Origin of the sequence: Pseudoalteromonas sp. MMG024 (genome assembly GCF_021654175.1) — a bacterium.
Taxonomy (GTDB): domain Bacteria; phylum Pseudomonadota; class Gammaproteobacteria; order Enterobacterales; family Alteromonadaceae; genus Pseudoalteromonas.
Genome location: NZ_JAKFZO010000024.1, coordinates 1 through 57,671, shown reverse-complemented (window position 1 = coordinate 57,671; position 57,671 = coordinate 1). Strand labels below are relative to the sequence as shown.

Below are 57,671 nucleotides of genomic sequence, written 5' to 3'. Positions count from 1 at the left end.
CTAGCACAAACAAACTATTTATATCATACAAACACTTATCACGTGAATTATATCGTAGTTATTAGATGATACCTGTCATTGATGACTTATACCGTCTTGAAAGGCTAAGTTGATGGCCATTGCGTAAAGTAACCTGATAATCGCCGCTGTCGGTTGGTTTGAGCTCGGCGATACACTTTTTCCTGACGATTACACTACGATGAATGCGTATAAATCCTAAATCAGCTAGTTTGGTTTCCATAGTAGATAATGTTTCTCTGTGGAGAGTTGGGCGTTCTTCGTTCACTAAATATAGTTCGACATAGTTACCAGCCCCACCAACCCAGACTATGTCATTACAATCGATCAACTTAATTCTTCCAGAGTCTTTTACTATAAGAGTTTGATCAGGCGTGTTTAATTGATTAATCAAGCTTTGAATATTCCCAAAAGGGAGCTGTTTGTTGTTATTGAGCCGTGACGAAAGCTTTTTGATGCACTTACTAAATCGAGTCCTATCGCAAGGGAATAAAAGATAGTCAGCAAAATCATGTTCGAATGCGTAAATTGCCTCAGCTTCTGACTCTCCAAGATAAACGATTTGCGTATAGTCAGGGCATTCTTGAGCTAATGTTTCTAATGCGTCTAAATCAGGCAGCAAGTTGTGATTAATAAAAAGAACGTCAGCTTGCATCGTATTTACAATGCTAATTGCTTCAGACCAGTCAAACGCTAAAGCAATTGCTTCAAAGTTTTCGTGCTCCTTTAACAATGTTTTTAGTGCAGACTTATTACTTTCTTTTTCGTCTGCAATAACGAGACTAAATTTTCTCATTACGCAAGTTCCTTCTAATCTATAAGGTCTGTGCATTTTGTCATTGATTTGTCTACGGTGTTAGTCTTTTTGGGTAACAAGGAGTAACAAAATGTTAGTGGTTATTAAGTTGCTAAGCTATGTTATGTAAAGTTTCTGTAAAAATGTATTTATTTCTGTAACAGAAATTACACAAGTGTCCGCTTAAGTTGATTATCACGCCGTTTGTGTATTTGGTGTGGTAACCAAATATACTTGTTATTATTTTGTAAACGATGTTAAAGTTAAATTGAAACAATAAAACAACAATATAATAACATGAGATTTCCCGGGAGAATCTAATATGGCTCAATTTAAGAAGTCAGTATTAAAGGTAGCGGTATCAACAGCGCTGCTATCAGGTGTTACTTTTTCAGCTAATGCAGCGGAAGAAGCAGCGGAAAACCAAGTCGAACGTATTGAAGTAACTGGTTCGCGTATTAAGCGAACTGATATGGAAGGTGCTAACCCAGTCACGACTATAGATGCTGCGGCAATTAGCAAAATGAGTGTTAACAACGTTGGTGACTTACTGCAAAATTTAACCTCATCTGCAGGTGCTGCGGTTAATACTCAAACCAATAATGGTGGTGATTCAAGTACGCGTTTTTCATTGCGCGGTATAGGTGATGAAAGAACTCTAGTGTTAATCAATGGTCGTCGTGTGGTTGCTGGCGGTAATGGCGCAAATGCCTCCGTTGACCTTAATACGATTCCAACTTCGGTAGTTAAACGTGTAGAAGTTTTGAAAGACGGTGCTTCTGCTACTTATGGTTCTGATGCGATCGCGGGTGTGGTGAATATCATCACGCGAAATGATTATGAAGGGTTTGAATTAAAACTGAACGCAGGTCAAAGTGGCGAAGGTGATGCTGAAGCCAAAGGCGTTGATTTAACATTTGGTGCAGCGAGTGATCGCGGAAATGTTGTTGTGTCGTTAGGTTATAACGACCAAGGCGACGCCTTTCAGGGAGACAGAAGCTTTTCAGAATATGAACTTCGTGCCTATGCTGATGGTAGCACTGAGCGAGGCGGTTCATCTGCGCCACCTTGGAGCAATATGGATGGTTACAATGGTGACAATGTAACACAAGGGCCTGAGTTTGGTGATTGGCGCCCTTATGATGGGGCGACAGATTCATATAACTATAACCCAGTGAATTATCTACAAACTCCAAGTAAACGTAAATATGTGAATGTGTTCGCAAACTACTTGCTAGGTGAGTTTGGTGTTTTAGGTGAAGTAAACTCATTTGCGGAGATGAGTTATGTGCAAACGGTCGGTAAACGCTTAATTGCACCTGAGCCATTAGCACCACTTATTTTCTTCGGTACTGCAGCACCGTATTCGCCAGACAACTATTACAACGTCAAATATGGTCCAAAAGATCCAGACGGTAATTCATTCCAGATAGATGATTGGCGTCGCCGTATGCTAGAGACGGGCGGTCGTAAAAATGAACGAGATTACAAGACATTTAGAACTGTTGTAGGTTTTAATGGTGTATTTGAAAATGGCTGGGATTGGGAGATCTCGTATAATTTCGGTCAAAGTGATGCAACAGAGCGCGCTGAAGGCTATTTCAACTTAGCTCGAGTAGGTGATGCTGCTGGTCCAACGGGTTGGTTAGATGCAAACGGGTCACTTATTACCGATTCTGACGGTAACGCAATTGTAGATGCTGCGAATGGCGCTCAGCTTGTATGTTTGAATGCTGAAGGTGCTGTAATTGATGGGTGTGTTCCACTTAACATATTTGGCCAACCGGGCACTGATACTGCAATTACACCTGAGATGTTACAGTATATTTCGGGAGACTATAACACAACAGAGTTAGGTCAAAACCGTCAAGAGACTCTTTCGGCTATTGTTTCTGGTGACTTATTTGATTTACCAGCGGGCCCTGTAGGGTTTGCAGCGGGATATGAATACCGTAAAGAATCAGGATATTACAAGCCTGACTCGCTAATCCTTCAAGGTACAACTACAGCTGGTAACGCAGTAAGTACGGAAGGTGGATATGATGTACAAGAAGTGTTTGGTGAAGCGATTGTGCCAATTTTGGACGACGCACCATTTGCTCACATGCTCGAGTTGAGTGCAGCATTCCGTTATTCTGATTATAGTTCTTTTGGTGACAATACATCGGGTAAAATTGGTCTTAAATGGATGCCTACAGATGCGTTGTTACTTCGTTCAACTGTTTCAACTGCATTTCGAGCACCAACAATTGATGACTTAGTAGGCGGTGCAGCTATAGGCTTCCCAGAAGCTGCAGATCCATGTGATGCGAACACGTATGGGTCAGATGCAGCATATGAAGCAGTTAAGAACTCACCGAATTTTGCAAATTGTATTGCAACAGGTGTTCCTGCGAATGGATATGATTCAGATGGCGTTGAGCAAATTCCATCAAACACCGGTGGTGCAGAAAACTGGGGCGGTTCCATTGAGTTAGAACCTGAAGAAGCTGATGTTTTAACTGTAGGTATGGTTTACACACCAGACTTTGTTGAGAATCTGTCTTTCAGTGTCGATTACTGGGAAATTCAACTTGATAATGCGCTATCTACAGTAGGTACTCAAAGTACTTTAACAGGATGTTTCGAGCGAGGTGAATACTGTGACCGTATTACTCGATTTGGCGCAGACAGTGCTGCATATGGCGGTATTATTACGGTAGATGATTATGCGGTAAACGTAGGTGGTATCGATACAGCAGGTATTGACTTTGATATTCGCTATACTTTTGATTCGAACTTTGGTGAATGGCGCCTGTCTCTAGATGGTACTTACTTACTTGAATACGATAAGCACTTAGCATCTGAAACAATTGATCATGTTGGCCGCTTTGAAGTAAATCATGATGGTCACTTTGCAGAGCTAAAAACTAACTTTACAGTGGGTTGGTCAAAAGATGATTGGGATGCAACACTTACCACGCGTTACATTGATGGCGTTACTGAAACAGAAAATGGTTGGTGGACAGACCCGTTTGATCGCAGTGTAGAATCAAATGTAGTCGTTGATTTACAGGGTAGTTATTTAGTGACAGATCACTTAACAGTTACTGCTGGTATTGATAACTTATTTGATGAAGAACCGCCATTCGTATTCTCGGCATTCGGTGCAAATACTGACGTAGCAACTTACGATATTATTGGCCGTTATATGTACTTACGTGCTGTTGTTAGCTTTTAACGGACTATAACCCTGGTAGGGGTGTTTATTCACCCCTTTTTTATTTAAGGACAAAAAATGTATAAATCTCTAATAATTTTGAGTGTTTCACTGTTATTTATAGTTGGTTGTGAATCGTCACAAGATATGTTTAAGCGAGATCAGGTTGCTAGCGTACAGAAAAAACAAGCTGATACTGACGTTAATGGAGTGAGATGTGAAATAATGTCTCGCACAGGTAGCAATCGAAAAACTAAAGTGTGTCGTACAATTGAGCAAATTAAGCGTGATGAAGAAGTTGCACAAAATACACTTAAGCGGTTGAACAAACCAGAGATTACGCGTGGGCAGTAAAAATGCAGAGGGGTTATGCAATAAAGCGCATGCCCTGTTTAATTAGATTATAGTAAACTAGGCGTAAATATATGTTTCTTTTTATGTCAGAAATTTGATTTCTGAACCTGTCTTCTGCCGCTTACCACCAACTCCAATCTTCTTGAATAATTCAAATGGAAATAGTCTCTTAATGTAATTAGGTTGAGGTTTGCGTTTGACTAAGTCAGCGCAATACTATTCCAGGGAGATTATTATAATGAATACATTTAAAAAGTCAGCGCTTAAAATAGCGATGACATCTGCGTTATTTTCGGGCGCAAGTTTTAACACTATTGCTGCGGAAGCCAGCTCTGCAGATGATGTCGAGCGTATTGAGATTACGGGTTCACGTATCAAACGTTCAGATTTGGAAACGGCTACACCTGTTACTGTAATTTCAGCTGAGTCTATTAAAGAGCAAGGCTTCGACAGCGTAGCAGACGTATTACGTAATACGTCATTCAACACGTTAGGTTCTTATCGAGAGCAATCAGGTAGTAGTTTTGGTGGTGCAGCACTTGTTAACCTTCGCGGTCTGGGAACAGACAGAACTGCAGTTTTAATTAATGGTCGTCGCGTTCCGGGTAATGCATTTACCGGCACGTCCGCTGTTGATATCAATACAATTCCAATGTCAGCGGTTGAAAGTATTCAAATCCTCACTGACAGTGCCTCAGCTGTTTATGGTGCAGATGCGATTGGTGGCGTTATTAACATCATTATGAAGAAAGATTTTGATGGTACGATCGTAGAGTACAACAGTGATATTCCGAGTCAAGATGGTGGTGACAGAGAATCATTTAAGATCACAACTGGTACTTCAAACGATACATCAAGCGTATTGTTTTCATTTGAATACTCAAACAAAGATCACATTGCAGATAGCGACCGCTCATACACAGGACTGAATATCACGAGCAGTGGAATTCCTAGAGATGGTGTTGATGTTACTGGTGCAAATGGTGGTGGTAACTCCGGTTTTAATTTTGAGTTTACTGAAGCATTTTCCGTAGGTGACTGTGATGCAAGTTTCTACCTACCTGTTTTAGATCCTTTTGGCGTTCCAGGGACAGGCTGTGGTTATATTTTTAGTGATATCTCATACAACACAATGGATGTAGAGCGATTCTCTACATTTTTAGATGCTCGTAGAGACCTAAATGATGACCATGAAGTTTACTTTGAAAGCCGAATCTCAAAAGTTAAAACTTCAGGGCGATTTGCACCTGCAATCGGAGGATTTGCAGTAGCAGGTGATGCACCTATTAACCCTGTTGGTGAAGCGTTTTTACTTTATCACCGTTTCGTTGCGCATGGTCCACGTGATGACTCAAGTAATGCAACTGAAATGGATGCGGTACTAGGTTTCAATGGTAGTTTCGGTAACAGTGATATTGAATACGACTTTAGCGTTCGCAAATATAAGTATAATGCAACTGAATTAGGTAATAACTACGTATTACAATCAAACATTGAAGCGCTTGTTGCTAATGGTGGTTACAACTACCTTGATCCATTATCTCAAGACCCTGACCATTTGGCTGCAGTTGCAGCGAGTAAGGCAACATTAACGCGAGATTTATCAAACGATACTACTTCAATTCTTTTCGCACTTAATGGTGGCACTGGGATTGAGTTAGGTGGGGGTGATATTTTATGGTCAGCAGGTATAGAATATGCTGATGAGGAATATGAAGATATTTATGATTCATTCCGTGAAGCTCAGAATGTACTAGGTTCAGCAGGTAACTCAGCTGCAGGTGAGCGTCAGCGTTCGGCTGTTTTTGGTGAGTTGTATGTACCAGTTATCGATGGGTTAGAGTTGAATGTAGCTGTTCGTTATGATGATTATGACGATTTTGGCTCAGAAGTTTCACCTTCAATTTCTGCTTCTTATGTAGCAACGGATTGGTTAAAGCTAAGAGCTTCATATGGTCAAGGCTTCAAAGCACCAAACCTTACGGATCTGTATGCTAAACCGCAACAAAGTTTTGAGGGGTTAGTTGATACAACTCGTTGTCGTGCACAGGGTATTGCTGATGCGGATTGTCCTGCAGGTCAACAAGAAACTTATAATGCTGGTAACTCAGAGTTAAAAGCAGAAACGTCAGATTCATACAATCTAGGTATAATTTTAGAACCTGTAGAAGATCTATTGATAACAGCAGATTACTACAGTGTTGACCTAGAAAACGTTGTAACTCAACTTGAGTTTAAAGACGTATTTGAACTTGAACAGGCTAATAACCTTCCTGCGGGCGTTATAATTAACCGTGGCGCATCGAATGGTGGAGTTCCAGGTCCAATTACACGCTGCGTTGTTGAAAGCTATCCTAACTGTGGCCTGATCAATCCAGTGGCAAACTTAGCATCTCGCACTGTTGAAGGTCTTGATCTGAAAGTTCAATATCTATTTAAAACTGAATTTGGTGACTTTAGACCTGATTTACAATGGTCGCACATTGCAACTTATGAAGAAGAAATCTTAGGTGTAGTATTCGACCAGCCAGGAACTCAAGGCTATCCTGCAAATAGAGCTAACTTTAACTTCTTGTATGAGTTTGGTGATGTACGTGTTAACTACATGTATCAATGGATCGATGAAACTGATTCAGATACTGGCGGTAAGTTTGAAGCTTGGGATACTCATTCAATTAATGCAATTTATTCTGCAATGGATGGGTTAGACCTTGCTTTTGGTGTACGTAACTTAACAGACGAAGATCCGGCAATTGATACTGTTGGTGGTTGGGTGCAGGATTCTGCAGCAACTTCACGAGATTTGTATTCACTTGATGGGCGAGTGTTTACACTCGGCGTTAAATATTCATTTTAATTAGTAGTTTAGTGACTCAAAGCCAGCGACATTGTCGTTGGCTTTTTTATGTCTTAAATTAAGGGATTAATTTACTATATTCAAATATTGCTAGTGTGATTCTTTAACTATAGATAAACAGAAAGTTAATACATGTGTCTTTTTATGTCAGATTTATAGTTTTTGAATTCAACTCTCGCCGCTTATCCTTAAATTGGATCCTCTTGAATAATACAAATGGAAATGCCTTCTTAATGTAATTAGGTTGAGCTTTGCGTTTGACTAGTTCAACGTAATATTATTCCAGGGAGATAAAATAAATGAAAAAATTCAATAAGTCAGTGTTAAAGGTTGCGATTACCTCTGCATTGCTATCATCTATCAACTTTTCAGTAAATGCGGCAGAAGAAAATGCTTCGTCAGAAGAAGTAGAACGCATTGAAGTAACAGGTTCACGTATACAAAGAACAGATATGGAATCGGCACTTCCTGTTACAACGCTAACATCATCAGATATTGCAGCGACAGGTTTAACCGATTTATCAGCAGTTATTGCTCAAATGCCTTACAACACGCAAGGTAGCTTTGTAAGTGCGGGCGGTAGTTCCGCACAAAACCACTCAAGTTCAGGTATGCGTGGTTTAGGTTCAGCAAGAACATTAACGCTTATCAATGGTCGCCGTATTGCACCTTCTGCAACATTTGGTGGTACAAGTACAAACTTAAACTTTGTACCAATTGAAGCGGTAGAGCGTATCGATATTCTGCGTGATGGCGCATCAGCTATTTATGGTTCTGATGCTATCGGTGGCGTAATTAATATTATTCTGAAAAAAGACTTTGAAGGGTTATTAGTTAAAGGTTCATTTGCAAACCCAACACGAGGTCAACGTGATGAAGCTGGTGTTTCACTTACATTTGGTTCTCAAGGTGAACGTGCTCGCTCAACTGTTGTAATGGAGCACAAACAGTGGGAAGGTTTAGCAGGTGGCGGTAGTGGTCGCCCTCAACTAGAAGCTGATTGGGAAACTGGTTATAACCGTTCAACTATTTATTCTCCATATGGTACGTATCGCCCTGTTGATGACGAAGGTAATGCTATTGGTGCGCGTATGCCAGGCCCAGATTGTCCCGCAGATATGATTGTGGACCGTGGTGAAGATGATAAGCGATGTGGTTACAATTACCTTGATGGTAAAGACTTTTTACCTGACCGTAAGAAAGATTCAATCTTTGGTCATGTAGGCTATGACATTACTGATAATCTAGTTTGGGATTCACAAGTAATGGTACTTTTTGATAGCTCTGAAACAGCATCAACAAGTATTAATACAGGTTTTGGTAATGATCCTTTTTATATGGAAGCAGATAATCCAAACAACCCTACTTTCGGCACTGCAAATCCACAGCGTATCGAATACTGGACCCGTATGGTTGGTGCAGCTGATCGTGAATCAACGTTTGATAGTAACGTGTTAGACTTCTCAACATCACTAACTTACAACACTGATATGGGCTCACTTAAAGTTGACCTACAACACAGTACGCAAAAAGTGAATATCAAAACTGAGCACTACGTTTTTGAAGATAAATTTAGAGACGCAGTAAATGATGGTCGCTGGAATCCGTTTGTACTTGGTGGTAATGCGTCAGCAGAAGATATGGCTCTTTTCCAACATACGTTCACTCGTGAAGCAGAAACTGTATCAAAAGCGGCATTAATTAGTTGGGCGTCTGATACAAACCTAGAACTTGGTGGTGGTACTTTAGCTTACTCAGTAGGTGCAGAATATCGAGACGATACATTTGTAGATAAAATGGACCGACAGACTGCAAATGGTGACGTATTAGGAGCGTTTGGTGGTGATAGTGCAGGTGAGCGTAGTTATAAAGCGGCGTTTGCTGAAATGGATTTACCAGTTTTAGAAAGCTTAACTTTAAAAGTCGCAACACGTTATGACCAGTATAGTGTGCCAGATAAAGGTAAACTTTCGTCAGCAATTAATGCGCGTTATCAAGCGCTTGATAGTTTAGTACTGCGTGCATCTTATGGCCAAGGCTTCCGAGCGCCAAGCTTAGACGACTTACTTGGTGATGAAGCATTAAGCTTTAACCGAGTAATTGATACAACTCGTTGTCAAGCTCTGCCGCCAGCAGACCGTGAAGATGCCGATGTGTGTGAGCCACAACAGATTGAACGCCGAAGTGCAGGTAATGAGGGGCTAAATCCTGAAGAATCTGACCAGTACTCATTAGGTTTAGTTTGGGATATCGTTGATGGTACATCAATGACTGTGGATTACTACAACATTGAAATTAATGAGCAAGTACAATTTCTTAGCGCACAGTCAGTTGTTGATTTAGAAGCTGCGGGTCTACTTAGTAACTTTGATCCTAATCGAATTAATATTACACGTGATGCAGATGGCACGCTAACAAATGTAAATACAAGCTCTATTAATATGGCTGGTATTACAACAAGCGGTATTGATTTAAGTGTGAAAAGCCGTTTCGACTTAGGTAATTACGGTGAGCTTCGTTACAGCTTTGAAGGCTCATATACGCTAGAGTATGAAACGCAAGATACTCCGACAGCACCTCGTTTTGATGAAGTTGGTTATCAAGATACTCCTGAGTATCGTTTCAACACAGGTTTTGGTTATAGTATCGGTGATTTTGATGCAAACCTTACATATCGTTATACAGCTGCATTTAAAGGTGAGTCACCAGAGGATGAGCTAGCTAACATTGAACGTCAAGATTTCTCAAGTTGGAATACTATTGACTTGTCTGCATCTTACACAACAGATCAGTATGGCAAGCTTACAGTTGGTGCTCGTAACCTAACTGATAACATTGCTGACTTAAATGATGAGTTACGTGATGGTTTCAATGATGCTTTCCATGACATCATTGGTCGTGTTGTATATGCAAACTACTCTATTGCGTTCTAATAGAGATTAGCATAGCTAAAAATAGGAGCCTAAGGCTCCTATTTTTTTGATTTAGTTTATGAGTAATTAGGCTTTCCGGATATTATCTCAAGCTAAAGCTCTTGATAGAAAAATGTAAGAACAAATCGTTTTGTAGCTATTCGTTACAAATGAGCAACCTTATCTCGATGAAAGATAAGAATCTTTATTTCAAATTGTAATAGCTTCGCCGTTTGTCACCGAATTTGTTCGTATTATCACTTTAGCCTAGAGAATAGGGCGCGCAGTCAGTAGTCTAAGCTCATCGCATTGATATTTAACATTGCGATTTTCTTTGGACCAAATGGGGGATTTATCCACCCCCCATTTTATTTTCCCCACTAAGATTCTTGAGTTTTAAGATTTCAGAATATCTGCTAAACCCTAAACCCTGCTCTAAAAAAACTGTTGCATTTATCATCAATATCACTATAATACGCAAACTTTCAAAATTGTGAGTTCGCTTACAAGCTTTGAAAGTTAAAGATAGAGGCTTGGATTTCAAGCCCATGAACAGGAACTCCGATTTGGAGTTCAAAGGTAAGATATAAGAAGATTGTCGCTTTCCAATTTTTTGGATGAGTTGACGGTTTTTTTATGCTCTTTTTAAAATGCTCTTTTTATTGAGGTTTAATTGAATGTCAAATCAACGCATTCGTATTCGCCTAAAAGCTTTTGACCATCGTTTGATTGACCAATCAACGTTGGAAATCGTGGAAACTGCTAAGCGCACTGGTGCTCAGGTTCGTGGTCCAATCCCACTACCTACGCGCAAAGAGCGTTTCACTGTACTTGTTTCTCCGCACGTTAACAAAGACGCGCGTGATCAGTACGAAATCCGCACCCACAAACGTCTGATCGACATCGTAGAGCCAACTGACAAGACTGTAGACGCACTAATGCGTTTAGACCTTGCTGCTGGTGTTGATGTTCAAATCAGCCTGGGTTAATCGGAAGATTAGAGAGGTTTTAGGAAAATGGCATTAGGTCTAATCGGTCGTAAAGTGGGCATGACTCGTATCTTCACTGAAGATGGCGTTTCAATCCCAGTAACCGTTATCGAAGCGACGCCAAACCGTGTAACTCAGGTTAAATCTGAAGCTACTGACGGTTATAACGCGCTTCAAGTGACTGCAGGCGAGAAGAAAGCTAGCCGTGTAAACAAACCAGAAGCGGGTCACTTCGCTAAAGCTGGTGTTGAGGCTGGTCGTGGTCTGTGGGAATTCCGTCTATCTGGCGACGAAGGTGACTTCGAAGTTGGTAACGAAATTACTGTTGAAGTATTCAACGACGTTGCAAAAGTTGACGTAACTGGTACTTCTAAAGGTAAAGGCTTCCAAGGTGGTGTTAAGCGCTGGAACTTCAGTATGCAAGACGCTACTCACGGTAACTCATTATCTCACCGTGCTCCGGGTTCAATTGGTCAAAACCAATCACCTGGTAAAGTATTTAAAGGTAAGAAAATGGCCGGTCACATGGGTGCTGAGCGTGTAACGACTCAAAACCTAGAAGTTGTTCGTGTTGACGCAGAACGTGGTCTATTACTTGTTAAAGGTGCAGTACCTGGCGCAGTAAATGGCGACGTAATCGTTAAACCAGCTGTTAAAGCTTAAGTCCTGGAGATTTAGTGATGGAATTAACGTTAAAAGACGCATCAGGCGCTCTTGAGGTTTCCGAAGCTACTTTTGGTCGTGAGTTTAACGAAGCATTAGTACACCAAGTAGTTGTTGCATACGCAGCAGGTGCTCGTCAAGGTACTAAAGCTCAGAAGACACGTTCTGAAGTAAGTGGTGGCGGTAAGAAACCATTTCGTCAAAAAGGTACTGGCCGTGCACGTGCTGGTACAATCCGCAGCCCAATCTGGCGCAGCGGTGGTGTGAGCTTTGCAGCTAAGCCGCAAGATCACAGCCAAAAAGTTAACCGTAAGATGTATCGCGGTGCGATTCAAAGCATCCTATCTGAACTAGTTCGTCAAGAGCGTTTAGTAGTTGTTGAAAACTTTGGTCTAGAAGCACCAAAGACTAAAGAACTAGTAAGCAAGCTTAAAGAGCTAGAGCTTAAAGATGTTCTAATCGTAACTGAAGAAGTTGATGAGAACCTATTCTTATCTTCACGTAACCTATACAAAGTAGACGTACGTGACGTTGCGGGCATTGACCCAGTAAGCTTAATTGCTTTCGATAAGGTTCTTATTACAGCAGCAGCTGTTAAGCAACTTGAGGAGGCATTAGCATGATCTCTGAAGAACGTTTATTAAAAGTTCTACGTGCTCCGCACATCTCTGAGAAAAGTACTATCAATGCTGAAACTAGTAACACTATTGTGTTCAAAGTAGCTAAAGATGCAACTAAAGCTGAAATTAAAGCAGCTGTAGAAAAACTTTTCGAAGTTGAAGTAACGGGTGTTCGTTCGCTTGTTGTTAAGGGTAAGAAAAAGCGCACTGGTATGCGTTTCGGTCAGCGTTCTGATTGGAAAAAAGCTTACGTTACTCTTAAAGAAGGCAGCGAATTAGACTTTGTCGGCGGCGCCGAGTAATTTAAGGAGTTAGAATTATGGCACTTCAAAAGTGTAAACCAACTTCTGCGGGTCGTCGTCACGTCGTTAAAGTGGTTAACCCTGATCTACACAAGGGTAAGCCATACGCTCCGCTACTAGAGAAAAACTCTAAATCAGGTGGTCGTAACAACAACGGTCGTATCACGGTTCGTCACATTGGTGGTGGTCATAAGCATCATTACCGTGTAATCGATTTTAAACGCACTAAAGACGGTATTCCGGCTAAAGTTGAGCGTTTAGAATACGATCCAAACCGTAGCGCAAACATCGCTCTTGTATTATATGCAGACGGTGAGCGTCGTTACATCATCGCACCTAAAGGCCTTAAAGCTGGTGATGCAATCCAATCTGGTGTTGATGCACCGATTAAGGTTGGTAACACATTGCCAATGCGTAACATGCCTGTAGGTTCTACTGTTCACAACGTTGAGCTTAAGCCTGGTAAAGGTGCTCAAATCGCTCGTTCAGCGGGTGCATACGTTCAGATCCTTGCTCGTGAAGGTCAGTACGTAACACTTCGTCTTCGTTCAGGCGAGATGCGTAAAGTTGAAGCGGATTGTCGCGCAACTTTAGGTGAAGTAGGTAACGCAGAACACATGCTTCGTTCACTAGGTAAAGCTGGTGCTAACCGTTGGCGTGGTGTTCGTCCTACAGTTCGTGGTGTTGCCATGAACCCAGTAGACCACCCACACGGTGGTGGTGAAGGTCGTACTTCTGGTGGTCGTCATCCTGTGTCTCCATGGGGTAAGCCTACCAAAGGTGCTAAGACACGTAAGAACAAGCGTACTGATAAATTTATCGTACGTCGTCGTACTAAGTAATAGTTGAGGAATTGCCATGCCACGTTCTCTCAAGAAGGGTCCATTCATTGACCTACACTTGCTGAAGAAGGTAGAGAAGGCGTTGGAAAGCGGTGACAAGAAGCCTATAAAGACTTGGAGCCGTCGTTCAATGATCATCCCTAATATGATCGGATTGACCATCGCTGTCCATAATGGTCGTCAGCACGTCCCTGTATTTGTTTCGGACGAAATGATCGGTCACAAACTAGGTGAATTTGCACCTACACGTACTTATCGCGGCCATGCTGCTGATAAGAAAGCTAAAAAGCGTTAATAGGGGAATATGATGGAAGCATTAGCTAAACACAAATTCGCCTCTGGTTCAGCGCAAAAAGCACGTTTAGTTGCAGATCAAGTCCGTGGACTACCTGTTGATCGCGCGCTAGAAATACTGGCGTACAGCCCGAAATCAGCGGCTGTTTTAGTTAAGAAAGTACTAGAGTCTGCTATTGCGAATGCAGAGCATAACGAAGGTGCTGACATTGATGAGCTTAAAGTGGCGAAAGTTTTTGTAGACGAAGGTCCTACAATGAAACGTATTCGTCCACGTGCTAAAGGTCGTGCGGATCGCATCCTTAAGCGTACTAGCCACATCACTGTTGTGGTTTCAGATAACTAGGAGATTAACTAATGGGACAAAAAGTACACCCTACTGGTATTCGCCTAGGTATCTCAAAACCTTGGGTATCTACTTGGTACGCGAATACAAAAGACTACTCTGAGACGCTATTTGGCGATCACAAAGTTCGTACTTTCCTTACAAAGGAATTAAAAGCGGCTTCTGTGTCTAAAATCGTTATCGAACGTCCAGCGAAATCAATCCGTGTAACAATTCACACAGCTCGTCCTGGTGTTGTTATCGGTAAAAAAGGCGAAGACGTTGAGAAGCTACGTCAAGCAGTGACTAAACTTGCAGGTGTTCCGGCTCAGATCAATATTTCTGAAGTTCGTAAGCCAGAGTTAGACGCACAGCTTGTAGCTGACAGCATCTCTTCACAGCTTGAGCGCCGTGTAATGTTCCGTCGTGCTATGAAGCGCGCTGTACAAAACGCAATGCGTCTAGGCGCTAAAGGTATTAAGGTTGAAGTTAGCGGTCGTTTAGGCGGCGCTGAAATCGCACGTTCTGAGTGGTACCGTGAAGGTCGTGTACCTCTACACACTCTACGTGCTGATATCGATTACGCAACTTCAGAAGCTTTAACTACTTACGGCATCATCGGTGTTAAAGTTTGGATCTTCAAAGGCGAAGTTATCGGTGGTCTTCCACTGAAACAAGAAGCTGAGAAGCCAGCTAAGCGTGCACCGAAAAAAGCTCGTAAAGCTAAGTAAGGGGTAGCGATCAATGTTACAGCCAAAACGTACAAAATTCCGTAAAATGCACAAAGGCCGCAACCGCGGTTTAGCGCAAAACGGTAACAAAGTTAGCTTCGGCTCATTCGGCCTTAAAGCGACTGGCCGTGGCCGTATGACTGCTCGTCAAATCGAAGCAGCTCGTCGTGCTATGACTCGTCACATCAAGCGTCAAGGTAAAATCTGGATCCGTGTGTTCCCAGATAAGCCAATTACAAACAAGCCGCTTGAAGTTCGTATGGGTAAAGGTAAAGGTAGCGTAGAATACTGGGTTGCTGAAATTCAGCCTGGTAAAGTACTTTACGAAATGGAAGGTGTTTCTGAAGAGCTTGCTCGTGAAGCGTTTGACCTTGCTGCTCGTAAACTACCATTCAAGACAACATTCGTAACTCGGACGGTAATGTAATGAAAGCTAGCGAATTAAAAGACAAGAGCGTAGAAGAGCTAAACACTGAACTTCTAGAGCTTCTTCGTGAGCAGTTTAACCTGCGCATGCAAGCGAGCACTGGTCAGCTAGCTCAGTCTCATTTACTACGTAAAGTACGTCGCGATATCGCGCGTGTTAAAACGGTTATCAACCAGAAGGCAGGTGCATAATGAGCGATAAAATCCGTACTCTACAAGGTCGCGTAGTTAGTGACAAGATGGACAAGTCTATCGTTGTTGCTGTTGAACGTCAGGTGAAGCACCCAATCTATGGTAAATTCATCAAGCGTACTACTAAGCTACACGCACACGATGAGAACAACACTGCTAAAGTAGGCAACACAGTTACTATTCGTGAATGTGCTCCTATTTCTAAGAACAAATCTTGGACTTTAGTAGACGTTATTGCTTAATTTTTATTAATTAAGTAAACGCTAAAAACCCCGGCCTTGGTCGGGGTTTTTTATGTTTGGAATAAAGCAAATTAAGTTGTAGGTGAAGCCCTTAATCTAGGGTAAGTTCATTTAGTGTACTACTAAGCTACACGCACATGATAAGAAGATCATTTCCAAAGGTGGTAACACAGTTACTATTCGTCAATGTTTAGTATTAACTGGCTCTTTGGGTAAGCCTGCTTACTGCTTACTTACGATTTCTTACATTGTTTAGGTTTTATTCGCTGAACTTTAACCCCTTGCAATACTCCTAACATATTCATAATAATTATAAATTTTCAAAAGGTGTTGCTGTGCGTTCTAAGCAAATGGCATTGCTGAACTCTATTACCATACACTTTGTTCTAGGCTACTTACTGGTAACTCAAACATTCAAACAGCCAAGTTCAAAACAGGAAGCGTCGCTTAAAACGTACATCATACCTGTCGCGCAGCAGCGCAAAATTCTTGCTGAAATGGTGAAACCTAAAGATGAGCAAAAGCCTGAACCTAAACAACAGGAAATACCTGAAAAAATTTTAAAAAAAGCAGTTGTTGGGCAGGAAAACAAAACCCCAAAAGTTGCAGAACCACCAGTACAAAAAAGCACTGAAAATCCGTTGAAAAGCGTACCTAAAACTCAGGAAAAGTCGACTAAGGCCAAAACTAAAGTCATAAAGTTTAATCGTTACAAGAGCCTTGAGAATGTAATAGAAAAAGAACAGCAGGCTTATTTTAAATCGCAACAATTCAATAACCAGATAAGCCAACCTAAAGTCAAAATTAAGCCGTCGCAAAAATATCAAGATCTAGTTAACGAGCAAGCTGAAGTTGTCGTTGGTAGTGCAACCTCATCACGTAAGACAATAAAATATAAAGGTAAGTGTTATCTTGTCGATAGCAGTTCTGAAATGGGCAGTATGGACATGCCGTCCTCATCTGGCTTTCCATGTCCAGGTGAAAAATCAGATAATGAAATATTGCTGAAAAATTCGCTGAATAAGTATTTAAAGAAAAAATAAGGGATATGCGTGAAAAATTGTGTATGTATTTTCTTGCTGCTAATAAGTGCTGGTTGTTCAACTGGTTTGAAGCAGCGTGACATAAGAGAATGTCGAGAAAATGCGTTTCAAAACCAAACACTGCCTATGGCTGTGATAGGAGCGCAATATAATGATTGTATAAGCGAGAAAAGAGAAATACAGGCGGCAGAGCGGCAAATGACGCTAATTGAAAATGTATTTGAGGTAATGCTAGATATCTTTGGTGTAAAAGCGTCTGATTAGCTTTAGCGACAACCTTATTTAACTTTCAAGATTGATGTAAATACCTAGTAATACCTAGTAAAACCTAATACCAATTCAATTATTCACCCACCATTTACTAACCTCAAGGGAAAATTTAATTCTATCTGCGTGAACCTTTGCTCGAACGCTCACGTCTTGATAATCAAACAATCTACTTTGGAAGTGTAAATGCATCAAGCGCAGGAAGAGTTATTGGTCTTAGCGGCTCAATCAGGGAACACAGAAGCGTTCACCTATCTGTGTCGTCACTACCAAAAAGCCGTAACTCGCTTTGCGTATAAACTATCGAGCGACCCGCAAATAGTTCATGATGCAGTGCAAAATGCATGGTTAAAACTCGCAAATAACCTTCACAAATTAAATGACCCAAGGGCATTCAAAAGCTGGTTGTTTAAAACCGTCCGCTGGAGCGTATATGATTTAATGCGCGCCGCAAAGCGAGATAAAGAGATTATCGCAAACGATATAGATGTGCTTGATATTGTCGCGTCAACTAAACCTGAAAGCAGAGATATCGGAGCGTTGATAGAGCGGCTTCCAGATATAGATAAGCAGGTTATACATTTGTTCTATTTGGAAGAAATGCAATTGACACAAATAGCCGAGGTATTAGAAGTACCATTAGGTACTGTTAAATCGAGACTATATCGTGCCAGAAAAGCGTTACAACAGAGTGTAGAGGATGAGCAAGATGAATATTGACGAAAGAATTGTTAAACAACTCGATGCGGATTCAGCTGAAATCGACCGCATTTTAGCGGAACAAAATAATGGGCTAGGCGCATTGCTAAATGCGGGTTTAAAAGGCGCGATGCGACCTTGGTTTATATTAGTAAATGTATTAGTACTAATAAATTTTCTCGGGCTCGCTTATCTTGTCTATCAATTTTTTACGCAAGCAGCAGATACGCAACTATTTTGGGGAGTACTCGCTATTTTTAGTTTTCAATTTCATATTGCCGCTAAAAGTTGGCTTTATAACGAAATGAATCGAAGTAGTTTAATGCGTGAAATAAAGCGCCTTGAAGTTGCGGTTAATGACTTAAAAGTTTCAACAAGTAAGTCGGAGTAATTGATGGATAAGCTAAAGACAGTTGTTTTAATATTGCTGCAAACGCTGGTATTTATTCTTCAGTTCTTACTGTCATAATCGATGCGTATGGTTCGTATATAAAACAAAAAGCCAGCTAGATGCTGGCTTTTTTAACTAAGGAGAATGACTTAATTAAAGTTTTGGGCCTGCCGCTACAAGCGCCTTGCCGTTTTCTGTGTCAGTGAACTTGTCAAAGTTATCAACAAAACGCTTAGCTAGGTCTGTTGCTTTGTCAGTCCATACGCTTGCATCTTCGTAAGTGTTACGAGGATCAAGAATATCACCTTCAACACCTTCAAGTGACTTAGGTACTTGAAGGTTAAATAGTGGCACGATTTCAGTTTCTGCGTTATCGATAGAGCCATCTAAGATAGCATCGATGATTGCGCGTGTTGCTTTAATTGAAATACGTTTGCCTGTGCCGTTCCAACCTGTGTTTACTAGGTAAGCTTCAGCGCCAGCAGCTTCCATACGCTTTTGCAGTACTTCAGCGTATTGTGTTGGGTGAAGTGATAAGAATGCAGCACCAAAACAGCTTGAGAACGTAGGAGTTGGTTCAGTAATACCACGCTCAGTACCCGCTAGCTTCGCAGTGAAACCCGATAAGAAGTAGTATTGTGTTTGCTCTGGCGTTAATTTAGCAACTGGTGGTAATACACCAAACGCATCAGCAGTTAGGAAGATAACTTTCTTCGCGTGACCTGCTTTTGATACCGGCTTAACAATGTTATCAATGTGGTGAATTGGGTAAGAAACACGCGTGTTTTCAGTTGTTGAGTTATCGTCAAAATCAATCTTGCCGTTTTCATCAACTGATACGTTTTCTAATAATGCGTCACGACGGATTGCATTGTAGATGTCAGGCTCATTTTCTTTGCTTAGGTTAATTGTTTTTGCGTAACAACCACCTTCAAAGTTAAATACGCCGTTGTCATCCCAACCGTGCTCGTCATCACCAATTAGCTCGCGCTTAGGGTCGGTTGAAAGTGTTGTTTTACCAGTACCAGAAAGACCGAAGAAAATTGCAACGTCGCCATCTTTACCAACGTTTGCACTACAGTGCATTGACGCGATGCCTTTGAGGGGTAGGTAGTAGTTCATCATTGAGAACATACCTTTTTTCATTTCACCGCCGTACCAAGTACCACCAATTAATTGGATTTTCTCAGTTAGGTTAAATGCAACGAAGTTTTCAGAGTTAAGACCCTGTTCTTGCCATTTGTCATTCGTGGTTTTCGCACCATTCATTACGATGAAGTCAGGCTCGTAATCTTTTAGCTCTTCTTCAGAAGGACGAATGAACATGTTTTTAACGAAATGTGCTTGCCATGCTACTTCAGTAACAAAACGTACTTTAAGGCGTGTGTCTTCGTTCGCACCACAGAATGTGTCAACTACGAAAAGACGCTTGCCTGAAAGCTGCTTAGTCACTAAACCTTTTAGGTGTGACCAAGTTTCAGGAGTCATTGGTTTGTTGTCGTTTTTACCTTGATCAGACCACCACACAGTGTCAGCTGAGGTTTCATCACGTACGATGTACTTATCTTTTGGTGAACGACCGGTAAAGATACCAGTTTTCACGTTAACTGCGCCTAATTCAGTTTCGACACCTTTGTCATAACCTTCAAGGCCCGCTTTAGTTTCTTCCGCAAAAAGTAACTCGTAAGATGGATTGTGAACAATTTCTGAAACATCGTGAATGCCATATTGCGACAAATCAATCGAGTTTTCTAAAGCTGACATAGTTTAAACACTCCTAGGGGTTTTGAACGGGTAGTAAAATAAAATCGAATAAAATTCGAGCGTCAATTCTATCTTAATACTAGAGTAAAACCAAAGCTGAAACCCCCGATTTTTCTGGGATTTATGTATTTTTTTTCATGATACCGGTGTCATTTTAAAATACCCAATATGCATCGATCTTATGACACCGCTGTCATTTTATTTTTGTACTTTTTATAGACTTTTTGTGCAGGGAATTAGCGGTAAGTTAATTGCAATTATGATGTTCTTAGTATTGGTGAAACGCTAAACTAATTCAGATAACAAAAAAAGCAGGCATTTAGCCTGCTTTTTCAATAAAAAAACATTGTTTATTAGTTAAAAATGTTTTCAATATCACGTTTGTTAAATTGGTATTCTTTTAAACAATATTGGCAGTTAATTTTAATAGCGCCTTGTTCTTTCGCATCTTCAAGCAATGCATCTTTACCAACATTAACAATTGCATCTGCAATTTTATCACGGCTACAGCCACAGCGGAAACTTACTGGTTGAGGATCAAATAAACGTGGGTTATCTTCATGATAAAGGCGCGTTAACACTGTATGACCATCAAGATTTAATAACTCTTCATCTTTAATGGTATTTGTTAATGCTTCTAAATGCGTAAAGTCTTCTTCCGCTTTTTCTTTGTTTACAGGTAATACTTGTAGCAGCATGCCCGAACACTTTTCTTGCTCAGCATCAGTGCTAATCCACATGCGTGTGCGTAGCTGTTCAGACTGCTGGAAGTACTGCTCTAAACATTCAGCTAGGCTGTCTGACACTAAAGGTACAATACCTTGGTAGCGCTCGCCTTTAAGCGGGGTAATGGTAATAACCATATGACCTTTACCAATTAGGTTTAACACGCCAGTATCTGTAATCTCACCTTGAATTCGGGCAATACCACGCATAGTTTGCTGGTGGTTACCATTAATCACGGCATATTTTACAGGCCCGTCACCTTGTAGCTGAACGGCAATTTCGCCTTCAAACTTCAACGTTGCTGTAAGTAAGCAGGTTGCTACTAATAGCTCACCGATCAACTGCTTGACTTCAGTTGGGTAATTGTGGTTTTCGATTATCTCTGAAAACGTTTGATCAAGTTGTACTAACTCACCACGTACATCATGGTTTTCAAAAATATATCTGTGTAATAGATCTTGCTGCATTGGTCAGATACCTTGTTTCAAGCGTACTGCTTGATAAATGTTAACTATGTTTAAATTTAATAAGCTCACGACGCTGCTTTTTATCAGGGCGTTGTTCAGGGCTTGGAGAGAAAAAGGCATTGTTTTTACGTGCCCAAGCGTTTTCTTCACGCTTTTTCTCGCTCTCTTGCGTTTCCTGATACAACGTTTGCGCAATTGGTGCCCCGCGTCTTTGATCGCTAATCTTTTCGATGGTGACAATTTTTTCGTCAAATCCTTGCGAGAATTTAATTGTCGCACCTAACTCAACGGTTTTGCTAGGTTTGCATCGTTGGCCATTGTAGTGAACTTTGCCCCCGAGAATCATTTCGCGAGCAATCGCACGTGTTTTGTAAAAGCGTGCAGCCCAAAGCCACTTGTCTAATCTTACGCTTAGACTGTCGTCGTGATCTGAAGTGTGTGTTGAATTCTGCTTTTTACTCATGGAGTGAGTGAATAATTGCACTGAAAAGTACGTGAAATATACCATAAATGCCAATATAGACAAAGTTGATACATTTATTTACCAAAAATAGAGACAAAGGGAATCAAGCCCTGACACAGAATTGTCATATTTACAGTGTAAATTCCAGCCACTTTCCATATTACCTGCTTGTTGTAGAAAAGCTGACAGGTTAAGATGGTCGTTCAAAAATAAGCAAGCAAATTATAATAATGCAGATAAACCAAGCGCAAATCGAACAGGTTATAGCAAAATTTCCACATAAAAAAGCAAGCAATATTGTGCTTGTTGTTGTGGTTATTTATGTCGCATTTTTAGCTGCGCAATTAACTTGGATGTTATGGCCAGGGCCAACTCAACAAGCTGCATTTATTACTGTGAATAACAGTGATTCGGGTAGCGCATTCAACTACAGCAGTAAAGAGCTGGTATCGCAAAATATTTTTGGTAATGCAACGCAACAAGCAGAGCAGAAAACAGAAGAAATTATCAGTGATGCACCTGAAACAACGTTAAATATTAAATTAACGGGTGTAGTGGCGATTGCTGGCGATGAGAAAGCTGGTCATGCCATTATCGAAAGCCAAAATAGGCAAGAAACCTATTCAGTAGGCGAGTTAGTTAAAGGTACTCGTGCACAAATCGAAACCATTTTTGCGGACCGCGTAATTATTAAAGTGAGCGGTCGTTTCGAAACCTTAATGCTCGATGGTATTGATTACTCAAAAACCGTTAAGCAACCTACCAAAAAACAAGGCAAGTCATTTAACCAACTTCGTTCAGCAAATGAGTCTCCGGCTCCTGCAATAAATGCAACGAAAAATGCAGACCTTAAACAAGAACTAAAAGCTAAGCGCAGAGAATTACTTGAAGAACCTGGGAAACTTTTTGATTATATTCGCATCTCACCTAAACGGGTTGATGGACAAATTGTTGGATATAACCTTAGCCCAGGCAAAGACCCTAAGCTGTTTTCACAAATGGGGCTTAAAAGTGGGGACCTCGCGACTTCAATTAATGGCTATCAGCTAACCGATATGAAACAGGCTATGGCAGCGATTGGTGAACTTAGAAATGCATCATCTGCGACAATAGTTATCGAACGTCAAGGGCAAATTCTCGACGTGCTATTTAGCCTAGAATAAGAATACGACTCGGAGTAACTAAATGAAAAGCGTGTTAAACCTAAGCAAGGTTTACAAAGGATTACGTAAATATGCAGCATTATTAGTTGCTGTAGGTGTTTCCTATTCTGCACTTGCGGTGGAGTATTCACCTAGTTTCAAAAATACAGAAATCACTGAATTCATTAATGTTGTTGGTAAAGACTTAAAAAAAACCATCATCATTAACCCTAATGTGCGTGGCAAAATTAATGTGCGCAGTTACGAGGCGATGGACGAAGAGCTGTATTACGAGTTCTTTTTAAATGTATTAGAAGTATACGGCTATACTGCAATTGAAATGGAAACCGGTTTTATCAAAATTGATAAAAGTGCCGACGGCCGTAAAAAGAATGTTCCTGTACTGGATGACGATGAAGAAGTGACGGGCGATGTGATGATCACCCGCGTTGTGCGTGTAAAAAACGTCAGCGTACAAGAGCTTGGTCCAGTTGTTCGTCAGTTTAGTGACCAAAAAGGCGGTAGCCACGTTGCGCAATATACGGCATCAAACGTAATGATGTTAACGGGTCATGCGGCAACAGTGAATCGCTTAGTTCAAGTGATTAAACAAGTTGACCGTGCAGGCGACCAATCAGTTGATATTGTAAAACTGAGCTATGCGACAGCGTCAGATGTTGTTTCTGTCGTTGAAACTATCTACAAACCTGCGTCAGGTGGAAAAAACAACATTCCAGCTTTCCTTATTCCTAAAGTAGTTGCCGATGAGCGCACGAATAGTGTCATCGTAAGTGGCGAAGGGGAAGCGCGTGACAGAGCGATTGCCCTAATTAAGCGCCTTGATAACGAACTTGAAACGCAAGGTAACACTAAAGTCTTTTACCTAAGTTACGCCAAAGCAGAAGACTTAGTGAAAGTGCTACAAGGTGTGAGTAAGTCAATTAATGACGAAAAGAACCAAGGCAAAACATCTGGTCGTTCAGCTAATAAAGATCAAATTAGCATTGAAGCGCACGAAGACACAAACTCCGTTGTTATCACAGCAAACCCCGATGTGATGCGTTCGCTTGAAAAAGTCATCAAAGATCTTGATGTGCGCCGTGCACAAGTACTGGTTGAAGCAATTATTGTTGAAGTACTTGAAGGCGATGGCGTTAACTTTGGTCTGCAGTGGATTTCAGAACAAGGCGGTATGGTTCAGTTTAACAATGGTAGCAGCGCGCCAATTGGTTCTATTGCTGCGGCGGCAGAGCTAGCTCGTGATAAAACCGTTAAGAAAAATGTAATTGGTTCAGAAACGGGCACAGGTACACAGTATGATGAAACCGTTGAGGGTAACCTTGAGCCATTAGCTGGTCTACTTAGTAGTATTAGTGGTTTAGCAGTGGGTATCGCGAAAAACGATTGGGCTGCGATTGTGCAGGCAGTATCATCAGATACTAACTCAAATATTCTAGCAACACCTTCTGTAACCACTATGGATAACGAAGAAGCGTCGATGCTAGTTGGTCAAGAAGTGCCAATTCTTACTGGCTCAACGTCAAGCAGTAACAATACCAACCCATTCCAAACGGTAGAGCGTAAAGAAGTGGGTGTAAAATTAAAAGTAACGCCACAAATCAACGAAGGTACAGCGGTTCAACTAAAAATCGAACAAGAAGTTTCAAGTGTATCAGGTGCAACTGCGGTTGATATTTCAATTAACAAGCGTTCGATTAGCAACACTGTACTGGCCGATGACGGTAGCATGGTGATTCTCGGTGGTTTAATTGACGAAAATGTACAAGAAAGCGTGCAAAAAGTGCCATTGCTAGGTGATATTCCAGTGCTTGGTCACTTATTTAAATCAACGTCGTCAACCAAGCAAAAACGTAACTTATTGGTATTTATTCGTCCAACTATTTTGCGTGACAGTGTAAGCATGAATAAGCTGAGTCATGGTAAATATAACTTTATTCGTGGCGAGCAGGTAAAACGCAAAGACGATGGCATTAACTTAATGCCAAATGAAGTACCACCAGTACTACCTGAGTGGGACGATGCGCTGGTGTTACCGCCAACGTATCAAGAGTTCTTACACGGCGAAAACAAAAAGAATCAGCAAGATGACTGAGATAGTTTCTGAGGTTAGTATTGCACCCGTAGTGCCTGTTAAGCGTTTACCATTCAGTTTTGCTAAGCGCTACAGCATCTTGATGCAAACACAAAACAACGAGTTAGTAGTAAGTTATGCGGGCGATTTAAATCAACAGGCATTGCTTGAAGTAAGGCGTGTTGCGGCAAGTACCTTTTCGCTTAAGCAAGTGCCTAAAGATGAGTTTGAGTTACTGTTAGAGGTGGCTTATCAACGCGATAGCTCAGAAACACAGCAGATTATGGAAGATATCGGCAATGAGGTCGATTTGTTCTCGCTGGCCGAAGAGCTACCACAAACAGAAGACTTACTTGCCTCAGAAGATGATGCGCCAATTATCAAACTAATCAACGCCATGTTAGGTGAAGCGATTAAAGAAGGTGCATCGGATATTCACATTGAAACGTTCGAGCAAAACTTGGTAATTCGTTTCCGTGTTGATGGTGTTTTAAAAGAAGTATTAGAGCCAAATCGTAAACTAGCATCGTTACTTGTCTCGCGTATCAAAGTAATGGCAAAGCTCGACATTGCAGAAAAACGTGTTCCGCAAGATGGTCGTATTAGTTTGCGTATTGCAGGCCGTGCAGTTGATGTGCGTGTTTCAACTATGCCATCAAGCTTTGGTGAACGTGTTGTATTACGTCTTCTTGATAAAAACAATGCACGTTTGGATTTGGAAGATCTCGGTATGTCAGAACATAACCGCAGAACATTCGCCGAATTAATTCGTAAACCGCATGGCATTATTTTGGTTACCGGCCCAACAGGTTCAGGTAAAAGTACCACCTTGTATGCGGGAATGACTGAAATTAATACTCGAGACCGCAATATTTTAACGGTTGAAGATCCCATTGAATATGAAATCCCTGGTATAGGTCAAACGCAGGTCAACCCTAAAGTAGATATGACTTTTGCCCGCGGCTTACGCGCCATCTTACGTCAAGACCCTGATGTGGTGATGGTTGGTGAAATTCGAGATTTAGAAACAGCGCAAATTGGTGTACAAGCGTCATTAACTGGTCACTTAGTATTATCAACGCTGCACACTAACACGGCAGCGGGTGCGATTACTCGTATGGAAGATATGGGGGTTGAACCATTCTTACTTTCTTCGTCATTACTAGGTGTACTATCGCAACGCTTAGTTAGAACTTTGTGTGACTGTAAAGAGTCGCATGTAGCCGATGAAAGAGAGTGTGAGTTGCTTGGTATAGAACACGGTAAAGGTGTTGAAATTTGTCGCCCTGTCGGCTGTAGCGAATGTAATCACAACGGTTATAAAGGCCGTACTGGTATTCATGAATTGCTGGTGGTTGATGAAGCGGTACGCGAACTTATTCACGATGGCAAAGGCGAACAAGCGGTTGAAAAATACGTACGTAAAACCACACCGAGTATTCGCCAAGACGGTTGTAACCGAGTACTTGCGGGGCAAACGTCACTTGAAGAAGTGCTTCGCGTGACGCGTGAGGAAAGTTAATCGTGGCTGCGTTTGAATATAAAGCGCTCGATGGTCGCGGTAAAAATAAAAAAGGTATTTTAGAGGCTGATACCGCAAAGCAAATTCGCCAAATGCTGCGAGAAAAAGGGCTTACACCGCTAGAGGTGGTGCAGGCTGCGGATAAAGAAAAGCAGCAAGTTAAAAATAGCGGCGGATTGTTTAAAGCAAAAATATCGGCCCATGAGTTATCACTGATCACGCGTCAATTAGCAACACTTGTGCAATCGGCGTTGCCTGTAGAAGCGGCAGTTCTTGCTGTGGCAGAGCAGTGCGAAAAGCCACGTTTAAAAAGCATGTTGATGTCTGTGCGTTCAAAAGTGGTAGAAGGTTACAGTTTGGCTGAAGGTCTTGCTGAGTTTCCGCATATTTTTGACCATCTATATCGCGCTATGGTTGCCGCAGGCGAAAAGTCGGGGCACCTTGATCAAGTACTGGTGCGTTTGGCTGATTACACTGAACAAAGGCAGCATATGCGTAGTCAAATAACGCAAGCTATGGTTTATCCAATTATTCTTGTGGTATTTGCTGTTGCAATTGTGTCTATTTTGCTGGGCACGGTAGTACCGACCATCGTTAAGTCGTTTCAAAGTTCAAAGCTGGCATTGCCTTGGACCACTGAAACAGTGATAGCGGCAAGTAATTTTATTCAAAATTATTGGCTGTTCTCGTTAATCGCCATTTTTGGCAGTATCTTTGCCATTAAGAATGCGTTGAGAAAACCGAAAATACGTTTTTGGTTCGATTCCCGTGTATTGCAGTTTCCGTTTATCGGTAAAGTAGCGCGTGGTCTTAATACAGCACGATTTGCAAGAACGCTGAGTATTTTGTCATCGAGTTCTGTGCCGCTGTTAGAAGGCATGCGAATTTCGGGCGAAGTTTTAGCAAATGAAAAAATGAAAGCAGCAGTCGCTGAGGCAGCAGTAAAAGTCAGTGAAGGTGCCAGCCTGAAAGCGTCACTTGATCAAACTAAACTGTTCCCACCTATGATGCTGCATATGATAGCCAGTGGTGAAAAGTCAGGTGAGCTTGAACAAATGTTAGAGCGCTCGGCTGATAACCAAGATAAAGAGTTTGAAGCGTTAGTGAATATTTCACTAAAGCTACTAGAGCCATTAATGATTGCGCTTATGGCAATCATTGTCATGTTTATTGTAATGGCAATTTTACAGCCAATTATGGCGATGAATAACGCGATCGGATAAGCGTTAAGTTTTATAGAGGTGTTAAATGAAAAAGCAAAGTGGATTTTCATTACTTGAAATCATGGTAGTTCTGGTAATTATTGGCATGATCATGGCCATAGTTGCGCCGAATATTATGGGTCAACAAGAAGAAGCAAAAATTGACAAAGCACGTATAGATATCAGCGCATTAGAAGATGCTATGAATATGTACAAGCTACGTAACAATCGTTACCCAACAACAGAACAAGGCCTTGAGGCGTTAGTTGAAGAAACAACGATTGAGCCGTTACCAAAACGTTTTCCTGAAGGTGGTTTTATTGAAAAGCTACCCGTTGATCCATGGGAAAGCCCATATCAGCTAGTAAGCCCAGGTGAGTTTAGCAAAATTGATATTTTCTCAATGGGTCCAGACGGTGTTGCTGGTACAGAAGATGATATTGGTAATTGGGATGACGAAGACGCGCGTTAATCGTTAACGTTAGTTTAAATTATGAAAAAGTGGCAAAGCGGATTTAGCTTACTCGAAATTTTAGCGGTATTGGTAATTATCGGCTTTGCCATGAACCTTGTTGTTCTTACGCTTAATGATCAGCAAGAAGAGCAACTTGAAACTGAAGCGCTTAAGCTTCACACCATGATTAATCTTGCCTCTGAATTCGCTGTTATGAACCAGCTTGAGCTGGGCTTTCATATTGATAAAAATACTAATACGTTTGAGCTGCTGGCGTTTGATAGCGAAAAGTGGGTTGCAATTACAGAACCTGACGTATTTAAACCACATCAGTTCAGTGAATTTATTAGTGTTGAAATGGCACTTGAAGATTTGCCGTGGGGCGAGGAAAACTTGTTGCAACAAGTTGACTGGCGCGAGCTTCTTAACAGTGAAGATGAAGAAAGCTTATTGGAACTTGAGAAAATGAAAATTCCACAGGTTTTATTGCTGTCTTCCGGTGAAGTGAGTCCTTTTCAACTTGTACTAACACTAACTGATAACGAAAAAGCGCGTCCTTATTACATTAAGGGTGAGTTAATGGCGCCGGTTGAATTGTCGCAGGAATTGGATGACGATGCCTAGAGTACGCGGTTTTACGTTATTAGAAGTGATGATTGCAATGGCCATTTGTGCACTTGCAGGCATTGCCGCAATGAAAGCGGTTGGTGATCACATTAATCACCTATCTAATATCGAAGAGCAACAGCTTGCAAGCTGGGTTGCTGAGAATCAATTAGCTGAATTAACGCTTACTACCAATTGGCCGCCAGCGGATAATAAAACTGGTGATGAAGAGCAGGCGGGAATTAAGTTTTACTGGCGTCACAAAATTACCAAAACCGAAAGCCCCGACTTGCTTGAAGCAAGAGTGTTAGTTTATTCAGACGAGGCACGTAAACACGATGTGTATGAGCTAATTACTTACATTGCAAAAAATGAGGGTAAGTAAGTGGTCACTCAGCGTAATAGTTATTTAGGGTTTACTTTAATTGAGGTGCTGGTGGCACTCGCGGTATTAGCAATGGTAACGCTGGCAAGTCATCAAATTTTATCGACCGCGATTAATGCCAATCAAAATTCAAAAGAAAAAGTAGCTGAAATAGGCGCTATGAATACGGTTTTCCGTATGATGCAGCAAGATTTTACCCAATTAGCGCTACGTAACACGCGCAATGAATCGGGTGATAGTTTAGAGCAGTTTTTAATTGCCGACCGTTTTTTGTTTGATAGTCAATATCATGGTGTTGCAGGCGTGCGAGATGGTTGGAGTAACCCAGTTAACTTATTGCCGCGCAGTGAATTACAGTTATTCAGTTATGTTGTAGAAGAAGATAACTTAGTGCGTAAATATCGCATTTATGTCGATTCGCTTGATGGCACTGAACCTAAAAGCCAAGTTTTACTGGAAGACATTAAAGACTTCACCATTAGTTTTCGTGGCGAAAATGATAAATGGGAAGAAAATTGGACAAACCCTAGTTTGCCTAAAGCCATCAAAGTAGAAATTGCGTTAGCCGATGAAATGATCGTAAGTCGCATTTTACTGCTGCCAGAGAGTGAGGCGACCTGATGATTCAAAAGCAAACGGGCGCAGCGTTAATTATCGTGCTGTTTGTCGTGGCACTGGCAGCATCTTTGGCAGTTAAAATGAATGCGCGCTTGATGGTAGAAGTACAGCGTTCAAGTAATCTCGTATTACAGCAGCAAGCACGTTGGTATGCCATGGCGGGTGAAGCTCTGGCAAAACGATTGCTGATTGATGTAAAAAAACAAGATAAAGACCGTATCGATTTATCGCAAAAGTGGGCTGTTGAAACACCGCCTTACCCTGTTGAAGATGGTACAGTTGAAGGTAAAATTATTGATTTACAGGCGTGTTTAAACCTTAATGCACTGCGGTTTGTTGATCCCAATAATGCCAGTACTCGAAATTTTAATGAAGCACATAAAACATTAGAAGCGTTACTCGATATTATTCCTGATTTACCGATGGAAGAATCGAAAGAAGCACTTGCAGATAGTGTATTTGATTGGCTGGATGAAGATAGCATGCCAAAAAGGCAGGGTGTCGAAGAGGGTGAGTACATGTCTTACAGTATTCCTTATATGACAGCCAATAACTTATTTGCTAGCGTATCTGAGCTGAGATTAATTCGTGGTTTTAACCCGATCATCGTGGAAAAATTAAAACCATACGTTTGCGTTATTCCCCAATATGACGAATTTAAAGTGAATGTGAATACACTGCAACCTGAACAGAGTTTGTTATTGGCTGCAATGCTGGATATTTCAGAGAGCCAAGCGGAAACAATAATAAGTCAGCGTCCGAATGAGGGCTGGGGTGACCTTAATAAATTCATTAATGATGCCAAACAAAATGGCGCTAAATCGTTAGACGATAAAGATAAACGCTTTGTAATAAACAGTAATTATTTTGAAGCGCAAATAAAGGCAAGCTTCTTTGAAACGAATTTTGCGATGAAATCCATAATACATATAACAGATAATCAAAAAGTTAGTGTACTGGCGCGTAGATTTGGAGGCGTACAGTGAAAGAAACCTTAATTATTCGCTTAGGGCAATCGGTTAATGATCCAATTCATTGGCTTATTAGCAATGCGAATGAAACCGTAGCAAGTGGTCGAATTGATAATAGCTTGGTACTTGAAGAATTAGCTGAAAAAGCGCAATCACGGGAAGTTATCGCGCTATTTCCTGCTAGCAAAGTACAGCTTAAAACGGTGGTTTTGCCGACTAAATATAACCGTAAGTTAGAGTCAGCATTACCATTTATGCTAGAAGAAGAGCTTGCGTGTGAATTGGACGATGTACTGATCAGTATCGGTGAACCTTGCATGTTAGGCGAAAAGCACGCTTTACAAGTGGCTGTTTGTCAGCGAGCGTGGTTTGAAAACTGGTTGGATATTTTAAAAACAGCAGAGCTATCGCCAACGCGTGCGTTGCCTGATGCGCTGTTACTACCACAATTTGATGACGCCGATGTAACCGTTACGGCGCTTGAAAATAACTGGTTGTTTAGACTTGATGCTTGGCGCATTGCCGAGGTGGAAACAAGTTGGATAAACGAATTTATTGCAACCTTAGATGTACAACCGCTCGCACATCTTAGCGATTTAGAGTTTGAATATGACAACGCGGTAAAAAAATTAGAACACTATGACTTACCGCTAGCGATTTTTACCAAACAGCTTGCGACGCAACCATTTAATATGTTGCAAGGTGCATTTCAGGTTAAAAAGCAAAGTAAAGGTGTGTGGCTTATATGGCAAGTGCCTGCTATTGCCGCAGGTGTAGCTTTAATGTTTGGCCTTGTTTTGAAAGCAGTAACCGCGTACCAATTGGAGCAGAAAGTTGTTGTTGCAAAAGCTGAGACAATTGAAGCGTACCAACAAGCGTTTCCTGGTTCAAAAGTGCGACCAAATCTAATTCGTCGTCAAATTCAGTCTAAATTGTCACAAGTATCGTCTGGTGGCGAAACGGGCTTTTTGTTTTTACTGCACCACCTAACGCCTGTATTTAAAGATGTTGAAGGTTTTACACCTGAAACATTACGTTTTGACAGTAAACGCGGTGAGCTACGCTTACGCGCCAGTGCAAAAGATTTCCAAAGTTTTAATGTTGTAAAACAACGGCTGGAACGTTCAGCGTTGCAAGTCGAGCAGGGATCACTTAGCAACTCAGGTAACCTTGTAGTAGGCGAAATAAAAATTAAGGCGGGCTCATGAATCAGTTAGAAGCCTATTGGCAGAATCTTAAACCAAATGAACAGCTACTGCTGAAATGCGCTGCGGTAATTTTTACCTTGTTTATTATTGTGATGTTAATTATCCGTCCACTAAACAATAAAATTGAAAAAGCGGAAAAAACCTTGCAGCAACAGCAAGAATTAGCGCAATTTGTAAAACAAAGTGCAGCAAAAATTAATGGCAGCGGACAAGGTAAGCGTGCAGTGAGTGGCAGCTTAAGTCAGATTATTAATGTGTCGAGCCGTCGCGCGCAAATCAGCATCAGCAAAATGCAGCCAAAAGACGAGACGTTGCGTCTTACCATCGAATCAGTTGAATTTAATAAACTACTTATTTGGCTTGAATCACTGGTCGAAGAAAGTGGTTTAACGATCTCTGCGATTGATATTAATCGAGGTGCCGAGCCTGGCATGGTAAGCATAAGTCGTTTGGTGGTTGAGAAGTAATATGAAAAAAACGATATCTCTTATCTTGTTATTTATTATCGCATTTATTGCGTTTGTTATATATCTTGCGCCAGCCTCGGTTGTGCTTGGCTTTGCACAAAGCTACTTACCAAAAAATATTAAAGTTGTAGGTGTGTCTGGCACGATTTGGCAAGGTCGCATCGCTCAGGCTCAAATTAATCAACAGCTTATCGATAAACTAGAATGGCAGTTAAAACCAGCTAGTCTGTTAACTGGCAAGGTGAGTGCTGATATTAAATTTGGTAGCTTACGCGGTTTTGATACGCCGTACGGTAAAGCGTCTGTTACTCTGCCATTTTCAGCTGAAACGGTGCAGTTAAGCCGTGCTAATGTCCGCGTTGCGACATCAAGTATTATGGATAATGTTAAATTGCCAATGGCGTTGCCAACTAAAGGTAATTTAAAAGTAAAAGTGCGCAACGCTGAATTGCCACTAGTAGCAAAAGATAAGTTGTGTCATGTTTTGGCTGGTGATGCTGAAACGCACAATTTATCGGTGCAAGGTCTACAAGGTTGGATTGAGTTTGACACCATCAAGGGTAAGCTTGGGTGTGATAATGGGTCGCTAAGTTTAAATATTAGTGAAGAGAACCAACTTGGGCTGCAGCTAGAAGCGCAATATGGTTTGCGTTTAATGAGAGTTAGTGGCTTTGTTAAACCAGATGCAAGTTTGCCAAAACAAGTTCATGACGCCGTTAAGTTTTTGGGTAAGCCTGATAATAACGGGCGCTACCCGTTTAAGTTCTAAGTACAAAACATGATTGAATTTACACAAACAGATAAGCACGCGTTGGCGCGCTGGTTAGCAAGCAGTGAAATGGCACCTTATGCGATGTCATTCCCCCAGCTTGAAGGGTATTTATTTGCGCTTATAGCTGCGCCAGCCCCGATCATTGAAGATATTTGGGTAAGTGAAGCGCTCGGTAATAAAAGCGAGGAGTTAGCCGACGATAACCTGTTTGCACTTATGGCCTTTCATAATGATGTTAGCGATCATGTTTTTGAAAAAGGCTATGCGCTATCTTCTCGCATTAGCATGATGCAACCGAGTGCTGCTAATTTATCAAAAAACGGCGAGCTTCATTTATGGGCGCTAGGTTTTACTCAAGGCATTAAGCATTATATAGAGCCAATTATATCGGCGAATAATCTCAATGGGGAACTAAGAGAAGCACTGGCAATGACGTTAGGTTATTTATGCTTTTTTGCAGATCTAAATAACGACGCTTCATTGTGTGATGATGTTATCAGCTTGCTTGAACCATTTGCTGAGGGGTATGCAGAGCTTATCGAAGCATGTGTGCTGGATGCAGGACTAATTGAAGAAGATGATTTAGATGATCTCGAATGAGAACATCTAAATACTCACAACTAAAGTTTGCTTTTATTAGCTTGAGGTAACTAATCTATCTCAAGGGTGATCTGAGTACAGCCAGATCCGCAACTTACAATAAACTTACCGTCTTTGTCGTTAAGTGTTACGCAAGAGGTTTGTTACACGTATCACAATTAACTGTACCGCCTTTTAAGAGCTTTTTTAAAACGGCTTTTTGATCATTAAAGTTTTTGGCAAACTTTTTATTAAGCTGTGAAAAATCCATAATTAACGTTTAGATTCTTCCGCAATAATCTTACAAATTTGTCTTAAATCATCCCCGTAAAAGTAAGAGTTAAGTTCTTTTTGTACACAGTAAAGCTTTTTAAACGATGACATTTTTTGGTTAGTGGCAAGCTGCTTAGTTAAATAGTCTTCCGCAGTTTGTGATAAGCGAAGTTTTTCTTTGGCACGCTCTAATGAGCGAGCGGCTTCTTGATCTGTTTTTACTTTGCTCGAATCACTCAGTACGCCCATAATCTTGTCATAAAGTTCTTGTCGCGGCTTAGCTATGCTGGGGTGATCAACACTTGCTAAGATAAGAATGACCAATACAAATAAGAAGTAATTTTTCATAAACTTTTCTTTTTTTTGATTTAGCACTAATTTGCTGTGTATTTAGTTTAATAAAATGCATCGCACTAGCAAAGACAATTGTTATAATTAAGCAACTTATCTACAAGTTTGCACACCTAGGGGCGCCATGGACAAGCAAATTAAAGTAAAAAATATCCCAACCGAAGTAAAGGTACATAAGCCTGACGCGGAAAAATTTGACCGTTTTAACCCGCGCAACCGCATTTATGTTCGCGCTGTAAAAGGGTTACACCAAAAGTTACGTAAGTACCTTGGCTTTATTGCCATGCTTAGTTTTATGTTACTGCCATGGGTGAGTTTTAACGGTCATCAAGCGGTTCTTTTCGATATCTTCAATCAAAAATTCAATATTTTTGGCATGACATTATGGCCGCAAGATTTAACCATTCTTGCTTGGATTTTTATGATTGGCGCGTTTGCTCTGTTTTTAGTAACGACCTTTTATGGTCGGGTTTGGTGTGGCTATATGTGCCCGCAAACTGTGTGGACGTTTATTTTTATTTGGTTTGAAGAAAAAATCGAAGGCAGCGCGAATCAGCGCAAAAAACTCGATCAGCGTAAAATGGACTTTGATAAGTTTTGGCGAAAATCAGCGAAACATTTAAGTTGGGTTGGTTTTTCACTTTTTACCTCGTTAACCTTTGTTGGTTATTTCACACCTATTCGTGAACTCATGGTGGATTTTTTCACCTTTGAAGCAACCGCGTATGCCGTTGGTGGCGTATTGTTTTTTACTTTTTGTACCTATGGCAATGCCGGCTGGATGCGCGAAATCATGTGTTTACATATGTGTCCTTATTCGCGTTTTCAATCAGCGATGTTTGACCAAGATACCTTCACTGTTAGCTATGACGAAAAGCGCGGTGAAAACCGTGGTCCGCGCGGTAGAAAACAAGATCCAAAAGAGCTTGGTTTAGGCGATTGTATTGATTGTAAAATGTGTGTGCATGTTTGCCCGACAGGCATTGATATCCGTAATGGATTACAGTACGAATGCATTAACTGTGGTGCATGTATCGATGCGTGTGACGAAGTGATGGATAAAATGAATTATGACAAAGGGCTTATTTCATATACCACAGAGCGTAACTTAACATCTGATAAAAAGACCCACGCGTTTCGTCCGAAAATTATTGGCTACTTGGTTGTAATGCTTGTTATTTGCGGTATTTTTGTTGCGGATGTGATGACTCGTATTCCTATGGACCTTGATATTATTCGCGACCGAAATCAGCTTTACCGCTTAACTAATGAAGGTTTAGTTGAAAACACATATACCTTAAAAATTCTTAATAAATCACAGCAAGATCACGAATACACCATTGCGGTTGAGGGGCTAAATAATTTTAATATTATTGGCAAAACACAGGTGCATATTCGCTCCGGTGAGTCGTATAGCCTGCCGTTGTCAATCGCAATTGACCCGTATGATTTGAAATCGCCAATTACCGAATTCAATTTTGTTTTGCAGCGTGCAGATCAAACTCAGACGCAACTTGCACAGCCGAGTAAGTTCTTTAAAGGACGTTAAATGTCGACTTTTGATTTTAGTGATTTAACGCCTGAACGTATTTTAGATGCGGTTGAAAGCATTGGCGTTTACCCTATATCGGGGCTTTTACCGCTAAACAGCTATGAAAACCGCGTTTATCAGTTTGTTGCGGAAGATAACAAACGTTATGTAGTGAAGTTTTATCGCCCAGAGCGCTGGAGCTCCTTACAAATACAAGAAGAGCATGATTTTAGTTATGAACTGGTTGACGGTGAAGTGCCTGTTGTCGCGCCAATAAAACGTGACAATACTAGTTTATTTCAATACCAAGGTTACCGTTTTGCGCTGTTTCCAAGTGTAGGTGGTAGAACGTTTGAAGCAGATAATTACGATCACCTGGAAGTTTTAGGTCGTTTTATCGGTCGTTTACATAATGTGGCTAAAACTAAACAGTTCGCAGTTAGGCCAACAATTAGTTGCCAAGAGTTTTTGCACGACGCTAAACGCTCTCTAATCGATAGTAATTTAATATCGCCAAGTTTAGAAACGCCATTTATGACTGTTTTGCAACAGGTTATCACGTTAACTGAAGAGAAATATTCGCCAATTAACGAGATCCGCTTGCATGGTGATTGCCATATTGGCAATATTCTGTGGACAGGCAATGAACTGACTTTCGTTGATTTAGATGACGCACGTCAGGGGCCAGCAGTTCAAGACTTATGGATGATGTTAAGCGGAGATGAAAGTGAACAACGCATGCAAATGGATACGTTGTTGTGTGCATATGACGAATTCTCATCACTGGATGTACAAGAACTGAGGCTGATCGAACCTTTGCGCGCCTTACGTATGATTAATTATATGGGCTGGCTTGCAAAACGTTGGAATGATTTAGCATTTCAACGGAACTTTTCGTGGTTTGCATCAGACAAATACTGGGAACAACAAATATTAAGTTTAAAGGAGCAATTGGCTGCGTTGCACGAAGCACCGTTAAAGCTTTTGCCATAAGAGAACCCTATGACTAAGAAGTTATTTTTAATTGTTGCATTAATTTTTCCGTTAGCGCTATTTGCTAAGGAGTTTACGTTTGAAGAGGGAAAACACTTTTCACGTATTAAAACTGAAAAATCTGAAAAACCACAAGTAACCGAGTTTTTCTCATACTACTGCCCGCATTGCTACAATTTTGAAATGATCGCACAGCGATTAAATAAAGAACTACCAGCAGATACTTTTGTTAAAAGTCATGTAAACTTTTTAAATGGCATTGACCCGAAAATTCAATCGTTGCTCTCTGTTGGTTACTTAGTTGCAAAACAAGCAGGTAAAGCAAGTGAAGCGAGCGATGCTATCTTCTCATTTATTCATCGCAATCGCGGCAGCTTCGCAACAATCGGTGATGTGCGTCGCTTATTTGTATTAAACGATATTGTGACAGAAGAAAAGTTTGACCAGCTAGCTGGTAGCATGGCAATTGCTGCGCAAGAACAGTACATGGTTGAACAGCAAAAGCGTTTTTCAGACCTGCGCGCATTGACTGGCGTACCAACATTTATTGTTAACGATATCTACCGTATCGAATTAACCAGTATTAAATCATACGATGAGCTAAAAGCGCTCGTTGACTATCTATTAGAAAAATAACGGAGTAAAAATGAAAGCATTTTTTAAAGCTGCTCTTTTAGCTTTAGCACTGCCTGTTGTGGCAATTGCCAACCAGTTTGAAGAAGGCGTGCACTACGAAGTGATCTCAGATCGCGCAACTAAAAAACCAGAAGTAACCGAGTTTTTCTCATTCTACTGCCCAGCATGTAATAACATGGAAAACGTGATTTACGACATTAAACCTTTACTAAAAGACGGCGTGGCATTTAAAAAAGCACACGTTAACTTTATGGGCGGTCGCTCAAAAGAAAATCAAGAAATGTTGTCACAAGCGTTAGCAACAGCCGAAGCGCTGCCGCAAAAAGACCAAGTGATTGCAGGTATTTTTAACCATATTCATGGTGAGCGTAAAAGCTTTAATGAAGTTGCAGACGTAAAAGATGTATTTGTAGCTAAAGGTGTTGAGGCTGCAACATTTGATAAGTATTACAAGAGCTTCGGCGTACGCACTAAAGCGAAGAAAATGAGCAAAGAACAAGAGTTCTTTAAGAGCAAAGGTGCGTTGGGTTCAGTACCAACCTTTATTGTTAATGGTAAGTACAAAGTTAACTTTGGCCGTAAGTCAGGCATTTCAAGTGCTGAAGATATGGCGAATCTTATCAATTACCTTGCTCAAAAATAATTTAAGCAATTAGTAAAAAAGCGCTGTTTAGGCGCTTTTTTTGTGTTTAAATTTTGCTTTATCTCAGGGATGGTTGCATAAACCATAATTTTCACTCAGTAATTTATGCTTAAATAAGAGTACGAGTAAGCATTGTTTTAAGTTGCGGTTGAGGTTAATTCGCGCAATTTTCTGACGAGGCGCAACTGGTAAATTAATTTATTTATGCTTGACTTAAATTACACATTTAAATGGTTTTGATCATGGAATTAAAAGAACAAACCGTATACATATTTGATAGTAGTGAAGAACAACGGGCTACTACACAAAAGTGTATAGAATACCTATGGGCTGGCAGAATTTTCACTACTGGCAATCTCGCTAGTTTACAAAGTGAAGTTGTACAGGGCACCAGTGACGACACATTAGTTATCGCGGTAAGCGCGTTTAATGATATTGATATGTCGAGCTGGTTGCTTGGCACAGGTTTTAAAGGCCGTTTAGTCTTACTGCTAAATGATGAAGATGCGGTGCCATTATTTTTACCTTGTGAACTCGTCGCACAAATCAATAAACCGGTAAAATTAAGTGATTTTAACCAAGTGTTTAGTCAACGTTCGGTGACTGAAAAAATCATCGATAAAGACAAACTGGTTTCACTTCTCTCACGACGAGACTCTATTAATCTCGATTTTCAGCCGGAATTTCGCAGCCAAAATGAAAAACTATCAGGGTTTGAATGTTTTGTGCGTTTTCAAGAAAACGGTATTCAGTTGAGTACGCGCGAAGTAATGAATGCTATCGAAAATCATCAGATGATCGCGACCTTTAGCGACGTATTCTTTAAGCGCATTGCCGAAGTATTACCCGCATTTAGCAGCGTACGTCTTTCGATTAATTTATCGCTTATCGACCTTGAACAGTATGACTTACTCAAAGTTATGAGCCAGCACCTAGATATCGCGGGAATTAATCCTGAACAAATCGTTTTTGAGTTCCCGTTGGACGCATTCTACAGCTCAAATGCTAAGGTCATTGAATTATTAACTGGGCTTAAAGAACTGGGTTTTAGTTTAGCGATTGATGGCGATGATGATGTGCTTAGCAATATTGAAAAGCTGCCATTAGTGATTGATGAAGTAAAAGTGCCGGTCGCGCAACTTCAGCATTTAGATAAACAGCAAATGGATAAGGTATCGCAAGCCTATCACTACCATTCGATTAATTACATATTTGCGCGCATTGAGAATTACAAGCAGCAGAAGCTCGTGCAAAACAATTTCTCATGTAGTTTTATGCAAGGATATTATTTAGCGCCACCGATCCCTGTGAATCAAGTTTTTGAGATGTTAAAAAATAATCGTATTTAATTTGCTCATTTTTAATTTTATTTTTTATGCATAACACTTAATACGATTGACTAATATTTTTCTAAATTCGTCAAAAGTGAAAATATATTTCAATAAGTGTTTTTTTATGGCATTTAAATTCCTTTTAAATTGCCTTTGATACCTGCTTTTTGAATTTTTTATGCTTGTTTTGTTCTTTTGCTAATGGTTAAATTGCCTTAGTTAATGATGGAAACTAAATAAAAATGTCAAAAAACACGATTAGCCTACTTCTAAACAACCTCTTACTGCGTAATTGCAGAAGCGGGGCTTAGTGTATTTGACTGAAAAGTTTGCAAAAACCCCGCTAAATGCGGGGTTTTTTTATATTAGGGCAAAGGTGCAGGTATGAGCGATAAAATTTGGATATTTGATACAACGTTACGCGATGGTGAGCAAGCATTAAAAGCAAGTCTTACAGAGGACGATAAGCTTCAACTGGCTCATGCAATTAGCCGACTAAACGTTGATGTTATGGAAGTTGGGTTTCCGGTTTCTAGTCCAGCTGATTTTAGAGCCGTAGAACGCATCGCCCGTGAAGTTAAAGGACCATCAATTTGTGGTTTAGCGCGTGCCGTTGAAAAAGACATTGAAGCATGCGGTTTAGCATTAAGACCAGCTGAAAAAAGTCGTATTCATACCTTTATCGCAACCAGTCCATTGCATCTTGAGCATAAATTACGTATGAGTCTTGATGACGCAACAGCAATGGCGGTGCGTTCGATTAAGCAAGCGCGAAACTACACTGATGACGTAGAGTTTTCTTGTGAAGATGCAGGGCGTACGCCGCATAGCGATTTATGCCGTATTGTTGAAGCTGCGATTAATGCAGGAGCGTCAACTATTAACTTGCCTGATACAGTTGGTTATGTAACACCAGATGAATATGCCGCAATGATCACACATTTAATGAATAACGTGCCAAATATCGATAAAGCACGTTTAAGTGTGCACTGTCACAATGACTTAGGTTTAGCCGTTGCTAACTCAATTGCCGCAGTGCAAGCGGGCGCGCGTCAAATCGAGTGTACGGTTAATGGTATAGGTGAACGCGCGGGTAACTGCTCACTTGAAGAAGTGTCGATGATTTTAAAAATGCGTGAAGATCACCTCAAATTACATACCGATATTGTAAGCGAAGAAATTTATCGAGCATCACGACAAGTCAGTCAAATTTGCAATATGCCAGTGCAACCAAATAAAGCCATTGTGGGTGAAAATGCGTTTGCCCACAGTTCGGGCATTCACCAAGACGGCGTACTTAAAGCGCAAAACACTTACGAAATTATGGCGCCAGAAACAGTCGGTGTGCCAAACAACCAATTAAATATGACTTCGCGTTCAGGTCGTCATGTTATCCAGCATCGTTTAAGCGAATTAGGGTATCAAGCTGAAGATTACGATATGGATGCGTTATACAAAAGCTTCTTAGCGTTAGCTGATCAGAAAGGCACGGTTTATGACTATGACCTTGAAGCGATGATTTATTTTAATAATCAATCGGATGAAAGCGATTTCTATCAATTGTCATTTGTTCATTCAACATCAAATTCTCAGTCAATCGCTAGCAGCAGTATTGGCATGACCATAGGCGGTAAAGAAGTAACTGAAGCTGCAACGGGTAACGGTCCGGTTGAAGCGTCATTTAAAGCGATTAAACGTATGACTAATATGGATGTTGAAATAATTGAATATAATCTAGACGCAACAGGGCAAGGCGAAGGGTCGCTTGGTCAGGTTGATATTATCGCTAAGTTTGATGGTCGCCAGTATCACGGCGCAGGTTTAGCAGCAGATATAGTAGAAGCGTCGGTACGCGCTTTGGTTCGAGTTCACAATTTAATTTATCGGGCGCAGCAAGTGTCTGATCTAAAACTACAAAGGAAAGCAGTATGAGCAGCCAGTCAAATTACGACATCGCAGTATTAGCCGGCGACGGTATTGGACCAGAGGTGATGAGCGCCGCAATCGACGTATTAAATGCGGTTAGCGAAAAGTTTAACTTTTCATTGAGCTTAAATCATCACGCAATTGGTGGCGCAGCGATTGATCAATTTGGCAAGGCGCTGCCAGATACTACGCTAGCCGCGTGCGAACAAGCCGATGCTATTTTGTTCGGTTCAGTTGGCGGTCCGAAATGGGAAGGCTTACCACCATCAGAGCAGCCTGAGCGTGCGTCGTTATTGCCACTTCGTAAACATTTTGGCTTGTTCTGCAACTTGCGCCCAGCGCAACTATTACCTGCATTGAGTGCTGCATCGCCACTGCGTGCAGATATTAGTTCAAAAGGCTTTGATATTTTATGTGTACGTGAACTTACCGGTGGCATTTATTTTGGCGATAAAGGCCGCAGTGGAGAAGGTGCTGATGAATACGCATTCGATACGCAAACCTATTCACGTAAAGAAATTGAACGCATTGCGCGCTTTGCGTTTGAAGCCGCTAAGTTACGTGCAAACAAAGTTACTTCGGTAGATAAAGCAAATGTATTGGCATCAAGCGTGTTGTGGCGTGAAGTGGTAACTGAAGTAAGCAAAGATTTTCCAGATGTTGCGCTTGATTATATTTATATCGATAACGCAACGATGCAACTTGTAAAAGAACCAAGTCAGTTTGATGTATTGCTATGCGATAACTTATTTGGCGATATTTTATCGGATGAATGCGCAATGATCACAGGATCGATGGGGTTATTGCCATCGGCAAGCTTAAATCAAACTGGTTTTGGCTTGTATGAACCTGCTGGTGGCTCTGCACCGGATATTGCTGGAAAAGGCATTGCTAACCCAATCGCACAAATTCTAAGTGCGGCCTTAATGCTGCGTTACTCACTTAAGCAAGATGAAGCCGCACGCACGATTGAAAAGGCAGTGGCAGAAGCTGTTGCAGCCGGAGTGGGAACACCAGATATTTTCCCTACCGCGGGTTACACCACGTTAGACGTCGCAAAAGAAATTATTGCGCGTATTTAATTTTAAATTTTAGGCCTGAATTTAACAGGCCTCCGTCACCGATAATAGCAAGGGGAATGACGTGGCTCAGACCTTATACGATAAAATCTGGCAGGCTCACAAAGTTACTGCCATTAATGAAGAAAGTGATTTACTTTACATTGATCGACACTTAGTACATGAAGTTACATCACCACAGGCATTTGCAGGCCTGCGTGAAGCAAACCGTAAAGTCCGTTGTCCTGAAAAGACGTTTGCAACAATGGACCATAACGTATCGACAAAAAGTCGCTCATTAGATGCTGCAAGTGAAGTTTCAAAAAACCAATTAATTGCACTAAAGCAAAACTGTGAAGAGTTTGGCATTGTACTTTACGATCTTAATTCAATTAACCAAGGTATTGTGCATGTAATGGGGCCTGAACAAGGTATTACCTTACCGGGTACAACCATTGTTTGTGGCGATAGCCATACTTCGACCCATGGTGCCTTTGGTGCGTTAGCGCATGGTATTGGTACTTCAGAAGTAGAGCATGTATTAGCAACACAAACATTACAGCAGAAAAAAGCCAAGAGTTTAAAAATCCAAATTGATGGCAAAATTAACCTTGGTGTTACCGCAAAAGACATTATTTTAGCGGTCATTGGTAAATTAGGTACCGCAGGTGGTACAGGTTATGTTGCAGAGTTTTGCGGTGAAGCAATCAGTGCGCTTTCAATGGAAGCGCGCATGACACTATGTAATATGAGCATTGAAATGGGTGCTAAAGCAGGCTTAATAGCACCTGATCAAGCAACTTACGACTATTTAGAAGGGCGTCCATTTGCACCAAAAGGCAATGATTGGCAGCAAGCAGTTGCGTATTGGCAAACCCTAAAGAGCGATGATGATGCCGTGTTTGATCACACCGTTGTATTGAATGCTGCGGATATTCAGCCACAGGTTACTTGGGGTACAAGTCCAGAGCAAGTGATTGGCATTGACCAATTAATCCCAGACCCAGATGCACAAAGTGACTTGATTAAAGCTGATGCAATTCGTCGTGCGCTGGCTTATATGGACTTAAAGCCGGGCCAAAAGATTTCAGATCTCTCGGTAGACACGGTATTTATTGGCAGTTGCACAAATAGTCGTATTGAAGATTTACGTGCGGCAGCCTCGCTCGTTAAAGGTAAGCAAGTCGCGGTCGGCGTTGAAGCGTTAGTGGTACCAGGCTCAGGCTTAGTTAAAAAACAAGCTGAAGACGAAGGCCTTGCTGATATTTTCAAGCAAGCAGGCTTTGAATGGCGAGAGCCGGGATGTTCAATGTGCTTAGCCATGAATGATGATCGCTTAGGCGCGGGCAAACGCTGTGCGTCGACATCTAACCGTAATTTTGAAGGTCGCCAAGGCCGAGGTGGTCGCACGCACTTAGTAAGTCCAGCAATGGCAGCAGCCGCGGCTATTCATGGTCGATTTGTTGATATTCGAGGAGGCATCTAATGAGTAATTATCACACCGGCTTAATGGCACCACTTGATAAAAATAATGTCGATACAGACCAAATTATTCCGAAGCAGTTCTTAACGTCAACAAGTCGTGATGGCTTTGATAAGGCGCTTTTTTACGATTGGCGTTATTTAGATAATGGCGATGCGAACCCTGAGTTCATTTTAAATGAAGCGCGATATCAAGGGGCTAGCGTGTTGTTAACACGCGATAACTTTGGTTGTGGTTCATCGCGTGAGCACGCGCCATGGGCATTAAAGCAGTATGGTTTTACGGTAATCTTAGCTCAGAGCTTTGCCGATATCTTTTTTAATAACTGTACGAATAATCAAATGCTTGCTATCGCATTACCGAGCGAAACACTGGATCATCTATTTCACGTAACAGAGCAGGTTGCTCAAGTAAATGTTGAAATTGATTTGCAAAATCAGGTTATTAAAAGCAATGACTTTGATGATATTAAGTTTGATATTCGTCCCGATATTAAACAGCGCTTGTTATCAGGATTAGATTTTATTGGTGTTACAGAAACACTAAACGATAAGATTGATGCCTTTGAACAACAACTTACAAGCCAAAGGGCTTGGCAATAACTGCCAGATGAAATTAGAATGAAAAAGGCTGTATTTACAGCCTTTTTTATACAGGAAAATAATTATGTTTGGCGAAACGAACTTACAACTACTGATAAAAAATATGCGACCGCTGTTACAGCCGCAAAGCTATGTATTTGTATCTGTATCAAATGTTGACGCGTTTGATATGGGTAAGGTATTTGCGCGCATCAACGAGCCAGAAGGGGTGACGTTGATTCTCCTCAAACAACAAGCCGTTGAATGGCAGTTAGAATATGTTTCAGAGTTTTCGTTAATAACCCTGCAAATTCACTCAAGCCTTGATGCGGTAGGATTAACGGCAGCATTTTCAAGTGCGTTAGCAAAGCATGGGATTAGTGCAAATGTGATTGCAGGCTTTTATCACGACCATATTTTAGTTGCCAAGCAAGATGCAAACAAAGCTATCGATGTGCTTGAAACATTAGCGCAGCAAGCAGGTTAATTATGGATTCGTTATTCCACTGGATTGATTTATTTGGCGTTGCCGTTTTTGCGATCTCTGGTGCACTTGTCGCTTATAAAAAGAAACTAGATGGCTTTGGCGTAGTGGTTTTAGCATCTGCGACTGCAATAGGCGGTGGTACAACGCGCGATGTGATTTTAGATGTGCCGGTTTTTTGGTTAAAAGATCCTACGTATTTGATTTCGATTTTTATCGCTAGTGCTATCACCATTATATGGCTTAATCGTCAACGTGGCTTTCCACAGGTATTGCTTGAAATAGCAGATGCATTAGGGTTGGCATTTTTTGTGGTGATGGGGGTGCAAAAAGCCTTAAGTTTAGGTATGCCAGACTTAACAGCAATTGTAATGGGCACAATTACCGGCTGTTTTGGCGGCATGATCCGTGACGTACTGGCGCGTACCACACCTATGGTTTTAAAAAGTGAGTTGTACGCAACTACCTGTATTTTCGGTGGTATTTTGTATACTCAAAGTTTGAATTTAGGCGTACCAACCAATCTTGCCATGTTGGTGGGAATGCTAGGTACATTAAGCTTACGTATGGGCGCAATAAAGTGGGGCTGGAGCCTACACGTGTTCAAATACAATAAAGAAAAGTAAGCAGCTGAGCGCTAAATATACGCTACACTAAAAGAAAGAAATAAATTAAGGACAATGGAATGTCTTTTGCCTGTGTTTATTCCCGTGCACAAGTCGCGATGGATGCCCCGCTTGTTACCATAGAAATACATATCACCAGTGGCCTACCTAAATTTACCATAGTCGGTTTGCCTGAGGCATCAGTTAAAGAAGCTAAAGATCGTGTGCGCAGCGCAATTATCAACAGCCAATTTAAGTTTCCGCAAGAACGCATTACTGTAAATTTAGCGCCTGCCGACTTACCGAAGGAAGGTGGCCGTTTCGATTTAGCCATAGCAGTTGGTATTTTGTTGGCTTCTAATCAATTGGGCCAGCTCGATTTACGACAACTCGAATTTTTTGGCGAACTTTCTTTAAGTGGAGAAATTCGTCCGGTGCTGGGGCTGCTATCGTCGTTAATCGCCAACGTTAACAGCGAGAAAACGGTTTATATTTCAGCGTTCAACGCCAGTGAAGCGGCGTTAGTAACAAATTGTAATACCAAGCATGCCAGTAGTCTAAATCAGGTTTGCCAAGACTTAACGGGCCAGCAAGCGATTGAATTTACTTTAAACATCCCACAAGCTGAAGCATTAACTTCACGCTACACAATTGATATGGCAGAAGTAAAAGGTCAAGCTCAGGCCAAGCGTGCACTGGAAATAGCCGCAGCAGGAAAACATAATGTAATGTTTCTTGGTCCGCCTGGCACAGGAAAATCCATGTTGGCAGCTCGAATGGCAACCATTATGCCGCCACTTACCGAGTCTGAGGCGCTTGAAACCGCTACTGTCTATTCAATTATCGGTAAAACCATCAACAACAGCGAGTGGCAAGTAAGACCGTTTCGTGCGCCCCATCATACCTGCTCTGCAGTTGCTTTGGTTGGCGGCTCTTCTAATCCCAAGCCAGGTGAAATCAGCCTTGCCCACAATGGCGTGCTTTTTTTGGACGAGCTTACTGAGTTCGAACGCAAAGTATTAGACAGTTTGCGCGAACCATTAGAAACACGAAAAGTCACGATATCGCGCGCTGCAAGGCAGTCAGAGTTTCCGGCTAACTTTCAGCTTATTTGTGCGCTAAACCCCAGCCCGACAGGGTGTCATCGTGATAATCGCGCCTCGCCAGAACAAATTTTAAAATATTTAAGTCGCGTATCAGGACCATTTCTGGATCGAATCGATTTGCAAGTAGAATTACCTAAACTAAAAACCCACGAATTACAGTCAACACAGCAAGGCGAAAGCTCTGAGGTTATTCGTAATCGAGTGGTTGCAGCGCAGCAGCGGCAATACCAAAGGCAGGGCAAGTTAAATGCATTGCTGAGTAATAACGAACTTGACCAAGTCGTTACCCTCGATAATGAAAGTTTGGCGTTTATGGCACTGGTTACTGATAAGCTCGATTTATCACCGCGCTCGTATCATCGTGTGCTAAAAGTGGCGCGCACCATTGCTGATTTGGCCGCTGAAAAAACAGTTGCGCTAAATCATATTAAAGAGGCGATTAGTTACCGCGCGTTTGAACGGCTATTAAATACGCTTACACGTGTATAAATACTGCAGCTTAGGCGTTTCCTCAGTTGCACCACTATTAACCAGCTGTTAACATGAAGTTTGGTGCAATTGACAGGAGTTGAAATGAAAAAGTTAGCGAGTGTAATAGCCGGCATTTTATTGGTGGGTCAAAGCTTTTCAGCAAGCGCAAATGCTGATCGTGCGATGGATCTCTATCTCAATCAAGACTACGCGCAAGCCTTTAAACTTTTTCAAAAAACAGCTCATCTCGGTCATGGTAAAAGCCAATTTAATTTGGGTGTTCAATACTTACGCGGGCAAGGTGTACCGCAAGACCCAATTTTAGCATACGCTTACTTAGCAGTGGCGATTGAAAATGGCTTTCTAACCGCAAGACAAGCTTTAAAAACTGTTGAACGCCGTTTAACCCCAGCACAAACCAAAGCAGCAAAAGCGAAAGCAGATGAATTAATCGGTTTTTATGGTAAAGCTGGTAGCAAGAATATTCGCTATGCATTGCCATTTGGCCGTGCGTATAACCCGCCACCTAAACGCACTGAAAACCCAGAAGCCAAGTACCCAGGTAGTTTGTTTAAAGAGGGTATTCCAGGTATGGCACGATATCTATTTGATATCGACCGCAATGGTATTGTACGAGATATGCAGTTGTTACAAAGCTATCCTACTGATGAATTTGCGCAGAGCGTTCGTGAAAAACTTGAAAATTCACGTTACCAAATCTTAAAAGTAGGCGGTACGTTACGAAAGTTTAGCCAAGCGCAGTTTAGCGGCATGTTTAAACGCACAGATATTCCAGAAGAAACGCGTAAAAAACTAGCGAGCAAACACAAACAATTACTTGCTAAAGCAAAGCGTGGCAACAGCAAAGCCCAAGCAGAATTAGCTGATATGTTAGAGCTAATGAGCGACGACAATATGCTAAAGGTGGCTTATTTACCAGACGACACGGTTTCAAATTCACAAGGTGAGGCGAACTTACTCGCGAGCAATGCCGATAACTTTTCAAATAATATTCAGCTCGAAGAAGATTTTTATAACTTTGCTTACTTAGTATGGTTAGATAAGCAGGGTAATACGCTTCGCTTTGAGGCAACCGGTGATTATAAAGCACCGAAAGAGCTCGATGAACTAGCAGTTAAAACTATGAATAACTGGCAAGTATTGGTTAGCGGCGATGAACAAGCCGAATACGGCCCATTTTTAGCTGAGTTTTTCTATAACAATGAAGCGCGAAATAGTACTTACTCAAACTACCTTAATCGTCAAAACGTAAAACTGAAAAAGATTATTGCCAAGCCGCGTGAAGAGATGCCGAGTTACTGGCGTTTAAAAGCAGCACAAGGCGGTGATTTTGCATCACTTATGTTGTTAGGTTCGGGCTGCAACTTACGTATTTTAGGTACTGCTGCGGATCTTGGTCATACGCCAGCGCAAACCTTGGCTGCAAAATGCGTTTTACAAAAAACGAACGCAAATAAAGACCACCTTAATCAAGCGAAAGAGTGGCTAACAGCGGCTTCGGAACAGGGCGATTATATTGCAATGCGTGAACTTGCCGGCGTTTATGCGCGCGACTCACATAATCAAGGTGAACTAAATTACGCGATTGAGTTAACTAAAAAAGTGGTTGATGAGAAAGATGATCCATGGGCATATGAATATATGGCTGCGGCGTATGCTAAATTAGGTCAATTTGAAGAAGCCATTGATATGCAAGAAAAAGCAGTTGAAGAAGCATGGGACAAAGATTACTTTGTTGATGCAGCAAAAGCGCGCTTAGCAGCTTACGAAAATTCAAAGCTAGGTACGTGGTAAAAAGCTAATATTAATCAATTAAAAAAGGCCGCAAAAGCGGCTTTTTATATGTTTATTCGCTAGTTAAGTAAATTGTTATTATTAACCTAGGGCAATCATATAGCCTTTGCCACGTACCGTAACAATACGCTTTTGTTCTTTTTCATCGCCTAATTTCTTGCGTAGGCGACCAACTAATACATCTACGGTTCTGTCTGATGGGCTCCAGTCAGATTGACCGATTTCTTCTGATAGCTTTTCACGGCTAGTTGGTTTACCAGCATTACCTATTAATGAAATCAGTACTTTATGTTCTGCTTCAGTTAAGCGTATTTCGTCGCCACTGGCAATGATAAGCGTGCGATGTTCTGGGTGCACTTTGATATCTGAATATTCAATGTATTCGTCATTGGTTTGAAACAAGTTTAGACGCTTAGCAAGCGCTTTTAATCTTAGCTCTAGCTCAAGTAAATCAACAGGCTTACAAATGTAGTCATCTACACCTTGTGCTAACCCTAAAATGCGATCTTCTTGCGAATCGCGGCTTGAAAGTACGACCACACCGATATCGGAAACTAGATTTATCTCTTTAGCGAGCACTAGGCCGTCTACCTGCGGCAGTACAATATCAACAATCGCTAGTTTGATTTCGTGGTTTGAACGAATGATTTCAGCTGCATTTGCGCCGGTTTCGTCTACCACAAAACTAAAATCACTATTGCTAAAATGTGATTGAATGCGCCTTACTAGCAAGGAGTCATCTTCAACTAGAAGTACTTGTATTGTCATAATGCTCGTTAATGTGTTTTTCTGCCCGAAGCAATATTATCACCAATTTTGCACTGAATGAAAAATAGAAATGTTATGTCACAAAATGCGTGTGTACAGAAATAATAACGGCCCATTGTGGGCCGTTATTATTTACTAGTACTTAAATCTTATTTTTGTGCATATAAGTCGTTCCACCATTGTGGTTGTTCTTTTAGATGTTTGTCGAAATACGCAAGCATGGTATTCCACCAATGGAAGCGTTTATCACGTGCAAAAATTTGGTGGTCTGCGCCTTTATATTCAACTAATTCAACATCTTGACTCAGTAGCTTTAAGGCAGTGTACATAGTGTGGCTCTCGCCTACAGGTACATTTGTATCAGCATCACCATGGATCAGTAATAACGGTGTTTTTACCTTATCAGCGTTAAATACAGGGCTGTGCTCTGAATAAAGCTTAGCGTTATTCCAAGGGAAGCTGTTTTTGGAGGCTTCGCCCGAATATAAATAACCCCACCAACCTTGGCCCCAATAAGAGGTAATATTTGAAATACCCGCATGGGAAATAGACGCGCTAAACATATCTGTTTTGGTTGCCAGCAACATAGTCATAAAGCCACCGTAAGATGCACCTAAATTACCTACTTTGTTTTTATCAACAAAACTGTATTTATTTAAGAATGCGTTTGTACCTTTAATTATGTCATTTGCTGTGTATTCACCCCATGCATTTACGTGTTTAGCTGAGAAATCTTGGCCAAAGCCAGTTGCACCTGTAGGTTGTAATACGTACACCACATAGCCATTTTCTGCCCATAAATTAAATGGGTAGCGGCCGGTAAATGCGCGATTTACAGGTGACGTACCGCCATAGTAGTAAACTAACGCAGGGTATTGCTTTTGTTTATCAAGGTTACTAGGTAGATAAACGCGCCCTTTAATTTCAGTGCCTTGATCGTTAGTGAAATTAAATTCTTCCAAACTTGGCAATTGGGTATTAGCGTAGAATGCTTTTTTGCTATTAAATAAGGTTTTTGACTTAGTATTAGAGAGTTTCGTTTTTAATTGCACTTGTTGTGGCAATTGTGCGCCAGTTCCAGCGAAAACAAGGGTAGGTGACTTCTCATTAGAAACGCTAAAGCGTTCAATTACGTCAAGATTCGTTTTTACTTTATTAAAGCGTTTTTTACTTTCATCAAATACATATAGCTGGCGTTTGTCTTCTTCACCAACATTTAAAATCACATCGTCATTTTTTAATACGCTAAATTGGCCAATGCTTGGATCAAATGTTTTTGATAACGCAGTGATGTTTTTACCATCAAAGCTTACTGAATACAGTTGCGTGTCGTAATTGTTACTAAGCTGAGAGTCAGCAACCGTTTTACCTGCTTTTTCACCGAATTCAGGGCCAGCGGAAATGTATAAACCATCACTAGAATACTGCGCACTATTAAAAGTACGGTACTTGCCAATTGTAGTTTGGCTATTGTCTTTTAAGTTGTATTCCAGCAGTTCTGTTAGCATATGTGGCGGTGCAGCATAATCAGAAATAGAACGGCTTAATAACAGCGTTCCGCGTTTGCTATCAAAATCTTGTAAGCTAACACTAAATTCAGCTGGGCTAACTTGGCGCATTAAGCCTGAATTTACATCGTATAAGTAAACACTGGTTTTATTGCGTGCATACGACCAGCGATCTTCTAAACCATTATAATACTTAGTCAGCGATGTCGACTTTTCAGGGCGTTTAACCCAAGTAAATATAAGCGTGTCGTTATCATAAAAATCGACATTGCTAATACCAGATAGATCTTCACTTAATGCGCTGGTGGTTAGCGTTTTAAGGTTTAGCTTATATAGCACCTTATCACTTGTATATACAAGGTGGGTGTTATCGTCTGACCAAGTAAAATTGTTGGCGTTAGCTGGTAATGAGTAAACAATCTCGTTGTCTTTAACCGACTTGATAACAGTCTCTCTAATTGCCTTATTGGCGTTTTTATCGTTATAGCAGCGCGTTTGCCAAATTAAGTGCTTACCGTTTGGTGAAATGCTTAGGTTGCTTACGGTTTTGCTATCAAATAATTGTTTTGCGCTTAGTGTATTTGGCGCATCACTAGAAACACTGATTTTGCTCTCTTCAATTTCGCTGGTTAAATCTAAAGCTACTTTGCCCCAATCTTCAACACTTTCAGTAATAATGATTACTTGGTGTTGTCCTGTTGTTAGCGGTAGTTTATAAGCGTCGCCTTTTTTAGAGAGCAACTCGCCATTAAGATAAAAACTCGCCTCTTTAACACCATCTAACTTAAGTGTTGCAGGTGTAAAGCGCGTTGTTGTTAATGTGAACTTAAGGGCTTGTAGGCCGGGTTCAGTTAATGCATTTACCTTGCTTAAGCTTTGCCATTTTAGTGTATTACCAAAAAACGAAACTGACTTTTGGTCGGCTGTTAAGCTTTGTTTTAGATTGGTTAAAATGGCGTTTTTACGGTTTGTTTCAAATGGCTTGAGTGCGTTTTGCGGCGCAATTGGGCCTAAATAGTTAATCTTGCTTGCATCAATTACTTCAGCATGCGCTACAGGAGAAATAAAATAAGCGCTGAGCATTGCTGCTAAAAATGATTTTTTCATTATGAGTCCTTATGAAAATGCGTGACGAAATCATAGCGAAAAAAAGTATGAATGTATGCTTGAACTCGTTTAGTTGCAGCCCAATTATGGTGAACAACGAAAACGATTGTTAATCGATTTTGTAACGAGCTTTAATTGTTATGATTTATCGCTGTTTATAAATTAATACAATTAAAATGCGGTTGTTATACGCAGCACTGGTTTAATTGGGTAAACTAGTGACTGAAATTATTATTCGCCATGATTCGAGAGGTTACTGTGGCTTTGTTAATTACCTATATGCTGTTAGCTATAGGCATTTCGTTTATATGTTCAATAATGGAAGCGGTATTACTAAGTATTACCCCAAGCTATGTCGCCAGTTTAAAAAAGCAAAAACCAAAATTGGCTGCGCGCATTAACTCATTAAAAGAAAAAGTAGATCAGCCGTTAGCGGCGATCCTAACTTTAAATACGGTTGCACACACAGCCGGTGCTGCAGGTGTAGGTGCTCAAGCTGCCGCGGTATTTGGTGATGCGGCCATTGGTATTGCTTCTGCGGTAATGACACTACTAGTGTTAGTATTGTCTGAAATTATTCCTAAAACGTTAGGTGCAAACTATTGGCGTCAGCTTACGCCAATTGTATCGTCGTCACTTGTAGTAATGGTTCGCATATTAAAGCCGTTTATTTGGCTTTCAGACATAATTACCAAAATGCTCGGCAGCAAGCAAAGCGAAAGCCACTATATTCGTGCTGAAATTGAAGCGATGGCTGAAATGGGTAGCGAAGCAGGTGCACTTCATCAAGAAGAAAGCGAGCTCATTCGCAGCCTGTTAAAATTCCGTCACTTAAAGTTGGATACCTTATTAACTCCGCGCACAGTATTATTTAAAGTACACAAAGACTTAACAGTAGATGAGTATCTTAAACAACACGGTAGCGTGGCATTTTCACGTGTACTCGTGTTTGACCAAGACTCAGACGACATCATTGGTTTTGTGCACAAAAATGACATCATGCTGGCGTATCATCGTTTAGGTGAAGACTACAAAATTGCCAAGCTAGTTAAGCCAATTTATACCGTGCCTGAAACCTTGCATGTCCACACTTTGCTACATACGTTATTAGAAAAACGCATTCATATCAGCCTAATCGTAGATGAATACGGTGATGTACAAGGTATTGTGACGTTAGAAGACATGATTGAAAGTCTAATGGGCATGGAAATTGTGGATGAGCGCGACCAAACCTTTAATATGCAAACCATGGCTAAGGAAAAGTGGCAACAACGTGTTGATAATCATGAAAACCTGATTAAAAACGATGAGCACGGTGTTGATACTAAAACACCTGAAGTTGACAAAAAGTCGCTCAGCGATGAGTGTAACTAAGCTACAACAACATTTTGTAAACCTCGCTAAGCGTTTAAATGCTTGGCGAGGCATTATGGTGTTATTTGCCATTATTGGTGGTGCCTTGTTAGGTGCTTCGTTGCTATTAGACAATCCACAAATGAACAACTACCAAGTAGGCTATATTTTACTACTTGGTTGGAGTTTGCTCGGTTACTTTTTTATCGCCAGCTTTAGCTTGTATGATGGACATATTTCCGCCGATGCATCATGGCTCTCACGTGGTAAACATAAATTAGCTAAGATTTTTATTAGAATTATTACTCTAATTTTTGTATTGATGGTCGCAGTTACCCTATATTTAACGCTTCGCTTAATAAGTGTTTTCAGTAGTTAAATTTTAAATTGAATGTAATATTTAATTTTTAACATTAAATTGCATTTTTTAATCTTTTGTTGCCAATATTGTTAGCATTTAAACCACAAAAAACCTGTTAAAACCGTCTAAGATCTCCGCGATTTATAATTCATCATCTGCGAGCGTGTTATGACGAAAGTAAACAACCAGAATCTGCTGCAATTGCGTTTTATTGAGCAAGCATTTATCGAGCAGCTAAAACCTTCTTTTGATAACTTACCGGCAAACCCATATGCCGACGGTGCATTTCGTTTACGCCGTTACTCTGTAATTAAACTTGTTGATGGCAAATTAAGCCTGCAACCAACTAAAGCATTTGTTCAAGATGACTCAATTAACCAATTCCAAGGCAACATTGAGCGTACTTACGAAAACCTTGAAGAGTCGCTGCTAGCGACTGACGGTATGCAGCATTTAGTTAACCAATTTATCGAAATGTCAGGCATTGCTAGCGATACTGATATCGAAATTCATCAGTTCCGCATGTTAGCGATTGATGCAGATACACCACCAGCACCAGAAGGTGTTCACCAAGATGGTTTTGACCATGTTTGTGTTGCTGGCGTGTCACACAGCAATATTGAAGGTGGTGAGCTACTAGTTTACGAATCACGCGATGCAGAACCATGTTTCAAAATGGAAATTAAAGACGGCATGTTTGCCATGGTGAATGACCGTCAGGTATGGCACAACGCAACACCAATGAACAAAATCGACAACGATAAAGTAGGCTACCTAGACTGCTTTGTATTAACAGCGTAGGAACTGATAATGCAATTAACTAAAATCCGTAAGCAGTTTCCAGCGTTAATGCAGGAAGTAGCAGGAAAATCACCGGTATTTTTAGATGGCCCAGGTGGCTCACAAGTACCGCAAAGTGTTTTAACTGCCATGTCAGCTTACTTAGGTCGTTACAATTCAAACTTAGGTGGCGCATTTTTCTCAAGTCATCAAACCGTTGACCTAGTAAACAAAGCACGTGAAAGTGCGGCAACATTGTTAAATGCACCAAGCAAAGAGCAAATTGTGTTTGGTCCGAACATGACCAGCCTAACCTTTAGCTTTAGCCGTGCGGTTAGCCGTGATTGGCAAGCGGGCGACGAAATTATCGTAACTAATGCAGATCACTTCTCAAACGTATCTAGCTGGCAGCAAGCGGCAGACGATAAAGGCGTAAAAGTTCACGCATTAGAAGTGGATACAGCAGACTGTAGCCTTGATTTAGTGCAGTTAAAATCATTACTCAATGAAAACACTAAGCTTGTTGCCGTTACTTACGCATCAAACACCACAGGTACTATCAACGACATTAAAGCGATTGTTGATATGGCACACCAAGTAGGTGCGCTAGTGTATGTTGATGCTGTGCATTATGCGCCGCACATGCTGGTGGATGTACAAGCACTTGATTGTGACTTTCTAGCGTGTTCTGCGTATAAATTCTTTGGCCCACACTTGGGCATGGTTTACGGTAAGCGTGAACACCTAGAAGGTTTTATGCCATATAAAGTAGAGCCAGCGACTGATTTAATTCCGGGTCGTTGGGAAACGGGTACGCAAAGTTTTGAAGCTATGGCTGGTTTTATTCAAGCTGTTGAATACATTGCAAGCCTAAGCGAACTTGATGAAAGTGAGCCACTGCGCGCGCGTTTAGAAATGGCTTTTGCCAATGCTAAACAGCATGAAGATGCGCTTTCGAAATATTTCCTTGAGCGCATCGCTAAGTATAAATCAGTAACCTTATACGGTATTTCTGATCTGTCGCGTTTAGCCGAGCGTACACCTACCTTTGCTATTAATATTACGGGCGTAACGCCACGCCAAGTGTCTGAGCACTTAGGTAAAGAGCATATTTGTGTGTGGGACGGTAACTTCTACGCCAAAGGATTATGCGAACAGCTTAACGTGTTAGATAACGGCGGTGTAATTCGCATTGGTTGTATGCACTACAACACAATCGAAGAGCTAGAGCGCTTCTTTGATGTATTAGAGCCGCTACTTGCATAAGCTCACAATACATGAATTTGAAAAAGGGTAACTGAGTTACCCTTTTTTATTGGATAATGCCAGCAGCAAAGTAAATAACTCGAACTCAATTAAATATATTAGAGCCAACTTGAAGTTAACCAGCTTTAAATACAAAACCCGCAAAGGGCCAGATTATCGCCATGGCGAGCAGGTGTCGTTTTTAGATATAAAACATACCTTTGGCATGGGTAATATTCGTGTGGGCAGCTGGGTAACGCGCGAAGAGAGAGACCTTGCCGCTAATTTGGTATTCGATGCACTGGCTGATTTAGCCTATATATTGGCATTACCGCCGCAAGCAATGGGGCTGCGTGGCAACTTAAACCTTGCCTTTGGTAGCGGTGGGCGAAAGGGCGTGCAAGCGCATTACGCGCCTCATTATCGCGAACTGGCACTGGCTAAAAACGCAGGAGCAGGGGCACTTGCCCATGAGTTTTGGCATGCCTTTGATCATTACATTGCCGATAAAGCCTTTGATATTAATGATACAGAACTCTTACCAAACCGCACTTTATTCGCCAGCGACTGCTGGCTGAAAAACAAAACACACATTGCTCACCCGTTAAATGATCGCCTAATAAATATTTTTAGCGCCATGCTATTAAGCGATGACGGCCAAGATAAAAACGACTTTGTTGCACGCAGCGTAAAAGCTGATTTAGCGTTATCGAGAAACTACTTTTCATTACCCACCGAAATGATGGCGCGGGCTTTTGAAGCCGCGGTTGAGACTTGCCCTGATATTGAAAACAGTTATTTAGTGGCGGGCACAACAAACCTAGATGTAATGCCGGTGTTTCCTGACTTAACCCATCGGCAAAAAATTTATGAGTCGTTGCTGGCGTATTTTAAGCCGCTTGGAATGGCATTGAGTAAGTGATGTACTTTTTATGTAGCTTTTAATCTTGGCTGCTGGATTATTTGATACTTGGTTTGTCGCGCTGGCGACGGCAGCCAAAGGGAGGCTAACGCCGGCCTCCCTTTGGAATCCCTCGGCGCCCCGAAATCAAACAGATTCCTCAAAGAATAAATTGAAATGAACGCAAACAGTATGCAATCGCCATCCATGGCTCAAGCATACTTTTGCCAGCATCCATGCTGGCAATTGCTCTTCAATTTAATCTTTTCGGGTTTGATTTAAGGGGGGAGTGATGCTAATCACTGCATTTTAAATTAAGGGAGTATTCACCTTATTTCAACACGACTGGTTGTATTAGTTTAATTTTTGAGAATCTTACTTTCATTTAAAGCGTTGCCATTTTATGATCGCAATTGCTTTCTTCTAAAGATGAAGTATTTGATTCATCGAATCCGTCACTTTCGATACATTCTAGTTCTTGATCTTCAGACTTTCTGATTAACTCAGATGCAAATGAATATCCAAAAGCTTCTTTATAACCTTCTAAAAATTGTTCGCTTTCTCTAAATTCAAAGAATAGAGGGAAATTATGATAGGAGCTTTCTGTAATCATCTCTCCATCTCCCTTAATTTTTAGCATAATCTCTTTCGCTTCATCAAAATTATCGGAAAGAACTGCATTTGCTAATTTAAAGTCATTTATTGAAGCGGACCAGTCAACAGAGCCTAATACTTTTTGAGCTTTACCACTTTGACCAGAC

General features: G+C 41.1%; 57 protein-coding genes and 1 pseudogene. 50 read left to right on the top strand and 8 right to left on the bottom strand.

Features of this window, described 5'->3' with window-relative positions:
* Positions 1 to 61: 61 nt before the first annotated feature.
* Positions 62 to 814, bottom strand: a complete 753-nt coding sequence (locus tag L1068_RS18610) for a LytTR family DNA-binding domain-containing protein (protein WP_237131414.1) — start codon at positions 812 to 814, stop codon at positions 62 to 64.
* Positions 815 to 1,136: 322 nt separating this feature from the next.
* Between L1068_RS18610 and L1068_RS18605 the strand changes: the two genes are divergently transcribed.
* From L1068_RS18605 to L1068_RS18515, 19 genes are all read left to right on the top strand, one after another.
* Positions 1,137 to 4,034: a TonB-dependent receptor gene (locus L1068_RS18605; protein ID WP_237131413.1), complete on the top strand. Its 2,898-nt coding sequence runs from the start codon at positions 1,137 to 1,139 to the stop codon at positions 4,032 to 4,034.
* Positions 4,035 to 4,091: 57 nt separating this feature from the next.
* The gene (locus L1068_RS18600) at positions 4,092 to 4,367 is read left to right on the top strand and encodes a hypothetical protein (protein ID WP_237131412.1); all 276 of its coding nucleotides are present in this window, start codon (positions 4,092 to 4,094) and stop codon (positions 4,365 to 4,367) included.
* Positions 4,368 to 4,605: 238 nt separating this feature from the next.
* Positions 4,606 to 7,224 (top strand): TonB-dependent receptor, encoded by a 2,619-nt coding sequence (locus tag L1068_RS18595; RefSeq protein WP_237131411.1) that lies wholly within the window; start codon positions 4,606 to 4,608, stop codon positions 7,222 to 7,224.
* 299 nt (positions 7,225 to 7,523) lie between these two features.
* A complete protein-coding gene (locus tag L1068_RS18590; protein WP_237131410.1) occupies positions 7,524 to 10,157 on the top strand; it encodes a TonB-dependent receptor in 2,634 nt (877 codons plus the stop codon).
* A 656-nt stretch (positions 10,158 to 10,813) separates the two neighbouring features.
* The gene (rpsJ, locus tag L1068_RS18585) at positions 10,814 to 11,125 is read left to right on the top strand and encodes a 30S ribosomal protein S10 (protein WP_010561274.1); all 312 of its coding nucleotides are present in this window, start codon (positions 10,814 to 10,816) and stop codon (positions 11,123 to 11,125) included.
* A 27-nt stretch (positions 11,126 to 11,152) separates the two neighbouring features.
* Positions 11,153 to 11,788, top strand: a complete 636-nt coding sequence (rplC, locus tag L1068_RS18580) for a 50S ribosomal protein L3 (RefSeq protein WP_054979007.1) — start codon at positions 11,153 to 11,155, stop codon at positions 11,786 to 11,788.
* Positions 11,789 to 11,805: 17 nt separating this feature from the next.
* Entirely contained in the window at positions 11,806 to 12,411 is a 606-nt protein-coding gene (gene rplD, locus L1068_RS18575) for a 50S ribosomal protein L4 (RefSeq protein ID WP_054979006.1), read from the top strand.
* The gene (gene rplW / locus L1068_RS18570; RefSeq protein ID WP_054979005.1) at positions 12,408 to 12,710 is read left to right on the top strand and encodes a 50S ribosomal protein L23; all 303 of its coding nucleotides are present in this window, start codon (positions 12,408 to 12,410) and stop codon (positions 12,708 to 12,710) included. Before rplD ends, rplW begins: the two co-directional genes overlap by 4 nt.
* Positions 12,711 to 12,727: 17 nt before the next feature.
* Positions 12,728 to 13,552, top strand: coding sequence for a 50S ribosomal protein L2 (gene rplB / locus L1068_RS18565; RefSeq protein ID WP_054979004.1), 825 nt, complete (start codon positions 12,728 to 12,730; stop codon positions 13,550 to 13,552).
* A 16-nt stretch (positions 13,553 to 13,568) separates the two neighbouring features.
* Complete coding sequence (gene rpsS, locus L1068_RS18560; RefSeq protein ID WP_010561269.1) at positions 13,569 to 13,847, top strand: 30S ribosomal protein S19; 279 nt, start codon at positions 13,569 to 13,571, stop codon at positions 13,845 to 13,847.
* Positions 13,848 to 13,859: 12 nt separating this feature from the next.
* Entirely contained in the window at positions 13,860 to 14,192 is a 333-nt protein-coding gene (gene rplV, locus L1068_RS18555; protein ID WP_010561268.1) for a 50S ribosomal protein L22, read from the top strand.
* Between the two features lie 11 nt (positions 14,193 to 14,203).
* Positions 14,204 to 14,902 carry a 30S ribosomal protein S3 gene (gene rpsC / locus L1068_RS18550; protein ID WP_010561267.1) on the top strand — a complete coding sequence of 233 codons (699 nt, stop codon included), beginning with the start codon at positions 14,204 to 14,206 and terminating at the stop codon, positions 14,900 to 14,902.
* A gap of 13 nt (positions 14,903 to 14,915) precedes the next feature.
* Positions 14,916 to 15,329 (top strand): 50S ribosomal protein L16, encoded by a 414-nt coding sequence (gene rplP, locus L1068_RS18545; protein ID WP_010561266.1) that lies wholly within the window; start codon positions 14,916 to 14,918, stop codon positions 15,327 to 15,329.
* The gene (gene rpmC, locus L1068_RS18540) at positions 15,329 to 15,520 is read left to right on the top strand and encodes a 50S ribosomal protein L29 (RefSeq protein WP_010561265.1); all 192 of its coding nucleotides are present in this window, start codon (positions 15,329 to 15,331) and stop codon (positions 15,518 to 15,520) included. Before rplP ends, rpmC begins: the two co-directional genes overlap by 1 nt.
* Positions 15,520 to 15,762 carry a 30S ribosomal protein S17 gene (gene rpsQ, locus L1068_RS18535; protein ID WP_054979002.1) on the top strand — a complete coding sequence of 81 codons (243 nt, stop codon included), beginning with the start codon at positions 15,520 to 15,522 and terminating at the stop codon, positions 15,760 to 15,762. Before rpmC ends, rpsQ begins: the two co-directional genes overlap by 1 nt.
* Positions 15,763 to 16,097: 335 nt before the next feature.
* Positions 16,098 to 16,805, top strand: a complete 708-nt coding sequence (locus L1068_RS18530; RefSeq protein WP_237131409.1) for a hypothetical protein — start codon at positions 16,098 to 16,100, stop codon at positions 16,803 to 16,805.
* Positions 16,806 to 16,814: 9 nt separating this feature from the next.
* Positions 16,815 to 17,069 (top strand): hypothetical protein, encoded by a 255-nt coding sequence (locus tag L1068_RS18525; RefSeq protein ID WP_237131408.1) that lies wholly within the window; start codon positions 16,815 to 16,817, stop codon positions 17,067 to 17,069.
* A 189-nt stretch (positions 17,070 to 17,258) separates the two neighbouring features.
* The gene (locus L1068_RS18520) at positions 17,259 to 17,792 is read left to right on the top strand and encodes a sigma-70 family RNA polymerase sigma factor (protein WP_237131407.1); all 534 of its coding nucleotides are present in this window, start codon (positions 17,259 to 17,261) and stop codon (positions 17,790 to 17,792) included.
* Complete coding sequence (locus tag L1068_RS18515) at positions 17,782 to 18,162, top strand: DUF6768 family protein (RefSeq protein WP_237131406.1); 381 nt, start codon at positions 17,782 to 17,784, stop codon at positions 18,160 to 18,162. Before L1068_RS18520 ends, L1068_RS18515 begins: the two co-directional genes overlap by 11 nt.
* A 153-nt stretch (positions 18,163 to 18,315) precedes the next feature.
* Here L1068_RS18515 and pckA read toward each other — a convergent pair whose 3' ends face one another.
* From pckA to hslR, 3 genes are all read right to left on the bottom strand, one after another.
* Complete coding sequence (gene pckA / locus L1068_RS18510) at positions 18,316 to 19,926, bottom strand: phosphoenolpyruvate carboxykinase (ATP) (protein ID WP_237131405.1); 1,611 nt, start codon at positions 19,924 to 19,926, stop codon at positions 18,316 to 18,318.
* Positions 19,927 to 20,279: 353 nt separating this feature from the next.
* Positions 20,280 to 21,119, bottom strand: a complete 840-nt coding sequence (gene hslO, locus L1068_RS18505) for an Hsp33 family molecular chaperone HslO (protein ID WP_237131404.1) — start codon at positions 21,117 to 21,119, stop codon at positions 20,280 to 20,282.
* Between the two features lie 40 nt (positions 21,120 to 21,159).
* Positions 21,160 to 21,582 carry a ribosome-associated heat shock protein Hsp15 gene (gene hslR, locus L1068_RS18500; RefSeq protein ID WP_010561253.1) on the bottom strand — a complete coding sequence of 141 codons (423 nt, stop codon included), beginning with the start codon at positions 21,580 to 21,582 and terminating at the stop codon, positions 21,160 to 21,162.
* A 230-nt stretch (positions 21,583 to 21,812) separates the two neighbouring features.
* Here hslR and gspC point away from each other — a divergent pair, with 230 nt between their 5' ends.
* Genes gspC through L1068_RS18435 form a run of 13 tightly spaced genes read left to right on the top strand, consistent with a single transcriptional unit; the run spans position 21,813 to position 33,621 of the window.
* On the top strand, positions 21,813 to 22,745 hold the full coding sequence (gene gspC, locus L1068_RS18495; RefSeq protein ID WP_237131403.1) for a type II secretion system protein GspC: 933 nt from the start codon (positions 21,813 to 21,815) through the stop codon (positions 22,743 to 22,745).
* Between the two features lie 22 nt (positions 22,746 to 22,767).
* Positions 22,768 to 24,837, top strand: coding sequence for a type II secretion system secretin GspD (gene gspD, locus L1068_RS18490; RefSeq protein ID WP_237131402.1), 2,070 nt, complete (start codon positions 22,768 to 22,770; stop codon positions 24,835 to 24,837).
* On the top strand, positions 24,830 to 26,338 hold the full coding sequence (gene gspE / locus L1068_RS18485; protein WP_237131401.1) for a type II secretion system ATPase GspE: 1,509 nt from the start codon (positions 24,830 to 24,832) through the stop codon (positions 26,336 to 26,338). The genes gspD and gspE overlap by 8 nt, the downstream gene beginning before the upstream one ends.
* A gap of 2 nt (positions 26,339 to 26,340) precedes the next feature.
* On the top strand, positions 26,341 to 27,561 hold the full coding sequence (gspF, locus tag L1068_RS18480) for a type II secretion system inner membrane protein GspF (RefSeq protein ID WP_237131400.1): 1,221 nt from the start codon (positions 26,341 to 26,343) through the stop codon (positions 27,559 to 27,561).
* 25 nt (positions 27,562 to 27,586) lie between these two features.
* Positions 27,587 to 28,012, top strand: a complete 426-nt coding sequence (gspG, locus tag L1068_RS18475) for a type II secretion system major pseudopilin GspG (protein WP_054978990.1) — start codon at positions 27,587 to 27,589, stop codon at positions 28,010 to 28,012.
* Positions 28,013 to 28,033: 21 nt separating this feature from the next.
* Entirely contained in the window at positions 28,034 to 28,618 is a 585-nt protein-coding gene (locus L1068_RS18470; protein ID WP_237131399.1) for a prepilin-type N-terminal cleavage/methylation domain-containing protein, read from the top strand.
* Entirely contained in the window at positions 28,605 to 28,985 is a 381-nt protein-coding gene (gspI, locus tag L1068_RS18465; protein ID WP_235576715.1) for a type II secretion system minor pseudopilin GspI, read from the top strand. The genes L1068_RS18470 and gspI overlap by 14 nt, the downstream gene beginning before the upstream one ends.
* Positions 28,986 to 29,606: a type II secretion system minor pseudopilin GspJ gene (gspJ, locus tag L1068_RS18460; protein ID WP_054978988.1), complete on the top strand. Its 621-nt coding sequence runs from the start codon at positions 28,986 to 28,988 to the stop codon at positions 29,604 to 29,606.
* On the top strand, positions 29,606 to 30,589 hold the full coding sequence (gene gspK / locus L1068_RS18455; protein WP_237131398.1) for a type II secretion system minor pseudopilin GspK: 984 nt from the start codon (positions 29,606 to 29,608) through the stop codon (positions 30,587 to 30,589). Before gspJ ends, gspK begins: the two co-directional genes overlap by 1 nt.
* Entirely contained in the window at positions 30,586 to 31,782 is a 1,197-nt protein-coding gene (gene gspL, locus L1068_RS18450; protein ID WP_237131397.1) for a type II secretion system protein GspL, read from the top strand. The genes gspK and gspL overlap by 4 nt, the downstream gene beginning before the upstream one ends.
* Positions 31,779 to 32,249, top strand: coding sequence for a type II secretion system protein M (locus tag L1068_RS18445; protein ID WP_054978985.1), 471 nt, complete (start codon positions 31,779 to 31,781; stop codon positions 32,247 to 32,249). Before gspL ends, L1068_RS18445 begins: the two co-directional genes overlap by 4 nt.
* A gap of 1 nt (position 32,250) precedes the next feature.
* Positions 32,251 to 33,018, top strand: coding sequence for a type II secretion system protein N (locus tag L1068_RS18440; protein WP_237131396.1), 768 nt, complete (start codon positions 32,251 to 32,253; stop codon positions 33,016 to 33,018).
* 9 nt (positions 33,019 to 33,027) lie between these two features.
* The gene (locus L1068_RS18435) at positions 33,028 to 33,621 is read left to right on the top strand and encodes a UPF0149 family protein (protein ID WP_237131395.1); all 594 of its coding nucleotides are present in this window, start codon (positions 33,028 to 33,030) and stop codon (positions 33,619 to 33,621) included.
* A 252-nt stretch (positions 33,622 to 33,873) separates the two neighbouring features.
* Here L1068_RS18435 and L1068_RS18430 read toward each other — a convergent pair whose 3' ends face one another.
* Positions 33,874 to 34,221, bottom strand: coding sequence for a hypothetical protein (locus tag L1068_RS18430; protein WP_237131394.1), 348 nt, complete (start codon positions 34,219 to 34,221; stop codon positions 33,874 to 33,876).
* Positions 34,222 to 34,348: 127 nt separating this feature from the next.
* On the opposite strand from L1068_RS18430, the gene ccoG reads away from it, so the two are divergent.
* The 13 genes from ccoG (at position 34,349) to L1068_RS18365 (ending at position 48,887) form a co-directional block, all read left to right on the top strand.
* The gene (ccoG, locus tag L1068_RS18425) at positions 34,349 to 35,773 is read left to right on the top strand and encodes a cytochrome c oxidase accessory protein CcoG (RefSeq protein ID WP_237131393.1); all 1,425 of its coding nucleotides are present in this window, start codon (positions 34,349 to 34,351) and stop codon (positions 35,771 to 35,773) included.
* Positions 35,774 to 36,748: a serine/threonine protein kinase gene (locus L1068_RS18420; RefSeq protein WP_237131392.1), complete on the top strand. Its 975-nt coding sequence runs from the start codon at positions 35,774 to 35,776 to the stop codon at positions 36,746 to 36,748. It abuts the gene before it with no gap.
* A 9-nt stretch (positions 36,749 to 36,757) separates the two neighbouring features.
* Positions 36,758 to 37,384, top strand: coding sequence for a thiol:disulfide interchange protein DsbA/DsbL (locus L1068_RS18415; protein WP_237131391.1), 627 nt, complete (start codon positions 36,758 to 36,760; stop codon positions 37,382 to 37,384).
* Positions 37,385 to 37,394: 10 nt separating this feature from the next.
* Positions 37,395 to 38,027, top strand: coding sequence for a thiol:disulfide interchange protein DsbA/DsbL (locus L1068_RS18410; protein ID WP_054978977.1), 633 nt, complete (start codon positions 37,395 to 37,397; stop codon positions 38,025 to 38,027).
* A 242-nt stretch (positions 38,028 to 38,269) separates the two neighbouring features.
* Positions 38,270 to 39,376: an EAL domain-containing protein gene (locus L1068_RS18405; protein ID WP_237131390.1), complete on the top strand. Its 1,107-nt coding sequence runs from the start codon at positions 38,270 to 38,272 to the stop codon at positions 39,374 to 39,376.
* A 366-nt stretch (positions 39,377 to 39,742) separates the two neighbouring features.
* A complete protein-coding gene (leuA, locus tag L1068_RS18400; protein ID WP_105171116.1) occupies positions 39,743 to 41,290 on the top strand; it encodes a 2-isopropylmalate synthase in 1,548 nt (515 codons plus the stop codon).
* Positions 41,287 to 42,366, top strand: coding sequence for a 3-isopropylmalate dehydrogenase (gene leuB / locus L1068_RS18395; RefSeq protein ID WP_237131389.1), 1,080 nt, complete (start codon positions 41,287 to 41,289; stop codon positions 42,364 to 42,366). The genes leuA and leuB overlap by 4 nt, the downstream gene beginning before the upstream one ends.
* Before the next feature lie 61 nt (positions 42,367 to 42,427).
* On the top strand, positions 42,428 to 43,828 hold the full coding sequence (gene leuC / locus L1068_RS18390; RefSeq protein WP_237131388.1) for a 3-isopropylmalate dehydratase large subunit: 1,401 nt from the start codon (positions 42,428 to 42,430) through the stop codon (positions 43,826 to 43,828).
* The gene (gene leuD, locus L1068_RS18385) at positions 43,828 to 44,427 is read left to right on the top strand and encodes a 3-isopropylmalate dehydratase small subunit (protein WP_237131387.1); all 600 of its coding nucleotides are present in this window, start codon (positions 43,828 to 43,830) and stop codon (positions 44,425 to 44,427) included. The genes leuC and leuD overlap by 1 nt, the downstream gene beginning before the upstream one ends.
* Positions 44,428 to 44,491: 64 nt before the next feature.
* The gene (locus L1068_RS18380) at positions 44,492 to 44,893 is read left to right on the top strand and encodes an ACT domain-containing protein (protein ID WP_237131386.1); all 402 of its coding nucleotides are present in this window, start codon (positions 44,492 to 44,494) and stop codon (positions 44,891 to 44,893) included.
* A gap of 2 nt (positions 44,894 to 44,895) precedes the next feature.
* Positions 44,896 to 45,516 carry a trimeric intracellular cation channel family protein gene (locus L1068_RS18375; protein WP_237131385.1) on the top strand — a complete coding sequence of 207 codons (621 nt, stop codon included), beginning with the start codon at positions 44,896 to 44,898 and terminating at the stop codon, positions 45,514 to 45,516.
* A 59-nt stretch (positions 45,517 to 45,575) separates the two neighbouring features.
* On the top strand, positions 45,576 to 47,090 hold the full coding sequence (locus L1068_RS18370) for a YifB family Mg chelatase-like AAA ATPase (protein WP_237131384.1): 1,515 nt from the start codon (positions 45,576 to 45,578) through the stop codon (positions 47,088 to 47,090).
* Between the two features lie 84 nt (positions 47,091 to 47,174).
* The gene (locus tag L1068_RS18365) at positions 47,175 to 48,887 is read left to right on the top strand and encodes a hypothetical protein (RefSeq protein WP_237131383.1); all 1,713 of its coding nucleotides are present in this window, start codon (positions 47,175 to 47,177) and stop codon (positions 48,885 to 48,887) included.
* 81 nt (positions 48,888 to 48,968) lie between these two features.
* On the opposite strand, the gene L1068_RS18360 is transcribed toward L1068_RS18365, so the two are convergent.
* Together L1068_RS18360 and L1068_RS18355 are read right to left on the bottom strand one after the other, a co-directional pair.
* The gene (locus L1068_RS18360; RefSeq protein ID WP_010561224.1) at positions 48,969 to 49,655 is read right to left on the bottom strand and encodes a response regulator transcription factor; all 687 of its coding nucleotides are present in this window, start codon (positions 49,653 to 49,655) and stop codon (positions 48,969 to 48,971) included.
* Positions 49,656 to 49,804: 149 nt separating this feature from the next.
* Positions 49,805 to 52,270: a prolyl oligopeptidase family serine peptidase gene (locus L1068_RS18355; RefSeq protein WP_237131382.1), complete on the bottom strand. Its 2,466-nt coding sequence runs from the start codon at positions 52,268 to 52,270 to the stop codon at positions 49,805 to 49,807.
* Between the two features lie 258 nt (positions 52,271 to 52,528).
* Between L1068_RS18355 and L1068_RS18350 the strand changes: the two genes are divergently transcribed.
* The 5 genes from L1068_RS18350 to L1068_RS18330 all read left to right on the top strand — a co-directional run bounded on the left by L1068_RS18350 (position 52,529) and on the right by L1068_RS18330 (position 56,931).
* Entirely contained in the window at positions 52,529 to 53,644 is a 1,116-nt protein-coding gene (locus L1068_RS18350) for a CNNM domain-containing protein (RefSeq protein WP_237131381.1), read from the top strand.
* Positions 53,631 to 54,002 carry a hypothetical protein gene (locus L1068_RS18345; protein ID WP_237131380.1) on the top strand — a complete coding sequence of 124 codons (372 nt, stop codon included), beginning with the start codon at positions 53,631 to 53,633 and terminating at the stop codon, positions 54,000 to 54,002. Before L1068_RS18350 ends, L1068_RS18345 begins: the two co-directional genes overlap by 14 nt.
* 150 nt (positions 54,003 to 54,152) lie before the next feature.
* Positions 54,153 to 54,785: a 2OG-Fe dioxygenase family protein gene (locus L1068_RS18340; RefSeq protein ID WP_010561220.1), complete on the top strand. Its 633-nt coding sequence runs from the start codon at positions 54,153 to 54,155 to the stop codon at positions 54,783 to 54,785.
* Positions 54,786 to 54,794: 9 nt separating this feature from the next.
* Positions 54,795 to 56,030, top strand: coding sequence for a cysteine desulfurase-like protein (locus L1068_RS18335; RefSeq protein WP_237131379.1), 1,236 nt, complete (start codon positions 54,795 to 54,797; stop codon positions 56,028 to 56,030).
* Between the two features lie 109 nt (positions 56,031 to 56,139).
* Positions 56,140 to 56,931 (top strand): CLCA_X family protein, encoded by a 792-nt coding sequence (locus L1068_RS18330; RefSeq protein WP_237131378.1) that lies wholly within the window; start codon positions 56,140 to 56,142, stop codon positions 56,929 to 56,931.
* Between the two features lie 364 nt (positions 56,932 to 57,295).
* Here the strand turns inward: L1068_RS18330 and L1068_RS18325 are convergent.
* Positions 57,296 to 57,671 (bottom strand): annotated as a pseudogene (locus tag L1068_RS18325) (hypothetical protein); the annotation flags it as partial.

Coding starts and splice junctions, on each gene's coding strand:
- L1068_RS18610 (WP_237131414.1), bottom strand. CDS start 814: ATGAGAAAATTTAGTCTCGTTATTGCAGACGAAAAAGAAAGTAATAAG.
- L1068_RS18605 (WP_237131413.1), top strand. CDS start 1,137: ATGGCTCAATTTAAGAAGTCAGTATTAAAGGTAGCGGTATCAACAGCG.
- L1068_RS18600 (WP_237131412.1), top strand. CDS start 4,092: ATGTATAAATCTCTAATAATTTTGAGTGTTTCACTGTTATTTATAGTT.
- L1068_RS18595 (WP_237131411.1), top strand. CDS start 4,606: ATGAATACATTTAAAAAGTCAGCGCTTAAAATAGCGATGACATCTGCG.
- L1068_RS18590 (WP_237131410.1), top strand. CDS start 7,524: ATGAAAAAATTCAATAAGTCAGTGTTAAAGGTTGCGATTACCTCTGCA.
- rpsJ (WP_010561274.1), top strand. CDS start 10,814: ATGTCAAATCAACGCATTCGTATTCGCCTAAAAGCTTTTGACCATCGT.
- rplC (WP_054979007.1), top strand. CDS start 11,153: ATGGCATTAGGTCTAATCGGTCGTAAAGTGGGCATGACTCGTATCTTC.
- rplD (WP_054979006.1), top strand. CDS start 11,806: ATGGAATTAACGTTAAAAGACGCATCAGGCGCTCTTGAGGTTTCCGAA.
- rplW (WP_054979005.1), top strand. CDS start 12,408: ATGATCTCTGAAGAACGTTTATTAAAAGTTCTACGTGCTCCGCACATC.
- rplB (WP_054979004.1), top strand. CDS start 12,728: ATGGCACTTCAAAAGTGTAAACCAACTTCTGCGGGTCGTCGTCACGTC.
- rpsS (WP_010561269.1), top strand. CDS start 13,569: ATGCCACGTTCTCTCAAGAAGGGTCCATTCATTGACCTACACTTGCTG.
- rplV (WP_010561268.1), top strand. CDS start 13,860: ATGGAAGCATTAGCTAAACACAAATTCGCCTCTGGTTCAGCGCAAAAA.
- rpsC (WP_010561267.1), top strand. CDS start 14,204: ATGGGACAAAAAGTACACCCTACTGGTATTCGCCTAGGTATCTCAAAA.
- rplP (WP_010561266.1), top strand. CDS start 14,916: ATGTTACAGCCAAAACGTACAAAATTCCGTAAAATGCACAAAGGCCGC.
- rpmC (WP_010561265.1), top strand. CDS start 15,329: ATGAAAGCTAGCGAATTAAAAGACAAGAGCGTAGAAGAGCTAAACACT.
- rpsQ (WP_054979002.1), top strand. CDS start 15,520: ATGAGCGATAAAATCCGTACTCTACAAGGTCGCGTAGTTAGTGACAAG.
- L1068_RS18520 (WP_237131407.1), top strand. CDS start 17,259: ATGCATCAAGCGCAGGAAGAGTTATTGGTCTTAGCGGCTCAATCAGGG.
- L1068_RS18515 (WP_237131406.1), top strand. CDS start 17,782: ATGAATATTGACGAAAGAATTGTTAAACAACTCGATGCGGATTCAGCT.
- pckA (WP_237131405.1), bottom strand. CDS start 19,926: ATGTCAGCTTTAGAAAACTCGATTGATTTGTCGCAATATGGCATTCAC.
- hslO (WP_237131404.1), bottom strand. CDS start 21,119: ATGCAGCAAGATCTATTACACAGATATATTTTTGAAAACCATGATGTA.
- hslR (WP_010561253.1), bottom strand. CDS start 21,582: ATGAGTAAAAAGCAGAATTCAACACACACTTCAGATCACGACGACAGT.
- gspC (WP_237131403.1), top strand. CDS start 21,813: ATGCAGATAAACCAAGCGCAAATCGAACAGGTTATAGCAAAATTTCCA.
- gspD (WP_237131402.1), top strand. CDS start 22,768: ATGAAAAGCGTGTTAAACCTAAGCAAGGTTTACAAAGGATTACGTAAA.
- gspE (WP_237131401.1), top strand. CDS start 24,830: ATGACTGAGATAGTTTCTGAGGTTAGTATTGCACCCGTAGTGCCTGTT.
- gspG (WP_054978990.1), top strand. CDS start 27,587: ATGAAAAAGCAAAGTGGATTTTCATTACTTGAAATCATGGTAGTTCTG.
- L1068_RS18470 (WP_237131399.1), top strand. CDS start 28,034: ATGAAAAAGTGGCAAAGCGGATTTAGCTTACTCGAAATTTTAGCGGTA.
- gspI (WP_235576715.1), top strand. CDS start 28,605: ATGACGATGCCTAGAGTACGCGGTTTTACGTTATTAGAAGTGATGATT.
- gspK (WP_237131398.1), top strand. CDS start 29,606: ATGATTCAAAAGCAAACGGGCGCAGCGTTAATTATCGTGCTGTTTGTC.
- L1068_RS18445 (WP_054978985.1), top strand. CDS start 31,779: ATGAATCAGTTAGAAGCCTATTGGCAGAATCTTAAACCAAATGAACAG.
- L1068_RS18440 (WP_237131396.1), top strand. CDS start 32,251: ATGAAAAAAACGATATCTCTTATCTTGTTATTTATTATCGCATTTATT.
- L1068_RS18435 (WP_237131395.1), top strand. CDS start 33,028: ATGATTGAATTTACACAAACAGATAAGCACGCGTTGGCGCGCTGGTTA.
- L1068_RS18430 (WP_237131394.1), bottom strand. CDS start 34,221: ATGAAAAATTACTTCTTATTTGTATTGGTCATTCTTATCTTAGCAAGT.
- ccoG (WP_237131393.1), top strand. CDS start 34,349: ATGGACAAGCAAATTAAAGTAAAAAATATCCCAACCGAAGTAAAGGTA.
- L1068_RS18420 (WP_237131392.1), top strand. CDS start 35,774: ATGTCGACTTTTGATTTTAGTGATTTAACGCCTGAACGTATTTTAGAT.
- L1068_RS18415 (WP_237131391.1), top strand. CDS start 36,758: ATGACTAAGAAGTTATTTTTAATTGTTGCATTAATTTTTCCGTTAGCG.
- L1068_RS18410 (WP_054978977.1), top strand. CDS start 37,395: ATGAAAGCATTTTTTAAAGCTGCTCTTTTAGCTTTAGCACTGCCTGTT.
- L1068_RS18405 (WP_237131390.1), top strand. CDS start 38,270: ATGGAATTAAAAGAACAAACCGTATACATATTTGATAGTAGTGAAGAA.
- leuA (WP_105171116.1), top strand. CDS start 39,743: ATGAGCGATAAAATTTGGATATTTGATACAACGTTACGCGATGGTGAG.
- leuB (WP_237131389.1), top strand. CDS start 41,287: ATGAGCAGCCAGTCAAATTACGACATCGCAGTATTAGCCGGCGACGGT.
- leuD (WP_237131387.1), top strand. CDS start 43,828: ATGAGTAATTATCACACCGGCTTAATGGCACCACTTGATAAAAATAAT.
- L1068_RS18380 (WP_237131386.1), top strand. CDS start 44,492: ATGTTTGGCGAAACGAACTTACAACTACTGATAAAAAATATGCGACCG.
- L1068_RS18375 (WP_237131385.1), top strand. CDS start 44,896: ATGGATTCGTTATTCCACTGGATTGATTTATTTGGCGTTGCCGTTTTT.
- L1068_RS18370 (WP_237131384.1), top strand. CDS start 45,576: ATGTCTTTTGCCTGTGTTTATTCCCGTGCACAAGTCGCGATGGATGCC.
- L1068_RS18365 (WP_237131383.1), top strand. CDS start 47,175: ATGAAAAAGTTAGCGAGTGTAATAGCCGGCATTTTATTGGTGGGTCAA.
- L1068_RS18360 (WP_010561224.1), bottom strand. CDS start 49,655: ATGACAATACAAGTACTTCTAGTTGAAGATGACTCCTTGCTAGTAAGG.
- L1068_RS18355 (WP_237131382.1), bottom strand. CDS start 52,270: ATGAAAAAATCATTTTTAGCAGCAATGCTCAGCGCTTATTTTATTTCT.
- L1068_RS18345 (WP_237131380.1), top strand. CDS start 53,631: ATGAGTGTAACTAAGCTACAACAACATTTTGTAAACCTCGCTAAGCGT.
- L1068_RS18340 (WP_010561220.1), top strand. CDS start 54,153: ATGACGAAAGTAAACAACCAGAATCTGCTGCAATTGCGTTTTATTGAG.
- L1068_RS18335 (WP_237131379.1), top strand. CDS start 54,795: ATGCAATTAACTAAAATCCGTAAGCAGTTTCCAGCGTTAATGCAGGAA.